Annotated in this window: 57 protein-coding genes and 1 pseudogene (1 of these 58 running past the window's edge); 47 read left to right on the plus strand and 11 right to left on the minus strand. The window is 40.0% G+C overall.

Going from position 1 to position 57,671, the window contains the following annotated elements; all coding sequences use genetic code 11:
* The first annotated feature begins 433 nt into the window (after positions 1-433).
* The 8 genes from E6139_RS01640 (at position 434) to E6139_RS01675 (ending at position 6,834) form a co-directional block, all read left to right on the plus strand.
* Entirely contained in the window at positions 434-1,072 is a 639-nt protein-coding gene (locus E6139_RS01640) for an NAD(P)H-binding protein (protein ID WP_316401302.1), read from the plus strand.
* Positions 1,073-1,110: 38 nt separating this feature from the next.
* A complete protein-coding gene (locus E6139_RS01645) occupies positions 1,111-1,791 on the plus strand; it encodes a flavodoxin (protein WP_316401303.1) in 681 nt (226 codons plus the stop codon).
* A gap of 14 nt (positions 1,792-1,805) precedes the next feature.
* A complete protein-coding gene (locus tag E6139_RS01650; protein ID WP_316401304.1) occupies positions 1,806-2,216 on the plus strand; it encodes a cupin domain-containing protein in 411 nt (136 codons plus the stop codon).
* 24 nt (positions 2,217-2,240) lie between these two features.
* Positions 2,241-2,993, plus strand: coding sequence for an alpha/beta hydrolase (locus tag E6139_RS01655; RefSeq protein WP_316401305.1), 753 nt, complete (start codon positions 2,241-2,243; stop codon positions 2,991-2,993).
* Between the two features lie 85 nt (positions 2,994-3,078).
* Entirely contained in the window at positions 3,079-4,212 is a 1,134-nt protein-coding gene (locus tag E6139_RS01660; RefSeq protein ID WP_316401306.1) for an NADH-dependent oxidoreductase, read from the plus strand.
* A gap of 69 nt (positions 4,213-4,281) precedes the next feature.
* Positions 4,282-5,244: an alpha/beta hydrolase gene (locus tag E6139_RS01665; RefSeq protein WP_316401307.1), complete on the plus strand. Its 963-nt coding sequence runs from the start codon at positions 4,282-4,284 to the stop codon at positions 5,242-5,244.
* 79 nt (positions 5,245-5,323) lie between these two features.
* Positions 5,324-6,064, plus strand: coding sequence for an SDR family oxidoreductase (locus E6139_RS01670; protein ID WP_316401308.1), 741 nt, complete (start codon positions 5,324-5,326; stop codon positions 6,062-6,064).
* A 182-nt stretch (positions 6,065-6,246) separates the two neighbouring features.
* Positions 6,247-6,834: a TMEM175 family protein gene (locus E6139_RS01675; RefSeq protein WP_316401309.1), complete on the plus strand. Its 588-nt coding sequence runs from the start codon at positions 6,247-6,249 to the stop codon at positions 6,832-6,834.
* 118 nt (positions 6,835-6,952) lie between these two features.
* On the opposite strand, the gene E6139_RS01680 is transcribed toward E6139_RS01675, so the two are convergent.
* Positions 6,953-7,999 carry a zinc-dependent alcohol dehydrogenase family protein gene (locus E6139_RS01680; protein ID WP_316401310.1) on the minus strand — a complete coding sequence of 349 codons (1,047 nt, stop codon included), beginning with the start codon at positions 7,997-7,999 and terminating at the stop codon, positions 6,953-6,955.
* An 842-nt stretch (positions 8,000-8,841) separates the two neighbouring features.
* Between E6139_RS01680 and E6139_RS01685 the strand changes: the two genes are divergently transcribed.
* The 7 genes from E6139_RS01685 (at position 8,842) to E6139_RS01715 (ending at position 19,355) form a co-directional block, all read left to right on the plus strand.
* Positions 8,842-12,171, plus strand: a complete 3,330-nt coding sequence (locus tag E6139_RS01685; protein ID WP_316401557.1) for a Spy0128 family protein — start codon at positions 8,842-8,844, stop codon at positions 12,169-12,171.
* Positions 12,172-13,097: 926 nt separating this feature from the next.
* Complete coding sequence (locus E6139_RS01690) at positions 13,098-14,144, plus strand: zinc-binding dehydrogenase (protein ID WP_316401311.1); 1,047 nt, start codon at positions 13,098-13,100, stop codon at positions 14,142-14,144.
* Positions 14,145-14,978: 834 nt separating this feature from the next.
* Positions 14,979-15,362 (plus strand): hypothetical protein, encoded by a 384-nt coding sequence (locus E6139_RS01695; protein ID WP_316401312.1) that lies wholly within the window; start codon positions 14,979-14,981, stop codon positions 15,360-15,362.
* Positions 15,363-15,400: 38 nt separating this feature from the next.
* Entirely contained in the window at positions 15,401-16,054 is a 654-nt protein-coding gene (locus tag E6139_RS01700; protein ID WP_316401313.1) for a hypothetical protein, read from the plus strand.
* 591 nt (positions 16,055-16,645) lie between these two features.
* Complete coding sequence (locus E6139_RS01705) at positions 16,646-17,065, plus strand: MerR family transcriptional regulator (RefSeq protein WP_316401314.1); 420 nt, start codon at positions 16,646-16,648, stop codon at positions 17,063-17,065.
* 75 nt (positions 17,066-17,140) lie between these two features.
* Complete coding sequence (locus E6139_RS01710) at positions 17,141-18,007, plus strand: aldo/keto reductase (RefSeq protein ID WP_316401315.1); 867 nt, start codon at positions 17,141-17,143, stop codon at positions 18,005-18,007.
* A gap of 367 nt (positions 18,008-18,374) precedes the next feature.
* Complete coding sequence (locus E6139_RS01715; RefSeq protein ID WP_316401316.1) at positions 18,375-19,355, plus strand: aldo/keto reductase; 981 nt, start codon at positions 18,375-18,377, stop codon at positions 19,353-19,355.
* A 79-nt stretch (positions 19,356-19,434) separates the two neighbouring features.
* Here E6139_RS01715 and E6139_RS01720 read toward each other — a convergent pair whose 3' ends face one another.
* Complete coding sequence (locus E6139_RS01720) at positions 19,435-20,001, minus strand: TetR/AcrR family transcriptional regulator (protein WP_316401317.1); 567 nt, start codon at positions 19,999-20,001, stop codon at positions 19,435-19,437.
* Between the two features lie 123 nt (positions 20,002-20,124).
* Here E6139_RS01720 and E6139_RS01725 point away from each other — a divergent pair, with 123 nt between their 5' ends.
* The gene (locus tag E6139_RS01725) at positions 20,125-20,742 is read left to right on the plus strand and encodes a hypothetical protein (RefSeq protein ID WP_316401318.1); all 618 of its coding nucleotides are present in this window, start codon (positions 20,125-20,127) and stop codon (positions 20,740-20,742) included.
* Positions 20,743-20,821: 79 nt separating this feature from the next.
* Here E6139_RS01725 and E6139_RS01730 read toward each other — a convergent pair whose 3' ends face one another.
* The gene (locus tag E6139_RS01730) at positions 20,822-21,571 is read right to left on the minus strand and encodes a DeoR/GlpR family DNA-binding transcription regulator (protein ID WP_316401319.1); all 750 of its coding nucleotides are present in this window, start codon (positions 21,569-21,571) and stop codon (positions 20,822-20,824) included.
* A 244-nt stretch (positions 21,572-21,815) separates the two neighbouring features.
* Here E6139_RS01730 and E6139_RS01735 point away from each other — a divergent pair, with 244 nt between their 5' ends.
* The 10 genes and pseudogenes from E6139_RS01735 to E6139_RS01780 all read left to right on the plus strand — a co-directional run bounded on the left by E6139_RS01735 (position 21,816) and on the right by E6139_RS01780 (position 29,379).
* Complete coding sequence (locus E6139_RS01735; RefSeq protein WP_316401320.1) at positions 21,816-22,511, plus strand: ribulose-phosphate 3-epimerase; 696 nt, start codon at positions 21,816-21,818, stop codon at positions 22,509-22,511.
* A gap of 12 nt (positions 22,512-22,523) precedes the next feature.
* A complete protein-coding gene (gene hxlB / locus E6139_RS01740; protein WP_316401321.1) occupies positions 22,524-23,081 on the plus strand; it encodes a 6-phospho-3-hexuloisomerase in 558 nt (185 codons plus the stop codon).
* 9 nt (positions 23,082-23,090) lie between these two features.
* Entirely contained in the window at positions 23,091-24,230 is a 1,140-nt protein-coding gene (locus tag E6139_RS01745) for a mannitol-1-phosphate 5-dehydrogenase (protein ID WP_316401323.1), read from the plus strand.
* Between the two features lie 72 nt (positions 24,231-24,302).
* Positions 24,303-24,671: pseudogene (locus E6139_RS01750) on the plus strand (PTS sugar transporter subunit IIA); the annotation flags it as partial.
* Positions 24,672-24,682: 11 nt separating this feature from the next.
* On the plus strand, positions 24,683-26,119 hold the full coding sequence (locus E6139_RS01755) for a PTS mannitol transporter subunit IICB (protein ID WP_316401324.1): 1,437 nt from the start codon (positions 24,683-24,685) through the stop codon (positions 26,117-26,119).
* Positions 26,120-26,238: 119 nt separating this feature from the next.
* Positions 26,239-27,120 (plus strand): LysR family transcriptional regulator, encoded by an 882-nt coding sequence (locus E6139_RS01760; RefSeq protein ID WP_316401325.1) that lies wholly within the window; start codon positions 26,239-26,241, stop codon positions 27,118-27,120.
* A gap of 93 nt (positions 27,121-27,213) precedes the next feature.
* Positions 27,214-27,729, plus strand: coding sequence for a flavodoxin (locus E6139_RS01765; protein WP_316401326.1), 516 nt, complete (start codon positions 27,214-27,216; stop codon positions 27,727-27,729).
* 22 nt (positions 27,730-27,751) lie between these two features.
* Positions 27,752-28,165: a cupin domain-containing protein gene (locus tag E6139_RS01770; RefSeq protein ID WP_316401327.1), complete on the plus strand. Its 414-nt coding sequence runs from the start codon at positions 27,752-27,754 to the stop codon at positions 28,163-28,165.
* Between the two features lie 12 nt (positions 28,166-28,177).
* Entirely contained in the window at positions 28,178-28,489 is a 312-nt protein-coding gene (locus tag E6139_RS01775) for a carboxymuconolactone decarboxylase family protein (protein WP_316401328.1), read from the plus strand.
* 32 nt (positions 28,490-28,521) lie between these two features.
* Complete coding sequence (locus E6139_RS01780; RefSeq protein ID WP_316401329.1) at positions 28,522-29,379, plus strand: aldo/keto reductase; 858 nt, start codon at positions 28,522-28,524, stop codon at positions 29,377-29,379.
* Positions 29,380-29,547: 168 nt separating this feature from the next.
* Here the strand turns inward: E6139_RS01780 and E6139_RS01785 are convergent, their stop codons facing one another.
* Positions 29,548-29,721, minus strand: a complete 174-nt coding sequence (locus E6139_RS01785; protein WP_316401330.1) for a hypothetical protein — start codon at positions 29,719-29,721, stop codon at positions 29,548-29,550.
* A gap of 605 nt (positions 29,722-30,326) precedes the next feature.
* Between E6139_RS01785 and E6139_RS01790 the strand changes: the two genes are divergently transcribed.
* The 10 genes from E6139_RS01790 (at position 30,327) to E6139_RS01835 (ending at position 42,282) form a co-directional block, all read left to right on the plus strand.
* A complete protein-coding gene (locus tag E6139_RS01790) occupies positions 30,327-32,396 on the plus strand; it encodes a BglG family transcription antiterminator (RefSeq protein ID WP_316401331.1) in 2,070 nt (689 codons plus the stop codon).
* 46 nt (positions 32,397-32,442) lie between these two features.
* Positions 32,443-32,751 (plus strand): PTS sugar transporter subunit IIB, encoded by a 309-nt coding sequence (locus E6139_RS01795; protein WP_316401332.1) that lies wholly within the window; start codon positions 32,443-32,445, stop codon positions 32,749-32,751.
* A 24-nt stretch (positions 32,752-32,775) separates the two neighbouring features.
* A complete protein-coding gene (locus tag E6139_RS01800; RefSeq protein ID WP_316401333.1) occupies positions 32,776-34,059 on the plus strand; it encodes a PTS sugar transporter subunit IIC in 1,284 nt (427 codons plus the stop codon).
* A gap of 16 nt (positions 34,060-34,075) precedes the next feature.
* Positions 34,076-34,483, plus strand: coding sequence for a tetratricopeptide repeat protein (locus E6139_RS01805; RefSeq protein ID WP_316401334.1), 408 nt, complete (start codon positions 34,076-34,078; stop codon positions 34,481-34,483).
* A gap of 26 nt (positions 34,484-34,509) precedes the next feature.
* A complete protein-coding gene (locus tag E6139_RS01810; RefSeq protein ID WP_316401335.1) occupies positions 34,510-35,376 on the plus strand; it encodes a class II fructose-bisphosphate aldolase in 867 nt (288 codons plus the stop codon).
* Position 35,377: 1 nt separating this feature from the next.
* A complete protein-coding gene (locus E6139_RS01815; protein ID WP_316401336.1) occupies positions 35,378-35,995 on the plus strand; it encodes an AAA family ATPase in 618 nt (205 codons plus the stop codon).
* Between the two features lie 189 nt (positions 35,996-36,184).
* Positions 36,185-37,183: a LacI family DNA-binding transcriptional regulator gene (locus E6139_RS01820; protein ID WP_316401558.1), complete on the plus strand. Its 999-nt coding sequence runs from the start codon at positions 36,185-36,187 to the stop codon at positions 37,181-37,183.
* 55 nt (positions 37,184-37,238) lie between these two features.
* The gene (locus E6139_RS01825; protein ID WP_316401337.1) at positions 37,239-38,957 is read left to right on the plus strand and encodes an alpha-glucosidase; all 1,719 of its coding nucleotides are present in this window, start codon (positions 37,239-37,241) and stop codon (positions 38,955-38,957) included.
* The gene (locus E6139_RS01830) at positions 38,950-40,812 is read left to right on the plus strand and encodes a glucose PTS transporter subunit IIA (protein WP_316401338.1); all 1,863 of its coding nucleotides are present in this window, start codon (positions 38,950-38,952) and stop codon (positions 40,810-40,812) included. The genes E6139_RS01825 and E6139_RS01830 overlap by 8 nt, the downstream gene beginning before the upstream one ends.
* A 9-nt stretch (positions 40,813-40,821) precedes the next feature.
* Positions 40,822-42,282 carry a sucrose-6-phosphate hydrolase gene (locus E6139_RS01835; protein WP_316401339.1) on the plus strand — a complete coding sequence of 487 codons (1,461 nt, stop codon included), beginning with the start codon at positions 40,822-40,824 and terminating at the stop codon, positions 42,280-42,282.
* Between the two features lie 124 nt (positions 42,283-42,406).
* On the opposite strand, the gene E6139_RS01840 is transcribed toward E6139_RS01835, so the two are convergent.
* From E6139_RS01840 to E6139_RS01850, 3 genes are all read right to left on the minus strand, one after another.
* The gene (locus tag E6139_RS01840; RefSeq protein ID WP_316401340.1) at positions 42,407-42,802 is read right to left on the minus strand and encodes a MerR family transcriptional regulator; all 396 of its coding nucleotides are present in this window, start codon (positions 42,800-42,802) and stop codon (positions 42,407-42,409) included.
* 51 nt (positions 42,803-42,853) lie between these two features.
* Positions 42,854-43,492, minus strand: a complete 639-nt coding sequence (locus E6139_RS01845; protein ID WP_316401341.1) for an iron-containing alcohol dehydrogenase — start codon at positions 43,490-43,492, stop codon at positions 42,854-42,856.
* 262 nt (positions 43,493-43,754) lie between these two features.
* Complete coding sequence (locus E6139_RS01850) at positions 43,755-44,174, minus strand: hypothetical protein (protein ID WP_316401342.1); 420 nt, start codon at positions 44,172-44,174, stop codon at positions 43,755-43,757.
* A 315-nt stretch (positions 44,175-44,489) separates the two neighbouring features.
* Between E6139_RS01850 and E6139_RS01855 the strand changes: the two genes are divergently transcribed.
* Positions 44,490-45,365, plus strand: a complete 876-nt coding sequence (locus E6139_RS01855) for a MurR/RpiR family transcriptional regulator (RefSeq protein WP_316401343.1) — start codon at positions 44,490-44,492, stop codon at positions 45,363-45,365.
* Positions 45,366-45,375: 10 nt separating this feature from the next.
* Positions 45,376-46,518, plus strand: a complete 1,143-nt coding sequence (locus tag E6139_RS01860; RefSeq protein WP_316401344.1) for a nucleotide disphospho-sugar-binding domain-containing protein — start codon at positions 45,376-45,378, stop codon at positions 46,516-46,518.
* Positions 46,519-46,616: 98 nt separating this feature from the next.
* On the opposite strand, the gene E6139_RS01865 is transcribed toward E6139_RS01860, so the two are convergent.
* Positions 46,617-47,393, minus strand: a complete 777-nt coding sequence (locus tag E6139_RS01865; RefSeq protein WP_316401345.1) for a glycyl-radical enzyme activating protein — start codon at positions 47,391-47,393, stop codon at positions 46,617-46,619.
* Positions 47,394-47,551: 158 nt separating this feature from the next.
* Here E6139_RS01865 and E6139_RS01870 point away from each other — a divergent pair, with 158 nt between their 5' ends.
* From E6139_RS01870 to E6139_RS01880, 3 genes are all read left to right on the plus strand, one after another.
* Positions 47,552-48,295 (plus strand): DeoR/GlpR family DNA-binding transcription regulator, encoded by a 744-nt coding sequence (locus tag E6139_RS01870; RefSeq protein ID WP_316401346.1) that lies wholly within the window; start codon positions 47,552-47,554, stop codon positions 48,293-48,295.
* Between the two features lie 89 nt (positions 48,296-48,384).
* Positions 48,385-48,681 (plus strand): GNAT family N-acetyltransferase, encoded by a 297-nt coding sequence (locus tag E6139_RS01875; protein WP_316401347.1) that lies wholly within the window; start codon positions 48,385-48,387, stop codon positions 48,679-48,681.
* A complete protein-coding gene (locus E6139_RS01880; protein ID WP_316401348.1) occupies positions 48,682-48,810 on the plus strand; it encodes a hypothetical protein in 129 nt (42 codons plus the stop codon).
* 17 nt (positions 48,811-48,827) lie between these two features.
* On the opposite strand, the gene E6139_RS01885 is transcribed toward E6139_RS01880, so the two are convergent.
* Positions 48,828-49,085, minus strand: coding sequence for a Txe/YoeB family addiction module toxin (locus tag E6139_RS01885; protein ID WP_316401349.1), 258 nt, complete (start codon positions 49,083-49,085; stop codon positions 48,828-48,830).
* Positions 49,078-49,347 (minus strand): type II toxin-antitoxin system Phd/YefM family antitoxin, encoded by a 270-nt coding sequence (locus E6139_RS01890; RefSeq protein ID WP_316401559.1) that lies wholly within the window; start codon positions 49,345-49,347, stop codon positions 49,078-49,080. Before E6139_RS01890 ends, E6139_RS01885 begins: the two co-directional genes overlap by 8 nt.
* Positions 49,348-49,525: 178 nt before the next feature.
* Between E6139_RS01890 and E6139_RS01895 the strand changes: the two genes are divergently transcribed.
* The 6 genes from E6139_RS01895 to arcC all read left to right on the plus strand — a co-directional run bounded on the left by E6139_RS01895 (position 49,526) and on the right by arcC (position 57,208).
* The gene (locus tag E6139_RS01895; RefSeq protein WP_316401350.1) at positions 49,526-49,993 is read left to right on the plus strand and encodes a VOC family protein; all 468 of its coding nucleotides are present in this window, start codon (positions 49,526-49,528) and stop codon (positions 49,991-49,993) included.
* A 150-nt stretch (positions 49,994-50,143) separates the two neighbouring features.
* A complete protein-coding gene (locus E6139_RS01900) occupies positions 50,144-52,573 on the plus strand; it encodes a glycyl radical protein (RefSeq protein ID WP_316401351.1) in 2,430 nt (809 codons plus the stop codon).
* A 190-nt stretch (positions 52,574-52,763) separates the two neighbouring features.
* The gene (locus E6139_RS01905) at positions 52,764-54,137 is read left to right on the plus strand and encodes an APC family permease (protein ID WP_316401352.1); all 1,374 of its coding nucleotides are present in this window, start codon (positions 52,764-52,766) and stop codon (positions 54,135-54,137) included.
* A gap of 23 nt (positions 54,138-54,160) precedes the next feature.
* Complete coding sequence (gene aguA, locus E6139_RS01910; protein WP_316401353.1) at positions 54,161-55,255, plus strand: agmatine deiminase; 1,095 nt, start codon at positions 54,161-54,163, stop codon at positions 55,253-55,255.
* Between the two features lie 7 nt (positions 55,256-55,262).
* Positions 55,263-56,273, plus strand: a complete 1,011-nt coding sequence (gene ptcA / locus E6139_RS01915; protein ID WP_316401354.1) for a putrescine carbamoyltransferase — start codon at positions 55,263-55,265, stop codon at positions 56,271-56,273.
* Between the two features lie 11 nt (positions 56,274-56,284).
* Entirely contained in the window at positions 56,285-57,208 is a 924-nt protein-coding gene (gene arcC, locus E6139_RS01920) for a carbamate kinase (protein WP_316401355.1), read from the plus strand.
* Here arcC and E6139_RS01925 read toward each other — a convergent pair.
* Positions 57,195-57,671 carry the 3' portion of a MurR/RpiR family transcriptional regulator gene (locus E6139_RS01925; protein ID WP_316401356.1) on the minus strand. Its footprint extends 303 nt past the window's final position, so only the last 477 of its 780 coding nucleotides appear in the window; its start codon lies beyond the right edge, outside the window; its stop codon occupies positions 57,195-57,197. The two genes, arcC and E6139_RS01925, sit on opposite strands and share 14 nt — an antisense overlap.

Consider the following 57,671-nt stretch of genomic DNA (forward strand, 5'->3'; position numbering starts at 1 on the left):
CCGAGAATTTTTAGGTGCTCCTCCTAGTCAGCAATTTTTCATTTTATTTAAGGATAGATCACTAACCTTCTAGAAAAGTGATTTGTTCAGTAGATATTAGTTACATTTATTAATCAAGAAAGAAGGTAGCTTGTCAGTGGAAAAAAATCTAGATGTGTTAATTTATGAAACTTCAAGTAATATTCGAAAAGCTCCACCAGATGTAATTTTTGGAGGTCCGAATAAAGTACCAACTTCAATAATCAAACAATTATATTTACAAAAGAATTTCATAGAATGAAGTGATCGGATACACTAGTAAAAATATTGTAGTTCCAATTACATTCAGAATCACTTCTATTCTTTGAAATTAAGAAGAATAGAAGTGATTCTTTAGTATGTAGAGTCAACCATATAAAATCATCATGAGAACATTAAACTGGAGGAAATTACGATGAAAGTAATGATATTAGGTGCCGCAGGACAGATTGGAAAATTAGTGACAAGTGATTTGTTAAATCAAACCAATTATGACTTAGTTCTATATGGTCGAAATGTTTCTAAACGACTTAGTTTTAGTAATAATTCGCGAGTTACATTAGTAGACGGTACATTTGAAGAAGTTGAAAAAATTCGTGATAACTTAAAAGATGTTGATGCTGTCTACTTAAGTTATGTTGGTGGAGATAAGTTGGTTGAACCTTTAGTGAAATTATTTGAACAGATTGGTATCAAAAAGTTTATCGCGGCTAGTGTCCCAGATATTTATCAAGAAATTGAAGGGAAATTCCAACAATGGTATAGAGCAAATACTGGTATTATGTGGAATTCAGAGTATCGAAGAGCGGCTGATGCAATCGAGAATAGTAGCCTTGATTATATTATTTTACGAATTACATGGTTATACAATGAGAAAGGAAATACTGATGTTCAGCTAACTAAAAAAGGTGAACCGTTCAAAGAGGCTCAGGTAACACGTGAGGCAGTATCCCAGGTTGTCACGGATCTTTTAACTGGTAAGCTTGATTATCATCGTGAGAGTCTTGGAATCGGTGAACCTGGAACTGAATTTGAAAAACCAAGTTTTTACTAATTGATACAATCTTTGATAAAAAATAAATGGAGGCTTTCATGAAAAAAATCTTATTTACTTTACCTTTACTATTTTTATTAGTTGGATGTAGCAGTGACAGTGACGAGGCCAGCAATGGAAATTCGTCTAATACAAATAATTCTGTAACAGCTACTTCTGAAGTACGAAATCCTGATGGAGACGGAAAAGTTCTCGTTGCCTATTTTTCACTTCCAGTTGGAAATGATTTAGATGTAACGACAGGGGCTAGTCTAATGGAGGAAAATGGAGAACGACTTGGATTGACTCAACAAACTGCAAATTGGATTTCAGAAGAGTTGAATGCTGATACTTTCCAAATACAAGCAGAAAAATCTTATCCAACAGATATCGATGAGTTACTGGATGAAGCTGCTGATGAGAAAAGTAGCAATGAACGACCAGCATTGGCATCTACAATCAGTAACTTTGACCAATACGACACAATTTATCTTGGGTATCCAATTTGGAACTCAGATTTTCCAATGGTATTCTACACTTTCTTAGAAAGTTATGATTTCTCTGGAAAAACAGTCATTCCGTTTAGTACTCATGGTGGAAGTGGTTTGGCAGGAACAGTTGGGATTTTAGAAGACGAATTACCAGATGCCGATGTAGTTTCTAATGCTTTAAGTATTTCAAGAAACAACGTGGCTGATTCTCATCAAGAAGTGATTGATTGGATAAATGAGGTTAAATAGAAAGGAATCTTATTATGGAATTAAATACTAACGTAAAAGACGGGGTTATTTTTCCTCTAGGTGATGAAAATGAAAAATATGCTCAATATTTTATTGGTAAAAGCTATGTAGCTGGACTAGTTAACGACCCAGAAGTAGCTGCAGGTGTAGCAAATGTCTCATTTGAACCAGGATGTCGAAATAATTGGCACAAGCATATTGATGGGTATCAAATCCTTCTAGTAACAGGTGGAGAAGGTTGGTATCAAGAAGAAGGAGAAGAGCCGAGAAAATTGACTCCTGGAGACGTAATCGTTACCCATGAAGGAGTAAAGCATTGGCATGGAGCAACAAAGAATAGTTGGTTTTCACATATTGCTATTACAGCGGGTACAGCCGAATGGCTAGAAGCGGTAAATGATGAAGAATACGAGAGTTTGTCGTAGCTGATCCTATGGAGGAAGAAAAACATGAACAATTACATTAAGGAAGATGTTTTTTTCTCACGTAATAATAAACAGATTTTTGGAGTAATTTATAAGCCAGTTATGATCAAGCAGCCTATGCCAACAGTAATCTATTCTCATGGGTTTAATGGAACTCATGAAAATGGAATACTATATGCAGAATTTTTAGCTGAAAATGGTTTTGTTACTTGTGTCTTTGATTTTTGTGGAGGTAGTACACAGAGTAAAAGTGATGGCTCTACGTTAGAAATGACTATTTCTTCAGAAATACTTGATTTGGAGACTGTCATTTTAGAAATGAAATCATTAGATTATGTTGATCCCAATCAGCTTTTCTTAATAGGTGCAAGTCAAGGTGGTGTTGTATCAGCTATGACAGCTTCAAACCACTCGGAAGACATTAATGGCTTAGTTCTACTTTGTCCAGCATTTGTCATTCCGGATAATGCTAGAGAAACCTTTTCCTCTATAGCTGAAATCCCAAAAGAAAGCCATATGAGAGGAATGATTGTTGGCAGGGATTACTTTGCCGAGGTTTTCAATTATGATTTTTTGGAGCATATTAAATCTTTTAATAAGCATGTTTTGATTATTCATGGTGACAAAGATACTTTAGCGCCAATAAGGTATTCTGAGAGGGCGTTAAACATCTATAATTCTGCGGAATTAGAAGTTCTACCTGATATAGGACATAAAATTAGTGGTGATGATAATCAGGTAAGGGAAGCTATATTAAACTATTTAAAAGCTCGGTAAAGAAGTTGTTGAGTAGAAAATGGTTAATGGCCAGTTGAATCAAATAGAGTTTGATAAAAAATAAAACTAATAAAGGAGAAAAATTATGACCTATGACAAGTTTTTTGACACGATAACTTTACCTAATGGTGTCAAACTTTCAAATAGACTGATGATGGCTCCCATGTGTGATGATTCAGCTGAACAAGGAAAAGTAACAGAGCAACAACTTTCATACATGAACTCTCGTGCTGCCAATGTAGGAATAGCAGTTACAGGGTATGCTTATGTTAATGATCAGGGAATTCAAGTTGAGGGACAATTGAGTGTCTCTCGAGATGACGACATTGAAGGATTAGGTAAACTTGCTAAAGCAATAAAAGATGCTGGTGCCAAAGCAATCCTTCAACTATCTCATGCCGGTCGAGAATCAGGGATTTCAGCTAAATATGGAAAAGGAGTGTACGCACCAACTAAAATGGCGTTCCCATGGGTAGATTATGAAATAAAGGAAATGACAGAACAGGACATTCATGATCTGATAAACGACTTTAAAGAAGCTACACGACGTGCCATCCTAGCAGGTTATGATGGTATTGAAATCCATAATTGTAATCATGATATTTTACAACAGTTTTTTTCAAGTTACTCCAATCTTAGAGATGATGAATGGGGAGGCAATCACAGCAATAGAATGAAGCTTCCATTAGCTGTTCTCAAAGGTGTAAAAGAAGTTATTGAAGAATTCGGAAATAAAAACTTTATTTTAGGGTGGCGTGTGAGTCCAGAAGAAATTCACGGTGAAAATGTAGGATACTTAGTTGAAGATATGCTAGATCAAACAAAGCATGCACTGACTATTGGCATTGATTACTTAAATGTATCACTTTCAGGTGGATTAAATTATGATTTGGACGCAAAACCTCGTGACCATGATGAAACATTTGCAGAACTGTTTAAAAAATTAACACAAGATAAGTGTCTGCTTTTTATCGGTGCGCATGTACACCATCCAGAAGACATTATGAAAGTCATCGATCAAACAGATGGTGTCTATATTGGACGAGCGCTTCTGCTTGATCCAGAATTTACAAGAAAAATTCGTGAAAATCGAGCTGGTGAGATTGTAGCAGCTATATCTCATAAACAATTGGCGCAAATCGGATTGCCAGATCGTTTGGTGAAGAATTATTCTAGTCCTGATAATTACCAAAAAGGAATTCCTTTACCAGGATTGTAAAAAATTAGGATTATCTAATTAAGTTTTCGACAGGAGTACCAAGCCTCTAATAATATGAAAGGTGGAAAGATGAGAAAAAACCTTCTATTTGTTTTGCTATTCACGATGGTGATTATTGGAATTGGAGCTGTGTTTTTTTTCAATACTTGGAATTCACCTAACAGTATTAGTTCAGAAGAAAGTGTTGAATCAAAAAATAGTTTGAAAGAAGAAATGCCAACGAATTATCATAACTCATCAATTAATGGAAAAGGTGGGAGTGTAGAACGAGTATCCTATGAGACTGATTTTGAGGAAGAATCATATCAAAAGGAGGCTTTAGTTTATTTACCTGTAGACTATTATGATACTGATAAACAGTATAATGTGCTGTATCTAATGCATGGATGGGATATGGGACCAGAAGACTTTTTAGGAAATGGCGGAAAAAATGAACAGTCGTTATGGAAAACAATGATTGATAATTTAATTGCAGATGAAAAAGTGGAACCAATGATAGTTGTCGCCCCTACTTACTATCCAAATCGAGAAATGATTACAGGAAACTGGAATGACGATTTACCTTTGAATCAAAGGTTTGCAGAGAGTGAATTAATTTCTGATCTAATGCCATTAATTGCGAGTAACTATCGTACTTTTGCAAAAGGAAGTGATCAATCTTCTCTTCAAGAAGCTAGAGACCATCAAGCGTTTGGTGGGTTTTCGATGGGGAGTGCAACAACCTGGTATGTTTTCCAATATAGCCTACAGTACTTCAAATTTTTTATGCCTATGGCTGGACCAAATTATAGTGATACTTATTTGATGACTGAGTCAGTTAATAAGAATGATTTTGATGATAATGATTTCTTTATCAGTGCTTCTGTGGGAGAAATGGATGGCACGAGAGCATCGATGGAGCAATCCATTTCTGAACTTATCAATGAGCCAGTTTTTCATGATCAGAATCTTACTTATTTTGAAACAATAGGTGGCCATGATGAAGAATCATTTGTAAATCAGTCTTTTCATTCATTGCAATATTTTTTTTAAAAAAGAAACTTTTTGCTTGCCCTAGAGTTAAGTCTAGGGTGTATCTTAAAAGCATACGAGAAAGAAAGAGAGTGTTTATATGACAAAAAAAGTTATCGTTATTACTGGAGCATCAAGTGGAATCGGAGAAGCAACAGCTAAACTTCTTGCTTCTCAGGGAAACCAATTAGTACTTGGCGCTAGAAGAGAAGACAGATTAAAAGAAATCTCAGATAATATCAAAACAGCAGGGGGAGAAGCGGTATACAGTGTAACAGATGTTACTAATTTAGATTCTGTAAAAGAGTTGGCAAAAACTGCTATGGATGCATATGGACGTATCGATGTCTGGATGAATAATGCTGGTTTAATGCCACAATCAGTTTTGTCAGATGGCAAAGTTGAAGACTGGAATCGCATGATTGATGTTAACCTAAAAGGTGTTCTTTATGGGATCAATGCAAGTTTAGGAATTATGCGTGAACAACAATCTGGACACTATATTAATACTTCATCAATTGCAGGACATATCGTTGGTCCAGGTTCATCGGTATACAGTGCAACAAAACATGGTGTCCTAGCAATTAGTGAAGGTTTGAGACAAGAAGAAGCTCAAGCTGGAAGCAATGTCCGTGTAACCACAATCTCACCAGGAGCAATTGCTACAGAATTGACTAATTCAATTACTGACGAAGCAGTTCGCAAAGGAACGGAACAATTTTATAATGAATATGCTATTTCACCAGAGCGAGTGGCTGAATCAATTGCCTTCGCAGTGAATTTGCCCGCAGATGCATCAATAAATGAGATCATTGTTCGTCCAAGTAAACAAGTAATGTAATACCATCTTTTAAGAATGACAAAAGTGCTATTATCGTTTTGGATAATAGCACTTTTTTCCATCTTTGCTAATGTAAAATAGTTTTGGTCAAAAAACTTTAGAATTTAAAAATAAAGTATTAAAATAGAACAATTGAGTCATTAATAAGATAGTGAATAAAAAAATAGGGGAGAAGATGAATCATGGGTAAAGAAAGAATAGCTGCTTTTACAGACGCTGTTTTAGCTATTATTATGACAATATTAATTTTAGAATTAGAGAAACCTAATCCTCTTTCAGTTAGAGGATTATGGGATTTGAGAGAAAACTTTTTTTCATATACGTTATCATTCTTTTGGTTGGGCTTAATGTGGTTAACACATCATAATAGTTGGACGCTAGTGAAAAAAATTAGTAATAGTACAGTTGTTTATACGTTGATACTTTTGTTTTTTTCTTCTTTTTTTCCTTACACAACTAGCATAGTGTCAGCAAATTTTAACAGTAAAACTGCTCAAGTGATGTATGGAATAATTGTAATAGCCGTTACTTTAAGTAATATATTGATTTCAAAGTCGCTTGACAAAGTAAACCCACATGTGAAATTTGGATTATTGTATTCTACATCAAATACCATCACAATTATTGACTTGATAATAAAAGTGGCTGGTTTATTAATTGCAATCACTGTCTTTCCAGCAGCAATGAGCTATGCAATTTTTATCGATATTGCAGTCATGAGTTTCTCATTTTGGTGGTTAGAACGAAGAAAAGAGCAGGGCCTAACTTGAGTAATTGAAATGAAAAAGGCATAAAAAAACTTCTACTTTTGAGGGATTATTGCCCGAGTGTAGAAGTCTTTTTATTATGATTTAATTTTACTCAATTATGAATAATTGTTAACTTTTTTTAGTTAGTACGACCAATGAGTATCAATGATTTAATGGCTTCTCTTTTATCCATTGCTTCATAGGCTGCTTGAATGTCATCTAGATCAAATTGCTGTGTAAATACTTTTCCAGGTTCAATTTCACCATTCAATACTGCTTCTAATAGGATCTCTCTATTGTATGTGGTAACGGAAGCAACACCACCACGGAGACCAATGTTTTTCCAAAAAAGAGAACTAGTATTCATATCATTTTTTTGTGGTACACCAACTCGTCCGATAACTGCTCCTGGACGGCAAATTTTTATAGCCGTCTGTACAGACATTTCGGTTCCAACGCATTCTAGAACAGCATCAGCACCGGCATTATTCGTTAATTCCATAACTTTTGTGATTGCTTCTTCTCCTCGTTCAGAAATAATGTCGGTCGCTCCAAACTCACAAGCTAATTTTTGCCGATCTTTATACTTACTCATGGCGATTATGCGTTTTGCACCTAATAATTTTGCCCCGATAATACCACAAAGTCCTACTGCACCATCACCGATAACAACAACAGTTGATCCTTTGGATACTTCAGCTGTTTTTGCAGCGTGGTATCCTGTAGCCATGACATCTGCAAGGCTTAAAAGAGAATTCAACATGGCTTCTGAATAATCAGAGGGCTTTCCTGGAATTTTTACAAGCGCCCAATGAGCATTTGTAAAACGTAAATATTCTCCTTGGTAACCAGCATTCCCACCAGTTTCACGATTAGTGCAGTCTCCATCAAAGCCTGCTTTACAAGCTGGACATTCCCCACAACCGTGAGTGAAAGGGACAATTACAAAATCTCCTTTTTTTACAGCAGTTACTGCTGATCCTACTTCTTCTACAATTCCAATTGCTTCGTGACCTGCGTGACTATTCAATTCTCGCTTCGAAATACCACGAAACCACCAAAGATCTGACCCGCATACACAAGCACGTATTATTTTGATAATTGCATCGGTCTCTTTTATTATTGTTGGTTTTGGTGCGTCTTGCACTTCCATTTTTCCAGGTTCAATAAATGTTGCCACTTTCATAACTATACCTCCATCTTGTCATATAAGTTAAATCATACAGCGCTTACTTTTATTCTACTCCCTAGAGTTCACTCGAAGTCAACAACATCTAGATAAAATTTTTCGCCAGCATACGATAAAAGGATCTATATTACATATTTGTTGATACAAATATTTTTGGAATCTAAATACTATGAATTAGCGCTATCTCTACCGACATTTTTAATACTTTAGTTAATAAAAAATTAGCAAGTAGTTCAAAAAGAATAGTTGATTTCGAAGTTATCTCTCAAAAATTAAACTTTTGATTTCTCTTTAAGAACTATCACATTTACATCACAAAACATAAGTACACTTTTTGTATGGAACAAACAGAATGATTTTTAGGTTTTCTTTTTGAAGGAAAGTAATTAAATTTTTGGTGAAATTAATCACATATATTAATAGGAAGAGGGTGGAGGAAATTATTACGAAGTTGAAGATTCTTCAAATCAATCTAAGTTTAAAATATATGGATCATATTTTTTTTGATAATCTTTACGTTCCAATCAGTACAACAAAGATTAAACCAACAATATCATTGACTCCTGGTAGAATTTATTATCATCAGAAAGTGGGTATATTTTTGTTGCTTGAAGGTTTGCTTATGTCTAAGATACAGGATAAAAAAAGATCGACCCTGTTTTACGAATTAGGAGATTTCAAAATTTCAAGTAAACTATCATTTTGCAAAAAGACTGACAATCGATACAGTCTTCATGACACTATCGAGCTAGTGGTAGGGAATTCAGGATTAATTGAGATCAAAGATTCAAATCTAAAAAAGTATGAATCAATAGTGAGGATGAATTAATATTTTGAAAATGAAAATATCCGTACTGTTTTTACTCGTTACGCTGATTGCAAGTATACTTCCTTTGAATGTGTATTTTGCGGAAGAGCAAACATCTGATTTAAAAATCAAAGAAGTCGTATTACTTAATTCAAATGGAGAAATCATTACCAAAGATAATCCAATCGAGAAAGGCTCAGCTTTAAAATTGCAACTGACCTTCATCGTACCAGTAACAAAATTAAGCTCTTCATCAACGAAGACAATAAGTCTCCCAAATAATTTAACGTATCCCAACCAGTCTGGTAATTTATCAGAAAGTATAGGTAGTTTTAAACTTATTAATACTGAAATTGCTTTAGATTTTTCCGGTATAGATAGTGATAATTTGGAAGAGGATGTTAATGAAATAGAGCAAACTATAAACATAGATGCTGTATGTACATTTCAAAATCTTAACGAAGATTCTTTAGAGTTTGAAAACGGGATGAGATTACCGATTTACTTTTCCGATAAGAAAAAAGTAGAGGAAGCCATAACAGAGTCTGAGGCTATAGTAACCTCGGAAAATGTTCAAAAATCAGAAATAGTATCTTCCAATCAAAATTTAATAAATGGTGTCGATATATCAAGCGTTCTCCTCGAAAGAAGTAGAAATGGTTCTTGGGTTGAAATTCTTGAAGGAGATACACTTAGAGTTGGGGATGCTGTTCGACTCACCATTAATTGGAATATATTTGATACTCAGGGAATTCAAGCAGGAGATTATTTTGAAATTGACTTGCCATCACTGTTCAGATTTTATACCACTTCGTCACGTAATTTGACTATTCAAGTTGACGGAGAAGATAAACATGTCGGTGAATATCAGCTTGTTGCTTCTAATGAAGGCTCCAGAATTCATGTGACATTTAATGATACGATTTCAAGCGAAAATATTACATCAATACAAGAAGGTTTTTTCATCTATCAAGGATCGCTAAACGAAATAAAGGATGAAAATGAACTTGTCGAAATTGGTGAATCTGAACTTCCATCCTTTGAAGTTGTTGAGCGTCCTAATAATGTCATTAATCCAGATAACCTGCCAGTTTTTTCAAAATCGGGTTGGCAGCGAGCTAATACAAATACGGTTGAGTGGAATATTCCGGTTAATTATCCGGATCTCGTTAGGGCTTACAGCAATCTTCCTTTTGAGAACAATTTTGAGGATGCGATTCTAATTGATGAATTCGAAGAAGGGTTGGAGATTTCAAGCCTATCAATCTATCTTCCTATAAATCTGATGGACAATGTTGATGAAAATGTCGTCTACAACACCAGAGTTACTGAAATACCTTTTAGATCAAGACAATTACCCTCTTCCGGGAATTATGATTCTGATATGCAAATAATAAGAGCTTCACAGCCAGGATCATATACATTATTGAATGGCTTCAACGGAAGACAGACGCTTATTTTAAAACTTGGTAACGTTCCAGTACAAAATACTGGAGATACATCGGATAGTTTAGAATTAGCTATGACTAGAGATGAGGCACTTCAGAGAATTGATAGTCGATACGACGCTAATCCTAGATTACCAGCAGAAAATAAGGAAAACACTTTAGCTGCATTTGAACGCCTTTTATCAAGAACCGAAAATACAGGAGTAGCCGGACTTTCTGTGAGTATAATAACAAATGTTAACGAGGAGTATCTTGAACAGGAGTCCTTTAGAAATACTGCTCGATTGTTATACGGTTCGAGCAATGAATCAGAAGCAAATACGGAAATTAGGTTTCAAGAAATCACCGGTGGTGGCATAGGAACAATTCCAAGAGGATCAATAAGAATAAGCAAAATGGATGAAGATAGCCATGATGGAATCTCCGAAGTATCTTTTGATGTTTATAGATATCCTCGTAGTGTTGGAGATACTCCAGTTGCTTCTGGACGAACAAATAATCTGGGAATAGTTGAGATTTCTAATTTAGCAATAGGTGACTACATTTTAGTGGAGTCTGAAATTCCTGATGGATATGAAAGTGGTATGATCATTCCTGAATCTGAAAACTCAAGTATTAGCGAAGATGGTAGATTTACTGTACGTGCTTCCGATACTCAAGGATTTCAGTTCAATATTTATAATAGAAGATTAAAAGCAGCTACTTCACTTCAAGCTATGAAAATTTTAGAACATGCAAATTTAAGTGAAGGACAATTTGAATTCGAATTGATAGATTCAAATGGAGATGTAGTACAAACTGTCACTAACACAAGTGAAGGACTGATTGTCTTTGAGTCTATTGAGTTCGATTCTGAAGGTGAATATAACTATACTATTAGAGAAAAGATAGGTGACAATCCGCTTATTGAGTACGATGATTCTGTATTCAATGTAAGAATAGCTGTTCAACTGCAAGATGGAAAACTTGTTGCAAATACTACTTATAGTGAACAACCGACATTTGTAAACACTTATGTCCCCCAATCTGGAAGCATAGTGTTAGAAGCAATGAAAACACTAGAAAACTCTAATCTTGTCAATGGGCAATTTGAGTTTGAGCTTCTAGATTCAAATAGGAGGGTTATCCAAACAGCAACAAACTATCAAGACGGGCGTATCCTTTTTGAAGAAATAGAGTTCACTAGTTCTGGAAGCTATCAATACTTTATCAGGGAAAAAATCGGGAATGATAGTCAAATCGAATATGATCGAAGCGAGCATACTGTAGTCGTTCAAGTGGAAGAAGTTGATGGTAGACTAATTGCTATTGCTGATTACAATACAGATCCTCATTTTAATAACGTATATGTACCAAATAGTAATGCTGCAGTAATAATGGCACAAAAAGTTCTTGAGAATGGACTACTGCAAAATAATCAATTCGAATTTGAATTATTGGATCAGAATGGAAATATTCTGCAAACGACCACTAATGATTCAGAGGGTAATATTATATTTGAGGAACTAGTTTTTGATAGGGAAGGTAGCTTTCGATATGAGCTTCGAGAGAAGAATACCAATGTCAGTCAGATTAAATACGATGATTCAATAATTGAGGTATCTGTTGAAATATTTTTAGAAAACGGACAACTCAGTGCAGGGGTAAACTATGAATCTGAGGCGATATTCATTAATGAGCAGCTTGATCAAAGTACTCCCGAAGAAGAGATGGTTACAAGCAGTCCTAAGCAAACCGGCTCTGCATCGAATGTGACAAGAAGCAATAACCTTCCAAATACAGGAACGATGTCGCCCAACAGGATGATTACAATAGTTGGTTTATTGCTTATTGCTTTAACATTCATTATTTTAGTTTTGAAAAAAATGGTAACCCAACAGATCAAGCAGAATAGTCGCAGTAGGAGGAAATAGTTTGATAATGTTCATTTTAGGCCTCTTTTTAGGAGGATTCATTGGAATTTTTTTAATGGCTTGTCTAATATCAGGAAAGATTGAAGACTTATATTATCAAAGAGAAAAGGTAGATATCATATCGAATAAAAAATAACTCGCAAATTATATCATCAACTCGCCACTTGGAAAACAAAAGAATTATAGTGAAAGTCCTATATTATTGAGTGGTGTCGGAACCTCAATAATATAGGACTTTCACTTTTAAATATTCACATTCCACTGTAGAGCGCAAAAAAGAGAACACCTAACTGTCGCAGCCCTCCGTCAAATCAATGCTGAGATCAATTGATAACACATGAATTTCACTGTTTTCGAAAGGTGGTAAAGTTGTTCTTGAAATTTTGTTCTACTATTAGAAAAAACAAAAGACAGGTCGATGTTGATTACCTGTCTTTTGTCTTAGGAGTTTTAAAATGAAAAAAGGGTTAGGTTTTTCATGTATATAGAATAGCGTAGAAAAGTGTTGAAATTGTGATATATTCGTGTGAAATGAGCAAAAATATTTGTGTGAGTAGCGAACTCATGTAGAGAGCATAAGAAAAGTTCTATTTTCTAATTTGTTAATGGTGAATTGAAGCCAGTATAGATCATTTCATCTTCGGATTATGTATTACTTTGTTCTAAACTGCCAAGGTTTTTTAAGAGAATCAGTTGGAAACGAAAGTCTTTGGAGCGTCTTTCAAAATGTGTTACATTTTAGATAAAGAGAGCAACTCTCAATCTAGCATTGTTTTGCTAAAATTTTTTATTTGACTTAAAGTGAACTTCAAGGTTTATACTAAATATACTCAATATTCATAGAGTAATCGGAATATTGCTTTAGGATTAATGCAACTGTTTCTTTTCCGATTGTAATACAAACTGAAATTGAAAGGAATGGAATGATGAAATCAACAATTTTTGAAAAAGCTGGTCTAGTAACGGTTCAAGAAATTGAAAAGCCAAAATTACAGGCGGAGGACGATGTGATTATTAAAGTCGTCCGCGCATGTGTCTGTGGTTCAGATCTTTGGTCTTATTCTCATGGTGACAACAAGGAAGCACACTCTGTCAATGATGGTCACGAAGCCTTGGGAATCGTGGAAGAAATTGGTTCCGCAATCACCACTGTGAAACCGGGGGATTTTGTGATCGTACCTTTCACCCATGGCTGTGGGGAATGCGATGCTTGTCGTTCAGGTTTCGACGGCACTTGCGATCGTCACAAAGGCGCTACCAACTGGTCTCATGGATTCCAATCTGAATACATTCGGTTCCATTATGCCAATTGGGCGTTGATCAAAATTCCTGGACAACCGTCTGACTATACTGAAGGAATGATTAAGTCATTGTTGACTTTGGCTGATGTGATGCCAACTGGTTACCACGCAGCGCGATGTGCATATGTAGAAAAAGGCGACAAAGTTGTTGTCATCGGTGACGGAGCTGTAGGTCAGTGTGCGGTGATAGCTGCGAAAATGCGTGGCGCTTCTCAGATTGTTCTGATGAGCCGTCATGAGGATCGGCAGGAGATGGCTTTGCAATCAGGAGCAACGGCTGTTGTCGCTGAACGTGGAGAAGAAGGTATTGCAAAAGTTCGTGAGATTTTAGGCGGCGGTGCAGATGCTGCGCTTGAATGTGTGGGGACAGAAGCCGCAATCGATCAAGCCCTGGGAGTCCTTCATAATGGAGGCCGTGTTGGTTATGTTGGGGTACCGCATTACAATAATCGCCCACTTGGTTCGACCTTTGCGCAAAACATTTCAGTCGCTGGCGGTTCAGCATCCGTAACAACGTACGATAAGCAATTTCTATTGAAAGAAGTTCTGGATGGGAATATCAATCCAGGTCGCGTGTTTACCCAGACCTACGATCTAGACGACATTAACCAGGCGTATCAAGATATGCAAGAGCGTAAAACGATCAAATCGATGGTCGTGGTGTCTAAATAGGTTCTAGATTGACAGTTCATGCTGTTTTAGGTGAAGTTGTACTACTTTTCTACTTACTATTTATCGTAGGTTATAGAAAATGGCTTTGAGAGATTTTTTAAGTTAGATGTAAAATAGAATGATACTATTTTCGAGCATAAGCAGAATTTCTGTTTATGCTTTTTTTTGAGTTCATTCATGAAATTTTATTAGCTAAACTCTGTCAAAGAAGTGCTGACAGGGAAAATAGGTCGATCAATAACATGTCTAGCATGCGGTATTAGAAGTATCTTATATGCACTGGTAAAAAGGATATTTTTAATCGCTAAGACGTAACTATATTGTTTGGTTTACGCTAAAATTGAAGCTTTCAATACGATTTTCGAGCGGAAAACGGTATTCATTAAGTGTCGAAACCTCGATTTTTTGAAGTGAAAAATGGCCTGATAAACGGCTTAAAACAACGATTTGAAAATTTGTTACGGGTTCATGTGATAGCGTTTAGAAGACTTTAAAATACCAGTTTGAAACGCTATCTGGTGGATAACTTTTTTGAATATGATAAATTAATTATTGGATTTTATTGCTTCATTTTCTTTCAATTCTTCTATTACTTGTGTACTTGTTAAATAACAAAAAGGGCATTTTGGGGTTTGACAATGCTTGACAGACAGGATTATAGTCTAGGCGTGATCACAGAGAAAGTAAAAATAAGATGAAGAAAAAGGATGTCTGTTCAACTATTCGCAGGATACTTAGCCAGAAAAGTAGTTAACAAGATTGGTTAAATTTTTGATCGTGTACGTTAGTTGAATGATATATGGCATTCGAATCAAACGAATAGGAGGAACTACTATGGAAAATACACTATTTACACCAACACAGATCTTTTCGCTTAAGCGTAAAACGATTGAAAAACGAATGGATCAATACTTCAATGACACCCATGACGCGAAATCAACAATCAAAATTTTGGTAGCGCTTCAGGTACGAGACGAACTCACAGAGGAAGATTTTTCTTTCTGCATGATGGAACTTGCCCGGAGAATTCTGATGAAAAGCAAGACTTCGCGTACTCTGCGCCGCTATTATATTTATTTCAAGAATTATTTTTCTTCGAAGGAATGGAAATTAGTCGGTCTGCGTTTATTTGCGGCCAAATCATTTGTTAAAGAAAAAATCGAAAAAGTCATCAGCCAATTCATTACGGAACCTTTGCGAGGATTGGTGGGTTCATGAACAGTACAAGGAAATCTAGAGGGTAAGGAGGGGAGCACATGGTAGAATTAGTTGCAAAATTTGAAAATAGTTTGGGTAGAGAGCATAAACTGCGGGTCAAAAATGCCAATAAAGAGATGCCATCCGAACAAATCAGAGCATCACTGGAAAAACTAACAACGGTCGATCTTTTTCGTAACAAGAAAGATGCCCGATTATTTGATAAAGTCATTACCGCCAGCTTTTTGGAGGAATTCGAACGTACGATTTTCGATAATACCATCGATGAAGTGATTGAAGTAGAGGTTGGAGTTCCTGCTGCGTCTATGGACGTGCCGACAATGGAGGCGCAAGAAACTCAAGCAGTCGTTCTAGAACAAAAAAGGCCATTGCTTGAAGATTTCAAGTTAACAGTCGTCGAAGAGAAAATGATCGAACCTAACGTATTGAAACAGGTGCTGGAACTGCCATTGGGTCTTAAGATGAGTAATTTGTTCCAGGAACAGAAACGCGCGCTAATCGTCTCTAAAATGCCGGAGGGCGGCAAGGCGATAGAGGCGAAGATCCACAATGAGGAAAATCCTGTTCACATTGAACTATTAGTACAGCTTAAAGAGGAAATAGAGGAGAAAGACAACTCCTCACCACCGCAGGACCAACGGGGAAAACAGAGTCTGTTGGACCGTTTGAAAAAGCGAAGGCAGCTAGAATAAGTCGTGCAAAATGCTGACGAGAGGATCAGTCGATAACCGCGGATTGGCTGTTACACTTCTTGTGTAATAAAGCTGTTTTTTAGCAAATTTAATTTGTTTAGATGATCAGGTTGAGTCTTTGTGTTTTGCTATAAAGTCTCGCAGTAGGAAAAAGGTCCACTACGTTAAAAAAAGGATCATCACGACAAAAATATGATTGATGAAATTGCAGAGCCGGAGTCTGCCGTTGCACCAATCAAAGATATACAGCCAGTCACTCAATCGTACGCGCAAACGAGAGTAGTCGACTGCAATCGTCTCATCAAAAAATCCAACGTTGGTATGAGTCGGTTCAAAAAAAATATCTATATAAAAATTTTTAAGCCCGCTAAAGCAGTGGGCTATTTGTCGTGGAGGGTATCAATTGATTCTGATTGCGTCTAGGTAGTTTTTTTGCTGCGATTCATTAGTGTCTTAGTAATGCTCATCTGAAAAAGATAAACTTCACTATAAAGTTTTTTATTAGCAAATATAAATTTTTGAGCATAACTCCTTGCCTTTGAGTGAACTCCATAGTTTATGATAGCTTTATAGATGAGGAGGTTAAATTAAATGAATATAAAAAAAGCAGCCGAAATGTTTGATTTAACAACTGATACATTGCGTTATTACGAGCGAGTGGGCGTCATACCGCCTGTTCATCGCAATCAAAGCGGGTATCGGGAGTATACGACCAGTGATTTAAATTGGATATATTTGGCTAAAAGTTTGCGTAATGCGGGCTTATCGGTTGAGTCTTTGATTGAGTTTGCGAACTTGGCGCAATTAAGAGAAACACAGAATGTGGAAGATGCTCAGAAACAAATTTTAGCCGATCAATTAGAAGAGCTGGATCAAAAGATGGCTGAGATACAGGATGTTAGAGAGATGCTGGCATACAAAATTGAAACCTATGACGATCACATTGCCAAATTCAAGACTGGCGAGATGACACCGGATAAGGTTGAAAAGTTATGGGAACGAAAAAAATAAAACTTTTTTCTTGCTATGGAGTTCACTTCAAGGTTTAGGATAGATCATGTAATCAATTTTAAGGAGGAAATTAACATGCAAACAATTAAATTGAACAATGGTGTAGAAATGCCGCAACTGGGATTTGGTGTTTATCAAATTCCTTTAGCTGAAACTGCTGAAGCCGTATATCAAGCAATTAAAGCCGGATATCGTTTGATCGATACAGCTTCTATTTATGGAAATGAGAAGGAAACAGGAGAAGGGGTCAAACGTGCGATTGACGAAGGTTTAGTTACTCGTGAAGAACTGTTTGTTACTTCAAAACTATTCATCCTGCAAGCACCTGAAGCGAAAGCCGCAGAAACCATTGAACAATCACTTAATGTAATGGGACTTGATTATTTGGATCTGTATTTGATCCATCAACCATACGGGGATGTTTATGGCGCATGGCGTGCAATGGTCGCAGCTCAAAAAGCTGGTAAATTACGTGCGATCGGAATTTCAAACTTCAAATCTGCTAAAATGATCGAGTTTGTCGGCTTGAATGACGTAAAACCGCAAATCAATCAAATCGAAGTAAATCCATGGAATCAACGAGTGGAAGATCAAGAATGGCATGAAAAATACGACGTGCAAATCGAAGCTTGGGCTCCTTTTGCGGAAGGACACCATGATCTATTTACCAATCCTGTTTTAGCTGAAATCGGTGAACAATATGGGAAATCTGTCGGTCAAGTTGTCCTTCGCTGGTTGATGCAACGCGGAATCGTCGCTTTGGCAAAATCAGTTCGCCCAGAACGTATGGCGGAAAATATCGATATCTTTGATTTTGAATTATCAGATGAAGATTTCGAAAAAATCGCTGCTTTAGATATGAAGGAATCTGCCTTCTTTGATCATGACGCTCCGCAGCAAGTCGAGTGGTTCATGAATCGGATGCTGGACACAGAAAAATAGTTTTTCGTTTACATGGAAAGAATAAAACGATCGGTGCAAGCGGTCAAATTTCAGAAGATCTGATTTCGCTTTTACAAAAATAGGATCATTTGAGTCTGACATTGTTTGGACCGAATGCGGCTAGGATAAGCTACGAGAATGTACCTAAAGTCAGTGGCAGATTTATCGATTGGATAATCTTTAATTGTTTCTGCAACAGAGATAGCAAAAATCGCGTAGGGGAAAAACTCGATATAAGAACCTTTAGTAAAAAAATTTTCAGGTTTTACCCGCGAAACTGTGAATGAGTGAAAAAAGGGCTTGCCTTGAAGTGAACTTCATAGTGTATGGTAAAGAGGTTATCTTAGCTAAAATTGGAGGGAAAAGCATGGATTACGTAAAATTTGGCAATACCGGTATGGATGTTTCGCAGCTTTGTTTAGGAACGATGGGCTTTGGCGATCCCAACAGTGGATTTCACGAGTGGGTGCTGGAGGAAGAAGAGAGCCGACCCGTGATCAAGAAGGCGTTAGATCTAGGCATCAACTTTTTCGACACAGCGAATGTGTACTCCTATGGCGCAAGTGAAAAAATTCTTGGTAAAGCGTTAAATGATTATGCCAATCGTGACGAAATCGTGGTTGCGACTAAAGCTTATACGCAAATGAAGCAGGCACCCAATAGTCGGGGATTATCGAGAAAGACATTACTTTATCAAATTGATCAAAGTTTAGAACGGCTGCAAATGGATTATGTCGATCTCTACATTATCCACCGCTGGGATTACAATACACCGATTGAAGAAACGATGGAGGCTCTTCACGATATCGTAAAATCAGGCAAAGCGCGCTATATCGGTGCGTCGGCGATGTATGCTTGGCAATTTGCCAAGGCGCAGGCAGTGGCGGATAAGCATGGCTGGACGAAGTTTGTCTCAATGCAGAATCATTTGAATTTGCTCTATCGTGAAGAAGAACGGGAAATGCTGCCGTTGTGCGGCGATCAGAAAATTGCAGTGACACCTTACAGTCCATTGGCGGCTGGCCGCTTGACCCGTGATTGGGAGGCAACCACAAAACGTTTCTTAACCGATACAACCGCGAAATCGAAATACGATTCGACAGAAGAACAGGATAAAATCATTGTAGAACGAGTAGCAGAAATCGCTGATAAATACCAGGTAAAACGCGCGCAAGTCGCTCTAGCTTGGCTATTGCAGAAAGAACAAGTAGTTGCTCCTATCATTGGCGCTACCAAAGAAAGTCATTTAACCGATGCATTGCCAGCGCTTGATTTGAAGCTAACACCAGAAGATGTTACCTATTTAGAAGAAACCTATCTGCCGCATCATGTTGTGGGTGCGATTTAACTTTCCGAATGTAAACTAAAAGCGTTCAAGACTTTTCAAAGGGAAAGTCTTGAACGCTTTTTCTTTCTGATCGTAAACCTTACATGATTTGACTCAATAGCTGATGAATCGTTTCTTTGGGTTCCTTAAAGCCGGAGTAGACCCACCAGTGGATCACTTGGATAATTCCGCCAGCCAGAAAAACCGCCATGATCGGAATCGAAACGGGATACTCTTCTTTTTCGATTGTTTGCTTTACCTGCAGAAATTCTTCGATCTCACCAGTGAAGGTCGATTGCAGCATTTTTTGCAGCTCCAATGACGTATCATCGTTAAACAAGGAATGAAAAAGCCGATCATTTGATTGAATAAAATCTATTACGCGATCCAGCAGCAGCGTTTTATCATTAAAATCCAGCTGATCACTGATTTCCTGCTTCAAGTCCTCCAGACAATACAGCAAAAGATGGTATTTATCTTCAAAGTGACTGTAAAAACCGGACCGGCTGACTAACGCTTCTTCGCAAAGGTCTTTGACACTGATCTTACTAAAAGGCTTTTCTTCCAGCAGCTTGACCAGCGCTCTTACCAGTAAACGATGTGTTTTTGTGATACGTAAGTCTGTTTTATAATAATTATTTGTGGACACTTTTTCATAATTGTTCATATCTAGACACTCCTTCATTTTTGTAAATGTAAAAAGTGGCGCTTTCCTTATATGCTTACTTTATCGGAAGGATGTACGAGAAACAAGTACGACTTTCCTGCAAAAAGAAAGGATAGATGACCTATGAAAAATGTAATTATCGGCGTGTTCGCAGAAGAAAGTAAAACCTATCAAACCTTGTCAGAATTAAAAACCAGAGCAGGCTCCTCAGTTGTTTTGACTGCTGGGATCGTAAAAAATGAGAATGGGCATTTACAGGTGAAGGACGGCTACAATTTTGACGACTATGGTTCGAATTGGGCGACCGGCGGATTACTTGGGAGCCTAATCGGGATTCTCGGTGGACCAGTAGGTGTATTGGCCGGCGGAAGTTTAGGAACGTTGATCGGTACAGGCGTTGATGCGGATAGTATCGGTGATTCCGTCAGTATTGTCCACAAAGTCGGATCAAAAATCGATAATTATCAGCTGGGCTTGATGCTGATAGTGGACGAACCGACCACTCATGAGCTTGATCACTTTTTATATGACCACGGCTGCAGCACCATTATCAGAGAAAGCTACGTCGATGTACAGACCGAAATTTATCAAGCGCAGGAGCTGGAAGAGCATTTGGCAAAAGAAGCAAAGAAGAAACTACGTGAAGAGAAAAAAGAAAAATGGCGTTCAAAAGCCGAAGCCAGACAACAGGAATTACAAGAGAAGATCGATCAATTCAAGGAAAAGCTTTCGGAAAGATAATGATACTAGACATTTAACCACACAAATACCCATGGATCAGAAACCCGAACAAGGTTCCTGATCCATGGGTATTTTTTACTTAATCAATCAAAAGCAATTTCTTCTTACTATATTCTTTCCGTACCTTATCCGGGATATCCTCTGAAATCAGGAAGCTCAGGTCATCGACGGGTCCGACGAGGGCATTGCTGATCGTGCCGAATTTATCGTTTGTGATCATACCCAAAACTTCGGTCGAAACCTGCGTCATTTGTGCTTTTATTTCTGCCTCCTGCACCGTTGGAACGCTGGTGCCGGCTTCGATATCAATATTGTAAATCCCCATGATATAAAGATCCGCTCTAACTTTTTGCAGCGCCTTGTAAGTTTCAACTCCAAGATTTATCATGGATTGCTTATAGAAAATCCCGCCAATATTGATCACTTCAATATTATTCCGTTGAGCCAGCTCAACTGAAATAGCTGGGCTGTTGGTGAAGATCGTTGCGCGGAAATCAACAGGGATTTCCTTCACAAGCGCCAAGTTAGTCGTACTTCCATCGATGATGATCACTGAATCTTCTTTTATAAAAGGTAAGGCTTTACGAGCAAGGGCCTTTTTTCGTTCATTGTGTTCATTTTCTCGGTAAGAAAAATCGGTGATCGGCGGGCCAACACGCAAGGCACCGCTGTGAACTCGTTTTAAAAGTCCTTGACCATCCAGCTCTTTTAAATCCCGCCGAATCGTATCCTCAGAGACATTAAAACGCTGGCTCAAATCGCTGGCGATGACCTTTTGTTCGACATTTAGCAGGTCTAAAATCTTTTGATGACGTTCTTCCTTCAACATAGTGCGCACTCCTTCTGTTTTCTTCTAATTTATCATGCCATGTATGCGCCTTTATGTCAATTCAGTTATGAGTGAAATCAATACACGTGCACAAACACGAAAATAAAAATAAATAAATTGCACGTTTGTGTTTACTTGTGATTGTTAAGCGATTACAATGGGTTTGTAAATGAATGATGTCCGGCATCGAAACACGCTGGTTTTTTCCGGAAAAGATCAGTGGATTGAATGTAGGAGGAAGATTATGGAAAAGAGAATTATTTTATCGCCATCGATCATGTGCGGCGATTTGGTGAATTTAGAAAAAAGTATCAATGAGTTAGAAGCTATCGGCATGGATACATTGCATATCGATGTGATCGATGGGTCATTCAGCCCCAGCATGCCGCTAGGAATCGAAACAATCAAACGGATGCGTGAAGTAACGTCGATGAATTTCGATGTACATATCATGTCCAATGACAATGAATTTTTTATCGGCGAGATGTTGAAGATCGGGGTTGAAGGAATCACTTTCCACCACGAAACAAGCTTGCACGTTGACCGCTATATTCAATTAATCAAGAATACGGGAACGAAGGTAGGTATCGCTTTAAATCCAGCGACTCCTTTAAATGTTTTAGATTATGTCTTACCGGAAATTGATCGGGTTTGTTTGATGCTGATTAATCCAGGATTTGCCACCAACAAAGCTGAGAAGCAGATTCCTTATGCCTTGAAGAAAATTACAGATCTGCGTCAACTAGTTGATGAACTGGGATTGACGATTGATATTCAAGTTGACGGCCGTGTATCGCTCGCGACGATTCCAGATTTGTTGGAGGCTGGTGCGACAAACCTAGTATTAGGCAGTACGAGTCTGTTTATTGCCGGGAATACATTGACGGAAAACCGTCAGTTGTTAGCAGATACGATGAATAAAGCTGTTGAAGTGAGATAGGGAGTGGAAAAGTTGGGATTTAAAAGTGTCGAACAAAAAATAACCAAAGAAATTTCTGCGACGTTAGACAATATCGCCGTAGAGGATGTGGAACAATTAGTTGCCGAAATCGAAAAGGCTGAGCGCGTGTTCTTTGTGGGAGTCGGTCGTGTACTACTTTCATTAGAAGGAATCGCCAAACGCCTAGCTCACTTAGGAATTCAGACAGTAGTCGTTGGGCAGATCACAGAACCAGCGATCACGGAAAAAGACTTATTGATTGTCGGATCGGGCAGCGGAGAAAGCTCTTTCCCATTAGCAATCGCGAAAAAGGCTAAGAGCTTTGATGCGACGGTGGCACATATTGGCTCGAATGCCAATAGTTCAATGAAGGAATACACTGATCTTTTCATAAGGATTCCAGTTCAAACCAAATTGGCTTTGCCAGGCGAGATTCCTTCCGTTCAGCCAATGACCAGCCTGTTTGAGCAATGTCTATTATTACTAGGCGACAGTATTGCCTTGATGATGGTGGAAGAAAAGAATATCGACATGCATAGTTTATGGCAGTATCATGCCAATCTGGAGTAGGTGAAGAAAATGAGAGCGGTACATTTTGGCGCAGGGAATATCGGACGCGGATTTATTGGACAAATACTACATCAAAACGGTTTTGAGCTATGTTTCGTTGATACCAATGCAGAATTGATTCAGCAACTGAATCAGGAGGGCGGTTATTCGATCGAGATCATCGATGAGGATGAAACGACTGATTTTATTGATCAAGTCACTGCTTTGAACAGCTTGACGGAAACAGAAAAAGTGATCGCAGCGATTGAAGACGCGGATATTTTAACCACATCTGTTGGTGCGAATAATTTAGTTAGAATCGCACCAACGATTGCCAAAGGATTAAGTCAACGTTTCGAGCAAAAGCGCAGCATCAATATTCTGGCGAACGAAAATGCCATCAATGCCAGTGATATCTTGAAAAAGGAAGTCTATGCTGTGCTTTCTGAACAAGAGAAAAAGGTTTTTGACCAATATGCCTTTTTTGTAAATACGGCCATCGATCGCCAATCGCTTGGAAAAATTGTTGATGGGAAAGTCGTCGCAGTGGTAGAGCCTTACTACGAATGGGTGATCAATTGCCAGCAACTTGATCCAGCGACACCGTTTCAACTGAAAAATGTCGTATTGATCGATGAAATGCAGCCATATATTGAACGGAAGCTATATATTGTAAATGCTGCTCACGCGGCAATTGCTTATCTAGGTGCTTTGAAAGGTTATCAGACGATCCAAACAGCGATTCAGGATGCACAAATTTTAACTGTTGTGAATCAATTTTTAGCAGAGAATGTGGAATATTTTGTCCAAGCATACCAATTTGATCGCGGTGATTTGCAGAGCTTTATTGCGAAGACACTAAAACGGCAGGGCAATCAAAAGCTTTCCGATGAGATCGATCGAGTAGGCGGTTCGCCCATTAGAAAGCTGGGACCTAATGATCGTTTAGTGGCGCCAGTCGTAAAATTGGAAGATTTCAATTTGCCCTACGAAGCGGGTGTGAAGGTTATCGCTGCGGGTTATCATTATCAGAATGCGGATGATGCAGAATCTGAAAGCTTGCAGGCATCAATCGTTGAAGAAGGTTTAGAAGCGACGATCAAAAAGATTTCGCAATTGGATGGTGTGTTGCTGAAGGAAGTTATTGCTGCTTACCAGACACAGCAGTAGGAGGTAAAGATGTTAAAAGAACAGCTAATAGGGAATATGATGTTCGTGGATTCAGTTTGATCTTGGGAAGAAGCTATTCGGTTAGGTGCGAAACCGCTGGTAGAACAAGGGATCGTTGAGGAATCCTATGTGCAGGCAATGATCCAAAATGTTTTAGACAATGGAAATTATATTATTTTATTGCCGCAGGTAGCGATGCCCCATGCGCGCCCGGAATACGGAAGTAACGGTGTTGGAATGACTTTTCTGCATTTAAAGGAGCCAATCATGTTTCCCGGAGATGAACCAGTCAAAGTTTTCTTTACACTTTCGTCTGATTCGCCAGATGGACACTTGGACTTGATCGCTATTTTGGGCGAATTGTTGAGTGATGAGGAATTATACCAGAAATTATTTGATGTCGAGACAGAGCAGGCGTTGTTGGATTTGGTTAATGAATAGGAGTGAAAAAAATGGATGTAACGAATGATGGAAAACAAGTATCAATGCGGGCAAGAGTCCAAGCATTTGGCGGATTCTTAACGAATATGGTGTTGCCAAACATTGGCGCGTTCATTGCTTGGGGAATTGCGACGGCATTATTTATTCCCACAGGCTGGTTTCCCAATGAGGCATTAGGTGAGTTAGTCAGTCCAACAGTTAGTTATCTTTTGCCATTATTGTTAGCATATACGGGTGGACGCATGATCGGCGGGCAACGCGGCGCAGTTTTAGGTGCAATCGGAACCATCGGATTGATTATTGGGGCGGATATTCCGATGTTCATGGGTGCCATGATCATGGGACCTTTAGGCGGCTGGGTTATGAAAAAGACAGATGATTTCTTAGATGGAAAAATCCCAGCTGGTTTTGAAATGGTAGTCAATAACTTCTCAATTGGGATTATCGGCTTCATCTTAATGTGCTTATCCTATTTAGTAGTCGGTCCGACGATCCAATCAGCCAATCAATTTGTTACAAATGCGATCGAAGCACTTGTATCAACGGGCTTCTTACCACTGCTTTCTTTGATCAATGAGCCAGCAAAAGTGCTATTCTTGAATAACGTCATTGACCAAGGGGTTTATTATCCATTAGGTATGCAGCAAACTCTTGAAGCTGGAAAATCGATCTACTTCATGGTGGCTTCAAACCCTGGACCTGGTCTAGGATTACTGTTAGCTTACTCATTCTTTGGCAAAAAAGTAGCGAAACGGACGGCGCCAGGTGCGATCATTATCCACTTCTTAGGTGGGATTCACGAAATGTATTTCCCATACGTCTTGATGAAACCGATTACTATTTTGTCAATGATTGCAGGGGGAATGGCAGGAACGCTGACCTTCCAATTGCTAAACGTGGGACTAGTAGCAGGTCCAAGTCCGGGCTCGATCTTCTCTTATCTGGCATTAACACCGAAAGGCAATTTCTTTGGAGTAATCGCTGGTGTGGTCATTGCGACAGCTGTTTCCTTCTTAGTAACTTCAGTGATTTTGAAGGCAGACCAGACCGCCGATGACGATGAAAGCTTTGAAGAATCTGTGCAAAAATCAAAATCAATGAAATCAGAGGGAAAAGATCTGTTAAATGGTCAAACTGCCAATACAATCACTTCAGCTTTGAGCAAAGTATCATTTGCCTGTGATGCAGGCATGGGCAGCAGCGCGATGGGAGCCACCACCTTCAAGAAAAAACTACAAAAAGCTGGGATCACCGATATCGAGGTCAAAAATTACCGCATCGAGGATGTACCAACAGATAGCGACATGGTGGTTGTTCATCAAGATTTGGAAGAGCGAACACGAAACGCTCATCCAAAAATGAAGATCGTGACCTTAAAGAATTATTTACAAGATCCGGCAATTGATGAGTTAGTGAATGAGATCGTAGAAGTAAAAAATAAGGATTAAGTTTGACACCGGCGGTTTTTCGCCGGTGCTAATTTGTTTAAACAAATAATTTCTATAGAGGATTTTTACTTAGAAATAAAATATCTGCTATAGTTAAAGAAAAAACAAAGAGGCAAATTATGGAAATCAGACTTTTACGTTATTTCTGGGCTGTCGCGCAAGAGGGAAATATCTCGCGGGCGGCGCGGATTTTGAATATTACTCAGCCGACATTGAGTCGCCAAATCAAAGAGCTGGAAGAGAGCATCGGCGCACCGCTTTTTCATCGGGAAAAAAATCGCTTGAGCTTAACCAAGGATGGTTGCTTTTTGAAAGAGCGGGCGGAAGAAATCTTGGCTTTGGATGAGAAGCTGGAGCAGGCATTTTCGACAAAGCGTAACGAACAGTTAAGCGGTACGATCTCAATTGGCTGTGTAGAGGCAGATAATTCGGATACGGTGGCGATGCTGCTGGAGGAATTAATTAGCGATTATCCTCAGATTCGCTTTAACTTGGTGACTGGAACGAGTGATGATATTTCAGATCGCTTAGAAAAAGGGATCTTGGATCTTGCTGTTTTGATCGAGCCAGTGACCTTGAATGAAGTTGAAACACTGACTCTACCTAGAGAGGAAAAATGGGGGTTTCTTGTTTCGAAGGAACTATTTATTGCCAATAAGAAATCTATTCAACCTGAAGATATCAAAGGGCTGCCGATATTGTGTTCAAGCCGCTCGGAAGTTCAAAGACTGTTAGCTGAATGGTCAGGGCTAGCATTTAAGCAGTTGAATATCGTTGGAAACTACAATCTGATCTTTAATATTCTGCCACTGGTAGATCACAAGGTTGGGGCAGCTTTTGCGATTGAAGGAGCGATTTCTGATCGAAAGCTGGAAAATAGTGTTTTTATTCCGTTGCAGCCAACAGTAAAAACAAATTGCGTCTTAGTTTGGAAAAAACGTGTTCAAACACCAGCAGTACAAGAGTTAATCAATCGATTTAACCATGCTTTTAAGCTATAGTACTATGATGATATAGGCATTAGACATACCTGTTAATGAGTCGTATTCTGAAGATGTTCAGAGTATGACTCATTTTTTTGAAGGAGGGAGTTTATGTCAGCAGTAATTATCTATTTCTCTAGAACCGGAGAAAACTATATTAATGGAAGAAAACAAATGGTTACAATAGGAAATACAGCAATTTTGGCAGAAAAAATCAGCAGTCAATTAGCTATTTCCGCGTATCAATTATCACCGAGGATTCCTTATTCAGATAACTATGACGAAGCCGTTCAAGCAGCCGAAAATGAGAAAAATGCAGCAGCGCGAGTTGATTATGAAGAGTTGCCCATTGATTTATCACAAGTAGACACAATTTTTCTCGGTTTTCCTAATTGGTGGGGAACATATCCAAGAGTAGTCGCAACTTTTTTAGACGATCATAATTGGGAGAATAAAACGATCTATCCTTTTTGTACTCATGAAGGCAGTGCATTTGGCTCAAGCATCCAAGATTTGCAGGAAGAATGTGTTGGCGCTGAAATCAAAACGGGTCTAGCGGTGCGTGGATCAAAAGCAGCGCAGTCGGATACTGCGATTAAAAATTGGCTGCTTTCTTATTTAAAATAATCAAATAATGGAGGAATATAAAATGGCAAAACATGAAGAAGTGAAAAATGGCGTGATTTTTCCGATTGGCGAAAAGAATGAAGCCTACGCCCAATATTTTATCGGACAAAGCTATCTGCAAGGATTGGTTTCTGATCCTGAGATTAGCGTTGGCGTTGCGAATGTTACCTTCGAACCTGGCTGTCGCAATAACTGGCATATCCATCACGATGGTTTCCAATTATTACTTGTAACAGGCGGCGAAGGATGGTACCAAGAAGAAGGCAAAACGGCTCAATTTTTAAAAGCTGGCGATGTCATTGTCACACATGACGGCGTGAAGCATTGGCATGGTGCTGCGAAGGATAGCTGGTTTGAACACATCGCCATCACTGCTGGAACACCAGAATGGCTGGAGCCAGTGACCGATGAATGGTATAACAAATTAGCAAAATAGGAGGAAATTACAATGAAAAAACAAACAGCAGGCAGAGAGCAATTAGGCGAATTCGCGCCACAATTTGCGGCGTTAAATGATGATGTATTATTTGGTGAAGTTTGGGCAAAAGAGGATGAACTCTCCGCTCACGATCGCAGCATGATCACGTGCTCCGCATTATTAGCAATAGGTGCGCCACAGCTTGAAGCTCACTTAAAGATTGCCAAAGAAAATGGCGTTACAAAAGAAGAAATCAGCGCCTTGATTACCCATTTGGCATTTTATGCTGGCTGGCCCAAGGCATGGAGTGCTTTTGCCTTGGCAAAGGAAATATTTGATTGATAAAGGTTCAGCAATCGGAAGGAGAAATAAACATGATCTTGCAGGAAAACTATAATTTAAATAACGGAGTAAAAATCCCAAAAGTTGGATTTGGCACGTGGATGATTGAGGATGAAGTAGTAGGGAAGGCTGTCAAGAATGCTTTGGAGATTGGCTATCGACATATTGACACAGCTCAAGCTTATGGGAATGAACGAGGGGTTGGTGAAGCGATCCGCACATCAGGAATTGTTCGGTCAGAAATCTTTTTAACTAGTAAAGTCGCAGCCGAACACAAAACCTATGAATCAGCTGCTCGTTCTATTGATGAGTCTTTAGAGAAATTAGGCTTAGATATGATCGACTTGATGATCATCCATGCACCTCAACCTTGGAACGAATTCAGAGAAGCCAATTACGATCAAGGAAATTTGGAAGCTTGGCGAGCACTTGAGGATGCCTATCAGGCTGGAAAAGTCAGAGCCATCGGTGTCTCAAATTTTGAGCAACACGATTTAGAGAATATTTTGGAAAATGCCAAGATAAAACCAATGGTCAATCAAATACTAACGCATATTGCGAATACACCAGTTGAGTTGATTGATTATTGTAAGCAAAATGATATTTTAGTAGAAGCCTATTCACCAGTCGGACACGGTGAATTGCTGAAGAATGATGAACTGAAAACAATGGCGGATAAATACCAAGTAAGTATTCCCCAACTAGCGATTCGTTATTGCTTGGAGTTAGATTTACTACCATTGCCCAAATCAGCAACGAAAGCTCATATTAAAAATAACGCAGAATTAGATTTCCAGATTTCTAAAAATGATTTGGAGCTGCTAAAAAATATCCAGCAAATCGAAAACTATGGAGACTCAAGTCATTTTCCAGTTTATAACAAGAGGTAAAAAAATTAGATCGTCCACAGTATTTGATTACTGTTAAGGAAAAGACTCCTCATAGAAATCTTTACGATTAGAAATAAAAAAGCAGAAAAACTTTACGAAATGAAAGTTTTTCTGCTTTTTTATTAATGACTGTAAGCAATTTAATTTAAGTGAATTATCAACTGATTTTCACTTTTTACGAAATTGTTGGATCAGAAAGACAAAAATAAAGAAAAAGAGTGCTTCCCAAAGAGTTGTCGTCCAACTGTATCTCGGACTAATCCCGAAAAATAGATTCCCAATGTTCGAGATGATCAAGTAAACCAATGTTACTAGAAATGAGTTGAATAGTCTTCTTACCATAAAAAACACCCTCCGTTCATACTTAAAAGTATAAAGGAGGATGATCAGCGCGTCCAATAAAGACTAAAAATTACTTTTGTTTTCTTTTCCTTGTAGCAAATGCTCCCGAAGCACCATCTTCTTTTTCCATTTTATCAACCTCATTTTCTATTTTCCCTTGCTTTAATTGTAAAGGATTGCACTGAAAAATGATAGAAGATTTGCCAGATCAAGTTCCTCATCTAGCGGATAAATCTTATCATTTGTTCCACTTCCTTTAGGTTATAATAATTGAACAGACTTACAAATAACCGTTCGAAAGCTTCCACTTTTTGTGGGAGTTTTTTCTTTATTTCTAAAAGTTTAAATAATCATCTTTTATCAATGCAGTGTTTTTTTTTGCCGATAGAAAAAAGGGAGGAGCACTAAAGAATGAATCATTTAAAATGGCAGAAAATTTTCTGTAAGTCAGTATAAAATAACAGTGATAACGCAATATTAGTATAAAGAAAAATTAGGCGTATTTAGGTTGCGCTTACATTTTTGCCAAAAAAGATTGCAAGAATCTCTACTTATCAAGCAAAACATAGGGTTATATACTCACCTTAGACGAGAGGAAGATACACATGAAGGACCGAACAATAAAAATATTACGGATTTTTATAACCTCTGATTATCCGGTAACACTCGCAAAACTGGAGGAAGAATTTCATACCAGTGCACGAACGATTCGAAATGAGCTTAGGGAGATCAATCAATTTTTAACTACTAAAAAAATTCCTGAGATAAAAAATCTTAGGAAACGAGGATATCAATTAGCATTAGATACCGAAGAAAAATCTTCCTTGCTAAAGCAAATTGATTTAACCGAAAGTGAACGCTATTTAGATCGTGAAAGTCGGATTTTTGATTTGATTCTTTCCTTTTCATTAGGAAGGAAGGCAACGTTTCTCTATCAAAAGGAAGAGGAATATCAGATTTCGAAGAGCTCACTAGATGAAGATATGCGGCGAGTTCGAAATACCTTAGCTGACTATGGTATTGAAGTACTAAGTGTGCCCAAGCAAGGAATTGTTTTACAAGGAGCGGAACGATCGATTCGGACGATGATCTATGACATCATCAACAGCTCGGTAGGAGTGATTTCTCCTCAGGGTGAGCAGGAGCCGTCAATCAATATGGATCTGCTGAATCAGTTCATTCCACAGAGGTTGTTAAAAAAACTTGATCAACTTTATATTGAATCCGTCGCTACAATGGACGATGCGATTTATCGGGATCAGCTGTTAATGTTTACTGCCGTCTGGTTAAGTCGTTATTTACGAGAAGACCTGATTGCCAGTTCAGCTTGGGAGGCAGCGGATACACCGCGAAGCGATATTCGCGATTTTGTGACCGCAATTTGTGAGGCATATAAAATTTCACCGCCGGAGGTAGAAATCAAGTATATCGTTTTTATGCTGAATACCTTTAATTCGAGAGATATGAACAGCTCTATCGAATGGGTTCAGGCGCAATTGCTGTCGATTCAGCTGATGCAGTTTGTTGAAGCAAAAACCAAGATTCCTTTTTCTAGAAAAGAGGAGATGCTGCAGGAGGGGCTTTACAAGCATTTAGTTGGTTTGATAAATCGGGTAAAAAGCGATATTCAAATTGTCAATCCGTTAAAAGAAAATGTCAAAAAGAATTACGGCAATATTTATACAGCAATCCGCGAATTTACACCCTCGATCGAGCAGGTCACCGGAAAAACGTTAACGGAGGATGAAATTGCCTTTCTTACGATCCATTTTTCAACCTCTGTCAGTGCGATCAACCAAGACCTTCACTACATTTATAAAGCGGTAGTCATTTGTAATCACGGCGTTGCGACAGGGAAATTGTTGTCGGAAAATTTGAAAGAGCTCTTCAACATCGAGGTTCTCGCAGTATTAAGCTCCCGAGAATTAGACTTGATTGAAAAATTGGATGTCGATTTAGTTTTTAGCACGGTAGCGATTCATTATTCGCAAAAACCGATGCTGGAGCTTGAGCCGATTATAAAGGAAGAGAGCAAGAAAAGAATCACCAGCTTTTTGAATGAAAATCAAAAGCTTAAACGTTTAGTCAGCAACCAAGATTCGACACAATTATTTTCTGCCCTGATTGAGACCATTGAGAAAAGCGGTGGAGAAGTATCTGGAAGTATTTATAAAGAATTAGAAACGCTTTTTGATCAAAATCACTTAACGATAAACAAAAAGGAGATTCAGCCGATGCTAGAAGATGTATTAAAGGATAGCAATATTTTATTGAATGAGCAGGTAAAAACATGGGAAGAATCGATCCGCAGGGTGTCCGAACCTCTGATAAAAGAAAAAGTGATCGAGCCTAGTTATGTGACGGCCATGATTGACTCGGTAAAAGAATATGGTCCTTATATCGTGATCGGCAAATACATTGCCTTGGCACATGCGCGACCGGAAGACGGGGTCAATCAATTAGGAATAAGTGTCGCGACACTTAAACAGCCTATCGAGTTTGGCAATGAAGAAAACGACCCAGTGAAAATCATTTTTTGTCTGGCAGCGGTGGATTCCTACTCACATTTGAACATCATGAAGAGTTTGATTGAGTTGATCAACGATGAAGAGAAGGTGAATCGCCTAAGCCGCGAGACAGAGATAGAACGGTTCAAGGAAATTTTATTTAGTTAAGGAATTATGCATAGTTCGATATAAAACAGAATGGAGAGAAAGAAAAATGGGAAAACAAGTATCAATTTTATTCGTATGCGGAGCAGGTCTAGGAAGCAGCTTTGCGGCTCAAATGGCAGCAGAGGATGTACTAAATGCACACGGTGTTGACGCAAAATTGGATCACGTAGACATTTCAACCGCGGCTTCATCACGATCCGATATTATTATCACGGCTCAAAACTTCAAATCACAGTTCGAAAAATTTTCGATCAATGAGGAGAATACCGCTATCGTCTATTTAAAAAATATCGTGTCGAAACCAGAAATTGAAGAAAAACTGTTACCAATCTTAGAGTCGAAAGGTGCTTTATAAAATTCGAATGGAGGAGCGAAACAAATGGGAGTAGTTAATTTTATCATCGAGAATATTTTGACTCAGGCATCCATCACGATTGCATTGATCGCGATGCTAGGGCTTTGTCTGCAAAAGAAATCAGCTGGACAAGTGGTTTCAGGAACCTTGAAAACGTTGCTTGGCTTTCAAGTATTGAGCGCGGGTTCTAGTATCATCGTCGGCAGCTTGACATACTTTGGTGAGATTTTTACCGCAGGCTTTAACATGCAAGGAATCATTCCTTCAATTGAGGCGATCAATGGGCAAGCGATGAATGAGTTGGGCTTAGGTCGCGACATTGCATTGACGTTTTTAGGTATTTTTATTGTTAATATTCTGATCGCTCGTTTCACAAAATGGAAATACATTTTCTTAACGGGTCAGGCAATTCTTTGGATGGCGACTATGACCACAGTCTTTGGTTACTTTGCCGGACTAAGAGGGCTTGTGCTGATCGTCGTAGGAAGTATCGTTGGAGCGATTTTTGCGGTAGCTATGCCCGCGATTGCGCAGCCGATCATTCGTAAGATTACCGGATCGAACGATATTGCATTAGGACACTTTTGTACGATCGGCTACATGTTTGAAGCTGGAGTAGCTTACATTTTCGGTGAACGCGGCGAAAACAAAAAATCAATCGAGGACATCAATCTGCCGAAATCCTTTGAGTTTTTGCAAGATACGTATTTGTCAGTGATGGTGGTGATGGTTCCGCTATACATTATTACCGCTGCCTTCGCTGGTTCAGGTGTCGGTGACCACGGCGGTCAACACTATTTGATGTTTGCTTTCCTACAAGCGATTCAATTTGTAGTTGGTGTTTATGTGTTGCTTTCAGGCGTTCGTTTACTGTTGGGTGAAATCGTGCCAGCCTTCCGCGGGATCGCGATGAAATTGGTGCCAAATGCAATTCCTGCATTGGACTGTCCAGTCTTTTTCCCTTATTCACCGAATGCAGTGATTTTAGGGTTCATTACAACAACGATCGGGACGATCATCGCGATGTTTGTACTGCCAACGTTTGGTTTGGCGATGATTTTACCAGGAATGTTGACCAACTTCTTCGCCGGAGGTACCGCTGGGATTTTCGGGAATGCCGCTGGTGGACGACGAGGAGCAATCATCGGTGGGATCGCCCACGGATTCTTCATTACTTTACTACCAGCACTTTTAGTAACGATCTTTAATCAAATGGGCTTCGTCAATGCGACCGCCACCGATGTGGATACTGTTGCAGCGGCGTTACTCTACGCATGGATTCTTAGTCCGATCTTAAAAATGTTCTAATTAAGGAGGTTTCAAAATGTTTGGTTTTTTAAAGAAAAAGAACAAACCGGAAAAAACAGAAGAAAAAGTTGAACTCTCCATGGAAGAAAAGGAGCGTTTAACCAATGAAAATCATGAACTGATGGCTACAATCCAAGAAATAGAACAAACAGATCCTATTGAGGAAAAAGAGCTAGCTAGTTTGTACGAAAAGCTGGGCCTAAACTACGCTCAATTGGAGCAAATCGACGCTGCTATTGAAAGTTTAGAAAAAAGTTTAGATTATAAGCTTTCAATCGGAGATGGTTATAAAAATTTAATGAGCCTTTATAATGCGAAACGAGCAGAGTCTGCAAGAAATGGCGACGATGCTGGTATCGATAAATATATGGGAAAAATGGATGACATGCGTCAAATCGCAAAAAAGGTCACAATTAGCGGTTAACTAAAAGAAAAGAAGGTAGTCGAAAAATGTATAAGACATTAAAAGAAGTCACGCAGATTGCAGAAGATTTGAATATGACGATTGGAGCGTTCAACACCCACAATTTAGAAATGCTGCCGGAAATGATTCGCGCAGCGAAGGAAATGGGTTCGCCAATCATTATCCAAACGAGTATTGATACAGCAAAATATATTGGCTATGAAGTGATGGTAGCCGTGGTGAAGGAAATCGCAAACGCTGAGATGGTGGATGTCACTCTGCATTTGGACCATGCTAGAGATTTCAATGAAATCAAAGCCGCAATCGATGCCGGCTATTCAAGCGTGATGTATGACGGTTCACATCTGCCTTTTAAAGAAAACATCGCGAAAACCAAAGCGGTCGTTGAATATGCCCATGCAAAAGGAGTTTCAGTTGAAGGGGAGCTGGGAACAATTGGCGGAACTGAAGAAGGAATCTCTGTGGCTGAAAACGATAAAGTCTACACAAAACCGGCGGATGCCGTAGAGTTTGTCAAGCAAACAGATATTGACGCACTTGCAATCGCGATCGGAACCAATCATGGACAGTTCAAATCTAAAACAGAAGTGAATATTCCATTGCTAAAAGAGATTCATGCAGTTGTAGATATTCCTTTAGTTATTCATGGCGGTACCGGTGTTAAGGAAGAGGATTACCCAGAGTTGATCAACAATGGGATTCGTAAGTTTAATGTAGGAACAGAATTACTAGTGAACTGGACGAAAGTAGCGAAGGAATCCTTTGGCGAAACTGAGGTAAACAAATCACTTCGTCACAATGTCATTCCAGCCAATCAAGCAGTCAAAGAAATCGTTAAACATAAAATCAGTCTGTTCATGAACGTTGACAGCCCCTTGGCGATGCAAAAGTAACATGAAAAAGTATTTGATTTTGATCGCAGGCAGCCCCGCGACTGGAAAATCGTATTTAATCAATGAAATGCGACGTGTTTTAGGAGATTTCTTCCTGATCACGCCGGATGAAGGTAAGGAAATGTTGGCTGATCAGATTGGCTTTGATAGTCTAGCTGAAAAGAAGGAGCTGGAAAAAAAGGTTTGGACGTTTTATTATAATGCTTTGGCGCTCTACATGGAGGCTGGAAAACGGATCGTTGTTTCAGAATATCCCTTCAGTAATAAACAAAAAAAGAAACTAGGCGACCTAGCAGATCAATATGGTTATGAACCGATCACGATTCGATTAGTAGCAGATTTCGAGACGCTTTGGGAACGTAGAAAGCTTCGCGATATCGAGCCAGATCGTCATTTAAGTCATATTATGACTCATTATCATTTTGGGGATGAGTTGCTTGATCGAAGAAATGCAGACGATCTGATAACTAAAGAAGCATTCCGCGAAATTATTGCAACGCGGGGCTATAATCACTTCAAATTAGGCAGCCTAGTTGAATTTGATGTGACTGATTTTTCAAAAGTTGATTATGAGCCTTTTTTAAAAGAATTAGCTGAACGAATTGCAGAAAACCGTTGATTATTTTGATCATCGGTTTTTTATTGGGTTCTTTTGAAAATGGAAATACTTGTGCACCTAGTTGAAGTCAAGTGCAATCATGCTAAACTTTATAAGTCTCCAACTCGTTTTTTTATATATTTGATGTTGACAAAAACGATTGAGCATCGTATGATAATTGTGAAATCGATACCACAAGGCGGTGAGACATTGGCAACCATCAAAGACGTAGCGAAAAAGGCAGGTTTATCTGTCTCAACAGTATCACGCTACCTGAATCATCATCCATATATTTCTGAAGACAAACGTAAACGGATTCAAGCAGCGATGGCGGAGCTGGATTATACGCCTAGCTCGGTGGCGACACAGTTGCGATCGAAAAAGGGAACGATGATCGGCATCTTAGTATCACGGATCGCCAATCCATTCTTTTCCCACTTAGTTGATTCGATCGAAAAAAGTGCACGGGCACATGGCTATAATGTTTTAGTGATGCAGACCTATGATGATAAAAAGGCCGAAGTGAATATGCTCGAGATGCTGAAGCAGCAGGTCATCGCAGGCTTGATCATGTGCTCGATCGAAGGTGATCCCAAGATCATCGAAGCCTATCGCGAATACGGTCCAATTGTTTTATGTAATGAACAAATTCCCGGGTCGGATCTGCCGCAGGTTTTCACGAATCAAGAAGTGGCGAGTTTTGAAGCGACGGAGTACTTAATCAACAAAGGCTACAAAAAAATCGCCTATTGCACGGGTGGGACATTAACTCGCGGCGGACATGGGAATTCACGTACCGAAGGCTTTGAACGAGCGTTGAATGAGCATCAGCTGCCAATGAAAATTGATTGGATTTTTAAGCAAGTGCACACGATTGAAGATGGCAAAGAGGTGGCGGAAAAATTGCTATCACTGCCGGAGGAAAATCGACCTGACGCCGTATTTACTAGCAGCGACGAAGTAGCTAGCGGGATTTTGGAAAAGTATTTAGAGCAGGGGAAACGAGTACCTGAAGATTTGGCGATTATGGGATTTGATAATCAGCCGTTTACTGGCATGTTGGCAGTTCCATTGACAACCATCGCGCAACCGGTCGAAGCGTTAGGACGAGAGTCCACGAATTGGCTGATCGCCCGTCTGGAAGAAAAAGATTATCAACTGGATGTATCTGAATTAGTACTAGACTTGATTATACGAAAATCTGCCTAAGCAGATTTTTCTTTAAAGCAATGTGGTATCGATACCACAAAAGGAGCGGAATTCAATGGAAATGATTTTAAAAGAAAAGCAGTTAAAAAAGGAAGAACAGCATTTTTGGCAGGAAGAAGTGGTTTATCAGATTTATCCGAAAAGTTTTTATGACAGTGACGGCGATGGCATCGGTGATATTAAAGGGATCACGGAAAAGCTGGACTATCTTCAAGAGCTTGGTGTGACGATGCTGTGGATTTGTCCAATTTTTACCTCACCAATGGTTGATAATGGCTACGATATAGCTGATTATAAGGGTATACAAAAAGAATTTGGCACGATGGAGGATTTAACTGAACTGATCGAAGCTGCTAAAGCAAGAGGGATAAAATTAATTCTTGATTTAGTTGTGAACCATTCATCAGATGAACATGCGTGGTTCCAAGCTGCTCTCACTGATTCAGAAAGTCCTTATCGTGATTACTATATTTTCAAATCAGGTGAAGCGGGCAATCCGCCGAATAACTGGCGCTCGATCTTTGGCGGCAGCGTTTGGGAGCCTGTACCACATGAAGAGAATATGTATTATTTCCATACCTTTGATAAAAAGCAGCCCGATTTAAACTGGGAAAATCCGGCTCTTAGACAAGAAATCTATGAAATGATCAACTGGTGGCTTGAGAAGGGAATCGCTGGTTTCCGAATTGATTCCATCACTTTTATTAAGAAGGATCAGGACTATGGCGATGTGCCTGTCGATGGCAGTGATGGTTTAGGAAGCGTGAAAAATAAAACTCGGAATCGTCCTGGCATCGAAGAATTTTTGGCTGAACTAAACCGCCAAACCTTTCAAAAATACGAATGTGTCAGTGTCGGCGAAGCACCAGGTGTTCCTTATGAACAGTACGATCAGTATATCGGTGAAGATGGTTATTTCAACATGATTTTTGACTTTCATTATGCGGATATCGATGTTGAAAATGGTAGTGAATGGTTTCGCCGAACGAACTGGCAGCCACGGGATTTAAAAGAGCTGCTATTTAAAAGTCAAGCAGCCATACAAGCGAACGGTTGGGGCGCGAACTTTTTAGAGAATCATGACCAGCCCCGTTCCTTATCAAAATACATTACCGATGAAAACTATCAAAATGAGATCGGCGCAAAAGCTTTGGGAACTTTGTTCTTCTTTTTACGCGGCACGCCATTTATCTACCAAGGACAAGAAATCGGGATGAAGAATTTTCAGCGCACGGCAATTGAAGATTTCAACGATGTTTCAAGTATCGATAATTACCATCGTTCACTATTAGAAGGCTATTCCGAAGAAGCGGCCATGAATTTTGTCAATCAACGTTCAAGAGACAATACACGGACGCCATTTCAGTGGGAAGCTTCAGACAATGCTGGCTTCAATCACTCAGGTAAAGCTTGGTTAAAATTGACAGGCGATCAAGCCGAAGTGAATGCGGCGGATCAAGTTCAGAGCAAGGATTCAGTCTTTTCTTACTACAAGCAAATGATCCAATTGCGAAACCATTCGGCCTATCGCGAAACATTCATCTATGGCGAGTTTCTTCCATTAAATACAACAGACGCTGTGATCGCATATGAACGATCTGGCAAGGAAACGATCCAAGTTTTCGTGAATTTGAGCAATCAACCACAAAAAATCGAAGCTGCTGGCGAAGTACTATTGAACAATTATCTTGAGTTAATGGAACAAGACGGGGCACAGCTTTTACAACCATATCAAGCCGTTGTAATCAGAAAGGGTGGCAATAACCATGACTAAAACAAACTATCAAGAAATCGCTAAAAAACTTGTCGCAGTCGTAGGAGAAGACAACATCGTCTCTGCTACGCACTGCGCAACACGTCTAAGACTACAGGTAAAAGACCGCAAAGCCATCGATGACAGTCAAGTGGAACAGGTGGAAGAGGTCAAAGGCGTCTTCTACAATGCCGGTCAGTATCAAATAATTTTAGGCACAGGGATCGTCAATAAAGTCTATGATGCCCTGCAAAAGACCCATTCATTTAGCGAAGTCTCAAAAGATCAGATGGCGAAAGACGATGCGTCACCATTACAACGCGCAGTCAGAAATATTGCCGATATCTTTGTTCCAATCATCCCGATTCTCGGTGCAACAGGTCTTTTTCTTGGACTAAAAGGGGTATTGTTCAATGAAACCGTTCTTAACGCAATGGGTTTAACACCTAATAGTATTCCGGAATGGTTGAGCGCGTCAGTGACAGTCTTGACCGATACAGCTTTTGGATTTTTAACCGCATTTATTTGCTGGTCCGCTTTTAAAAAGATGGGTGGATTACCGATCATCGGTTTCTTGATCGGATTGATGTTAGTATCTCCAGCCCTGCCGAATGCCTATGCAGTTGCCGGTGGAACGGCTGAACCAATCATGGCTTTCGGGATGATTCCGTTAGTTGGCTACCAAGGCTCCATCTTGACAGCCTTGATCACTGGGATGATCGGTGCAACGTTAGAGAAAAAGCTACGTAAAATCATGCCGAATGCAATGGATTTGATTTTCACATCATTTCTTGTGATCCTAGTTTCAGTATTTGTTGCCTTGTTCGTATTAGGACCGATCGTTCATGCCTTTGAAGGACAAGCAGTGAAGGTGATCGAAATGTTCCTGCATTTGCCATTAGGAATCGGCGGCTTGATCATTGGTTTCTTGTATCCGATCGCAGTAATGACCGGGATGCATCACATGTTTATTATGATCGAAACTTCGCTAATCGCGACGACTGGTTTTAATCCACTGATCACGGTTTGCGCGATGTATGGCTTTGCCAATGCGGCGGTATGTTTGGCGATTGCGTTACGAACAAAAAATACATCCGTGAAAACTGCCGGAATTTCTGCGACAGTCACTCAAATGCTGGGTGTCAGTGAACCTGCCTTGTTCGGGGTGGTTATGCGGACCGGAATGAAAGCGATCTTAGTCATGCTGGGCAGTTCAGCAGTCGGCGGCATGGTTCTTTCCTTATTAGGAATCCAAGCCAACAGCTACGGTTTAGCCGTTTTATTATCACCATTGATGTATATTTACGAGCTATATCAAGTCATCACGTATGTGTTAGTGGGGATCGCCACCTTTATTTTAGCCTTCATTTTAACGAATCTGTTTGTTATTAAAAAAGAAGGAAATGAAGTTTCTGCAAAGTCGCCAGCAAAAAAGTCTAACGACAAAGTTTACTCACCGATCGAAGGAGAGATCATCCCGATAACAGAAGTGAATGATCAAGTGTTTGCCAGCAAAATGATGGGTGAAGGCTTTGCGGTCTTGCCAAGCAAAGAAACAATTACAGCGCCAATCTCTGGCACAGTAAAAATGATCGCGCCAACCAAGCACGCAATTGGCATTCAGGCAGCTGATGGGATGGAGATCTTGCTACATTTAGGAATCGATACAGTTGAGTTAAATGGCGAACCATTTGCGCTGAACATCCAAGAAGGCCAAACGATTCAACAAGGACAAACCATCGGAACCATTGATTTGAAAATGATTGAGGCAAATGGAAAAGATACGACAGTGATGGTGATCATCACCGATTCAAAAGAAGCAATTGCAAGGCTGGAGTACAATCAAGATTATGTGCAGCCAATCTTAGGATCATAGGTGAATGAGATGGAATGGACACAAGAAAATCGCTATCGACCGTATTCGGAATGGTCTAACGACTATGTGAAGGATTTAAAAAAACGAGTCGATGCTTCAAGTTGGCGAACAAATTATCACATTCAACCGGAAACTGGATTGTTGAACGATCCTAATGGATTTAGTTATTTTAATGGAAGGTGGCATCTGTTTTATCAATCCTTTCCATTCGGTACAGCCCATGGCTTGAAATCTTGGCAGCATATGGCTTCAAAAGATTTGATTCATTGGGAATCGGAAGGTTTAGCGATAGTACCTGATTCTATTTATGATTCTCATGGTGCCTACTCTGGCAGTGCCATTCCAGTGGATGAAAAACTATTTCTCGCGTACACTGGAAATGTCAGGGACGAAGTATGGGAGCGCCATAGTTATCAATTGGGGGCTTGGCTGAATGGGCAAGGCGAAATCGAAAAAGTCGTTGAACCACTGATCCAACAGCCTCCGACGGGAATCACCGCGCATTTCCGCGATCCGCAAATCATTCGCTATGAGGATGAATATCTGATGATCATCGGTGGTCAAACAGACAACGAAAAAGGCGAAGTGTTAGTGTTTACTAGTCAGGATTTAGCCGATTGGCAGTACCAAGGACCAATGAAAATCGACGAGGATTTAGGCTTTATGGTGGAATGTCCGAATCTGCTTTTCATCGAAGATCAAACACTTTTACTGCTTTGCCCTCAAGGTTTAGATAAAAGTGTGTTGGATTATCAGAATGTTTATCCTAACACCTACATTTTAGCAGATCGTTTTTTAAAAGAAGAAAGCAAACTAGGAAATCCTGCTCCGCAGCAATTACTCGACGAAGGCTTTGACCTGTACGCAACCCAAGCATTCACGGCACCAGATGGACGCTGCTTAAGTATCGGCTGGATCGGATTACCTGAAATGACCTATCCAACCTTTGATGAAGGGTGGGCACATTGTCTAAGTTTGGTCAAAGAACTAACGATCAAAGGCGTTAAGCTCTATCAATATCCGGTAGCTGAAACAAAACAATTGCGAAAATCCTGCGAGAAATTTGAGTTGGATTCAGCGGAAAAAATGATTAAAGAAACCGAAAATTGCTACGAGCTGCAGCTTGAAATTTCCGCAAATAATCAAGGAAGGATTCACTTGTTCTCTGATAAAAATGGCGAAAAAGCTCTTACTTTGAGCTATGATACTGAGCAAGGAATAATAAGGCTAGATCGCAGTAAAACGGAGTATCCGTTGAATCCTGAATTTGGTGAGATTCGGGAGAGTGCGATTGAACGGAATCAACCATTAACATTAACAATTTACGTTGACAGCTCTACCAGCGAGATTTTTATTAATGGCGGAGAAAAAGTGCTGACAGCGAATTATTATCCGGCGCAGCATCAGAAAAAACTAGTTTTAGAAGCTAATAACAAAATTCAAATACTTTATTATGAACTGGAAAAATAAATCCAAAACACCCCTCAGAAAAGTCGGAAACCATCCGATATTTCTGAGGGGTGTTTCTGACTATTATGCTGATGAAAACTATCAAAAATTTATTTAACTTGTGTGAAGACTAGGTATGATTAACTTAATTTCTTTTAATTTGATCAGAGTTCTCCACCGCCGCTTCGTGCTGCTTGCTGAATTTTGCGATTTTACGGTCGATCTTGCTTAAGTAGGCTTGTGTTTGTTCCAACTGTTTTTCAACTTCTTTTTTATGTTCAGTAAAGAAGTCGAGCCGCTTTTCATAAGTCGGATCGCCATCCATTGACCATTCGACAAATTGTTTAATCTCACTTAGCTGCATGCCAGTATCCTTCAAACAGGTGATGATCGATAGAAATTCAAGGTCGGAATCTTTAAAATGGCGGCGACCATTTTCATCACGGGCAACAAAGGGAAGTAATCCTTTTTGATCGTAAAATCTTAATGTATAAGTACTGAGACCAGTCTTCTTTGAAATGTCACTTATTTTATAGCCCATTATTATTCTCCTTAAAAGTCTTTTCCTTCATTTTACCAGATGAACAGCTGGTTATCGCGAACATTTCAGAACAAGAAGACATCCAGGGACTTCCGTTCTTTCCGATAGTTGTTCTAACTCATCATCTGTGGGAAAAATTCCCGACTCTTCAAAATTCGTTGGTAATCGGAGGATTTTGAAAAAATTTTCCATCGCATGAATCCCTTTTAACGCTATTGCTTCCTCATTCTCACACGAGTCAACAATCATGATGTTTTCAGCAAATAAAATAAATCGATCCAACTGTTTCCGATAAATCGAGCGTGCCCAGTTTGGCCAAATCATACTCCATGCAGCTGCTTCAGAAAGTCCAAAATAGCGACTGACTTCGCGAGTAATTTTCTGAATCGAAAAATTCTCATCAAGATTCAGTACTCTCCATAACTGTGGAGAATAGCCGATTGCTTTTATGGATCTCGCTGCTTCCATTCGTTCATTTTGAATATTGTTTACTTTAAAAGTCGTATGCATGAGGTCTTGCAGCAACAGTTCCATTAATTTATCTGTGATAGTGATATGCTCGGATTGTGCTAAGTAAGCTGTCACAAGCTGTAGAATAAATGGAATATTTTGGTCAAGAAATTCTTCTGTTGTCACATTAGCTTGGTTAATAAACTTATGGTTTTCAAGTTGAGTTAAAGATGTTCGCATAATGTCCACTCCTTTTTTGTTTTTGATGTATTAACCATAAATCCTCGAGTACACTCTAAGTCAACAGAAAAAATATTGAATATAGTCTTTTACTTTAACTTTTTTTAGCTTTGTACCCAATGTAGTTAGCTGTGTAATTATATTCAATGAACTGGCCGATAACCTTGAAGGCTGGAAGGGTATGAATCTACCGATCGAAGAGCTATAATCATAAAAAATCCTTTTAGTCATCTAGATAAGATGACTAAAAGGATTTTTTTGTTTAACTTGCTGTTTGTTCCTTTTTCATCCGAACGGTAGCCTGGAAGTAATCAGCATAGGTCCAAGAATTCCTTGGGTGGAATTTCCCGATTTCTTCCGATTTTAAGTGCTCGATCATTTGAAATTGCTTCAATAATCTTCGTTCATCCATTTGACCATAAGCATATGGATCAATGAATGAAACAAAATAAAATCTATTTTTTAAGCGATTCAGGTATCGGAGTTGATGCATAAGAGGGAGACTTAACAGTAGGATATCGCCAGAGAGTTCGTGAACATCATCCTCGCCGAAGGTTACTACCTCAACTTGGATAGAAATATCTTCCTTTTCAGTAAGTTCATTGAAACGCGCCACTAATTGATCTGTGATACTATTGCTGTTTTTTTCTTTGATGATTGTCAGCTTATTTAATTTTGTCATTCCTTTTCATCCTTTCCGTTGTATGTATTCAAAAGGGGAGTTAATCATTTTTCACACGAATTTACCATAATACCTCGAGTACACTGTAAGTCAATCAAAAAGTATACAAAAAATTGATTTGATCGATATATCATGAAAAATTGAAGCTGGATGGTTAGGCTAAACTGTTTTGCTGTTCTTTGAAATCATCATAGCAACTGATACAATGACTTTAAATATGTTTGAAAGAAACTAAAACAGCGTTCCAAAAACAGTCGGAAGAAGGCCTGTTTTTATGAAATGCTGTTTCAACAGTGAATGGGGAGGAAACGATTTATGCTTTTACAGGAGCGGTTAGAGACGTGTCCTTTTACAAATAGTGAGCGCCAGGTGATCGAGTATCTGCTGGAACAACAACGAAATATTCAAAATAAGACGACGGCTGAAATCGCCGAAGCTACTTTTTCATCAAAATCTACATTAGTAAGAATCGCGAAAAAACTGAACTATTCTGGTTGGACAGCGTTGAAGACAGCCTACTTGGATGAATTAGCTTATTTAGAAAAGAGTATTTCCTGTATCGACGCGAATTCTCCTTTTACGAAACGTGATTCGCTGATAACGATCGCCAATAAAGTCGCTCGTTTAGAAATCGAGTCAATCGAAGATACACTTTCTTTGATTACCCATGATGATCTTCGGAAAGTTGTCGATATCATCGCCAAGTCCTCTTCGATCAATCTCTTCGCCGCCAGTAATAATCTCCTCGTTGCCCAAGAATTTGCTCAGCAGATGAGCCGGATTGGAAAAACGGTGCAGATTAATTCACTTCATGACGAAATCTTCTTTAATGCCTTTCTAGCAAAACCGGATTCATGCGGGCTAGTGATTACTTATTCTGGAGAAAATCAAACCCTGCTGCGAGTCGCCGAATTATTGTCTGAAAAAGAAATCCCTATAATCACCATTACCAGCATTGGAGAAAACACCACTTCTCGACAAGCAGATGTGATCCTTAGACTATGTACACGCGAAAAGTTGTTTTCGAAAATTTCGACATATTCTACAGATACCGCGATCAATTATCTTTTGAATGTGATTTATTCCTGTATCTTTGCACAGGATTACGATGAAAATATTCAGTTGAAGATTTCCGCATCAAAAAGAATTGAAAGCAATCGTTCGTCAGATTCGAATATTTTACGAGAATAGGAGGGGCGAAATGGTAAAAATTTTGATGATCAATTTGCCTTACGCCGGACATACGAATCCGACGTTGCCGTTGGCTCGGTGTTTAGTCGCACGTGGGCATGAAGTCAGCTATATTCATGCTCCGGAATGGCAGAAAAAAATTACTGTTACTGGTGCAACTTTTATCCCGTATCTTGATTACCCAACAGGATTATCCGAGCAACAGAAGAAGCGACGCTGTTTTTCGGCTGCGTATCGAACATTGAGGGCCGTTGGCAAAGACTATGATCTCTTGATATATGAAATGCTGTTCTTTCCAGCGAAAAAACTGGCTGATCGACTAGGAATCCCGTGCGTTCGACAATTTTCCCAATCTGCTTGGAATCAAGAAGCTTTTCAAAAACTAGAGTCCTCTTCGAAAGTATTTTTACTTTCTAGTAAGCTCATCGGAAAGCAATTGATGAATGCTTCTGCCGCACGAGTGATGGAACTAGAGGGACTAAAATTAGTCGATTCTGTCTTGAATGATGTCCCTGATCTGAACATCGTTTATCTGCCGGATTTTTTTCAACCGATGCGTGACACTTTTGATCATCGATTTATTTTCGTTCCACCGACGATCGTCCAACCTCAAGTCAGTTCCGTCATGATTCCTTACAAAGAAATGACTGGTCCTATTATCTATATTTCACTAGGCACAATCATCAGCAATAAGTCCTTTTACCGTAAATGCATCGAAGCTTTTGCTGATCAGCCGGTCTCTGTGATTCTTTCGACAGGGAAGGTTGAGCCGGAAAAACTAGGCGAACTACCAGCGAATATCTATGCTTATCCCTTTGTTTCTCAATTAGAAGTGCTGGATAAATGCAGCTTGTTTATCACCCATGGCGGGATGAACAGTGTCTGTGAAGCCATGACGTATGGGGTGCCAATGCTGGTTTTGCCTATTTTGAATGATCAGCCGATCAATGCTGCGCAAGTAGTTGAGTTAAAAATTGGAAAAAGATTGCGTTTTTTAGGTGTATCAGCAAAGGAATTAGCGACAGGAGCCTGTTCAATCTTGGCAGATCACGAAATGAAAGAGCGCTGCGAAGAGATTCAACAGAAAATTGCAGATAATTTGAAGATATCGGATGCGGCAAAGGCGATCGAAAGCTATTTAGCAAAAAATTAGAAAGAGACCTACGAATGAGGCAAATTGAGCCGTCCGCCAAAAGTTAGACTAAAATCTAACTCATGGCGGACGGCTCAAAGTAATGTCAATGTTTCTTTTTATTGTACTTTGCATTGGATATTGTTTTCTTCCAAAATAGCTTTGAAGTAGTCTAGGTCTTCCGTGTGTAGCTGCGGGATGTCCTGCATTTGATAATCACGATCCAATGAGGAGTATTTTTTCTCACCGAACTGATGGAAGGGCAGGAGTTCTACTTCAGTGATGTTCATTTGGTTGAAGAGCTTGGCAAAAGCCGTTGCGTTTGCTGGTCCATCATTATAATTAGGAATTACCGGAATCCGCACGACAAGATTTTGCTTTTGTTCGATCGCGATTTTTAGATTTTTAAGGATGGGTTTCAATGACACACCAGTGCCAGCTTTGTGCTGAGCCTCATCGTGATGCTTCACATCGAAATAAAGCAGGTCGACTTGTTCGATAAATTTGCTGAAGGTTTCGGCTCTTGCAAATCCGGTCGTTTCGCTGGCAGTATGGATACCTTTTGTTTTTAGTTGACGTAAAAGTTCGGTCGCAAATTCTGCTTGATAGAGGACTTCACCGCCGGACAAGGTAACACCGCCATCGGATTCTTCATAGAAGGCTTCGTCCTTCATGACCTCCGCGATGATCTCATCCATTGATTTGTATTCGCCAACGGTGGTGTGAGCATTTTTCTGAGTGTCCCACATTTGCTCCGGCTTGCCGTTCTGCGACTCGGGATTAGAGCACCAATAGCAGCGCAACGGGCAGCCTTTGAAAAACACGACGGTACGAATGCCAGGTCCATCGTGAATACTAAATTTTTGGATATTGAAAATACATGCTTTATCATTCATCGGATTCCCTCCTTGATCTCACTCAGAGTTTAACACATATATTTGTTAACGTAAATACGAGTGGTTACGTACGTAATTAAAAATGCAAATAAAGTTGTTCGTATTGTTAAAATATGATAGTCTGATAGAAATGATAGAATATGGAGGGAGAAGAGCCTATGTCTAGAGAAGAAGAGATTCTTGCGATTGTCAGCAAGAAGAAAAAAATCGAAGTAAACGAGCTTTCCGAATTGCTGAATGTTTCGAAAGTAACTATTCGGAAAGATTTAGATAAATTAGAGGCCCGCGGGTTGTTACATCGCCAGCATGGTTATGCCTTGCTGAACAATATGGATGATATCAATTACCGCTTGGCACAGAATTATGATTTGAAACGTAAAATCGCTTTGGAAGCCAGCAAGATCGTCAATGATGGCGAAGTGATCATGATCGAATCCGGCTCCACTTGTGCATTGCTAGCCGAGGAATTGGCCTTCAATCGAAGTGACATCACGATCATTACAAATTCTTGTTTCATCGCTTCTTACGTTCGTAAAGCCGAATCGGTCAAAGTCATCTTAATCGGCGGCGAATACCAGAAGGAATCGCAGGTTAATGTCGGACCATTAGTCAAACAGGTTATCAGTGAGTTTTACGTTGATAAATTATTTGTCGGGATCGACGGTTTTGATCAGCGCCGCGGATTTACCGGCAGTGATATCACCCGCTGCGATACAACTCGGATGTTGGCGACCGCTGCCGAGCAAACGATTGTTTTGACTGATTCCAGCAAGTTCTCGCAAAATGGTGTAGTTTCAGAGTTCGCATTCAATGAGATTAGTAAAGTATTTACCGATGGGATGATCAACAAAGAGGCGCTGGAATTTTTGCAGAAAGAAGAAATTGATGTTTTTACCGTGTAAAGAATAGGTGATCAGTCAGAAAATAGTCTGGTTGATTTTTTTTTACTATCGGATGATATACTAGAAGAAAAGCTGAGGGATGGATTTAGATGGAGATTCGTCATGTTCAAGAAAGGGATCAAGCGTTTTGTTTCACGCTGGATCATTATTTGCCGGAAGACCAATTAAGGCAAAAAGTTCGGGACAAGATGGGTTATGTTTTGTTGGTGGAAGGTGAGCCGGTGGGCTTGCTGAGGTACAACCTTTTCTGGGATGGGCACCCATTCTGCACGATGCTATATGTGGCAGATTCTTGTCAGGGGAAAGGTTATGGTAAAACCTTAATGGAGTTCTGGGAAAGGGAAATGCAGCAGCTGGGATACAAAATGCTCATGACGTCGACTTAGGTGGATGAAGATGCCCAGCACTTTTATCGTAAGCTGGGGTATCAGGATTCGGGAAGCTTGTTGATCACTATTCCAGAGTATCAGCAGCCGATGGAAATGTTTTTGATTAAAGGGATTGAAGACAAGTAGCGAAATACTTGGCTTTTTTAGTAGTGATCTTTAGCGGAATAAATGAAAATCGTATCTTCTTCAACATTGTAGATGAGGCGATGTTCGTCACTGATCCGGCGAGACCATTTCCCTGTGAGTTCAAACTTCAGCGGCTCAGGTTTTCCTATTCCGGAAAAAGGGTTTCGTTCAATATCTTTGATCAAGCGATTGATCTTTTTGATATTGGTTTTATTTCCGTGTTCATGCCAGTACATATAATCATCCCATGCAGCATCTGACCAAGCTTTATTCATCGGCTTCATCCTCGATTAAATCGTGTGACGTAAACGTTCCTTGTTGAAATTGCCGATCACCTTTTTGGATTTTTTCCATTAAGTAAGAGTTTGAAAGGATTCTCAGTGTTTCCTGCATGTTGTCATAATCACGCTTTGACATGACAACAACGGTTTCATCGACATTTTTACTTGTTACGATCAATGCCTCAGCATCATCGTTGACTTGCTTCATGTAGCTTTTCAAATTTTGACGAAAAGTTGAGTAAGCGACTGCTTCCATCATTTTGCCCCCTTTCTAATAAGATACGAAAAAATTTAGCTATGTAATGGGAAAGTTTTTATATATTAACTGTACAATATTTTGTACGAAAAATCAAAATATACTTTTCTTTATTATATGTTTCCGCTTCCATTTACTAATTGCTATAATGAATAAAAATGGTTTTACGGAGGTAAGAATGAACTTTAAAGGTAGCTTGGTTGCAGTACAAGACATCGAAAAGTCAAAGGAATTTTATCAGACTGTTTTAGGTCTGGAAGTGATGGCAGATTTGGGTGTTCATGTTCAATTGACTGGAGGCATGTTTCTACAGACGGTCAATACATGGGCAGAATTTATTCATAAGAAGGAAGACGAGGTCATTCTTGAGAATAATGCCAGCGAGCTGTATTTTGAAGTCGATGACATGGATGAGTTCATAAAATTTTTGGATAATCGGTCCGATATTGATTACATCCATCCAGTAGTGGAGCATAGCTGGGGACAGCGAGCGGTGCGCTTCTATGATTTGGATAAGCATATTATTGAGGTGGCTGAGGATATCGTGATGGTAGTCAAACGCTTCATTGACTCTGGTATGACGATTGAGGAAACGGCGGAGCGTACGAGTGTTGAGCCTAAATATATCCAAGACATTTTAGACTAGCTATAATCATTCGAGATATTGCACATTCGTGCAGTATCTTTTTTACTTTGATTTCGTTTGGAATTCTATTGACTGTATTTCTATTCACATGCTAATATATTTACGAAAGAAAATATATTTAGTTACGAATGAAAAACGGAGGGTGTAATCATGAGTATCCAAACGAAAGAACAAAATGTGCCGTATTTTGGAAAATTAACCAATCGAATGAATCATTTCCGCGAAGCTGTTTTGACGAAAAAGCCATACATCGATGCGGAGCGGGCATTACTGGCGACAGAGGCTTATCAGGAGCATAAAGATCAACCGAGTACAGTAAAGCGGGCATTGATGCTGCAAAATATTTTGGAAAAAATGTCGATTTATATTGAAGAGGATACCTTGATCGTTGGGAATCAGGCTTCATCGAATCGCGATGCACCGATCTTTCCAGAATACACAATGGAATTTGTCTTGAATGAACTGGATTTGTTTGAAAAACGTGATGGCGATGTCTTTTACAATACAGAAAAGACCAAAGAAGATCTACGTTCGATCGCGCCATTCTGGGAGAATAATAATTTACGGGCTAAAGGCTGGGCGTTGTTACCGGACGAAGTCAGTGTCTTCATGGAGACAGGATTTTTCGGAATGGAAGGTAAACTGAATTCAGGCGATGCTCATTTGGCAGTTGATTATGGTCAGATGCTGCGGATTGGTTTGAAGGGCTATAAGGAACGGACACTGAAGGAAAAAGCGGCGCTGGATTTGACGATTCCTGAAAGTTTAGATAAGTATCAATTTTACAAAGCAGTCTTGATCGTGATCGACGCGGTGAAAACTTTCGCGGAACGTTTCTCGGCATTGGCGAAGGAAAAAGCTGAAACGGCAAATCCGCAACGACGAACTGAGTTATTAGAAATCAGCCGAATTTGCGGCAAGGTTCCATATGAACCGGCGGAAACCTTCCAAGAAGCGATCCAAGCAACGTGGTTCATTCAATTACTTTTACAAATCGAGTCTAACGGACATTCATTGTCATACGGCCGTTTCGATCAATATATGTATCCATATTTGAAGGCGGACTTGGAAAAGGGCAACATCACAGAAGACAAAGCGGTAGAGCTGTTGACCAATCTTTGGATTAAAACCCTGACGGTCAATAAAGTCCGTAGTCAATCTCATACCCTCAGCAGTGCGGGTAGTCCACTTTATCAAAATGTTACGATCGGCGGACAAACCCGTGATAAAAAAGACGCGGTCAATGAGTTATCTTATTTAGTCTTACGAAGTGTCGCTCAAACGAAATTGCCACAGCCGAATTTGACGGTTCGTTACCATGCTGGGTTAGACAATCGTTTCATGAATGAATGCATCGAAGTCATGAAGCTTGGTTTCGGGATGCCGGCCTTTAACAATGATGAGATCATTATTCCATCATTCATTAAGGTTGGTGTGACGGAAGAGGATGCATATGATTACAGCGCCATCGGCTGTGTGGAAACGGCGGTACCGGGCAAGTGGGGTTATCGTTGTACCGGGATGAGCTACATGAATTTCCCGAAAATTCTGATGATCGCTATGAACAATGGAATCGATCCGGTTTCCGGCAAACGATTTGTCAAAGGGTACGGACATTTCAAAGATATGAAATCCTATGCTGAGTTACAGGACGCTTGGGATAAAACTGTTCGGGAACTGACACGAATGAGTGTCATTGTCGAAAACGCCATTGACCTTGGTTTGGAGCGTGAGGTGCCGGACATACTGTGTTCAGCCTTGACCGAAGATTGTATCGGACGCGGGAAAACCCTAAAAGAGGGCGGCGCAGTTTATGATTTCATTTCCGGCCTGCAAGTCGGTATTGCCAATATGGCAGACTCTTTAGCTGCAATCAAGCAGCTGGTCTTTGAAGAAGAAAAAGTAACACCAGAAGAATTGTGGGAAGCATTGATGACTGATTATGGCAGTGAACGCAGCCAAGAAATCCAACAGATGATCCTAAATGATGTGCCAAAATATGGGAATGATGATGATTCTGTCGACCAGCTGATCACTGAAGCGTATGACAGCTATATTGATGAGATCGCCAAATATCCAAACACTCGTTATGGACGAGGACCGATCGGCGGCATTCGCTATTCAGGAACCTCTTCGATTTCAGCGAACGTTGGTCAGGGGCGAGCAACGATGGCGACACCAGATGGCCGAAACGCTTGGGTACCATTGGCAGAAGGCTGTTCACCATCCCATAATATGGATAAAAACGGACCGACCGCCGTGTTGAAATCTGTTTCGAAATTAAGTACTGAAGATATCTTGGGTGGAGTCCTGCTGAATCAAAAGGTCAACCCGCAAACCCTAGCCAAAGAAGAGGACAAACAAAAATTGATCATGCTGCTGCGGGCTTTCTTCAATAAGCTGCACGGTTATCATATTCAATACAATGTCGTTTCAAGAGAAACCTTGATTGATGCACAGCAACATCCGGAAAAACACCGCGACTTGATCGTTCGGGTGGCAGGCTACTCAGCCTTCTTCAATGTATTATCGAAGGCAACACAGGATGATATTATTGAACGGACAGAGCATGTGATCTAAATAGATTGATGGACTTGGAGGATTTAATCCTCTAGGTCTTTTTTTGTTTCATAATCGTTACACAACCTGAAACACTCCCCAATAATCGTTTCACTGATACATTCGTTTCCAACTATATAGACGCGATAAAGGTTCGGATGCTAAGCTAAAAGTGTAATTAAAAGCGCTTACATAAAGAAAGGAGGATTCGATGGAAGCGAAAAAGAAGTTGGGTTTCTTTTCAATTTTGGCTCTGGCCTTTTCATCGGTATTTTCGCTGGAGTTGATCTCGTCTCAGGCAAAATTGGGCCCCTCGTTGATTTTTAATTTCATTTTTATTGGCTGTACTTATTTCTTATCCCATGGTCTGATCTGTGCCGAGTTGGGTTCAACGTATCCGGATCAGGGCGGCATCTATGTCTGGGTCAAGCGAGCATTTGGCGACAAATGGGCAGCACGCACGACTTGGTGGTATTGGTTGAATGTCGCGGGATTTATTCCGGCAACGGCGGTAGTCATGGTCTCGATATTGAAGGAGATGTTCTTACCTAATTTGTCAGTATGGGGAATCGTGGCGATCTGTATCATCTGTGTTTGGTTCGTCGTAATTTTTAATTGTATCGATTTGCAGAAAGCTAAGTGGCTACCGATCATCAGTTCCATCAGCAAGGTATTAGTAACATTGGTTTTGATCATTGGCGGGCTGTATTTCAGTTTTACCCAGGGCTTGCAGCATTCATTCGCGGAGGGGGCTTGGCTGCCGGAAATGAACCTTGATTTTGTAGTGTTGATTCCGGTCTATGTATACAGTGTGACGGGGTTTGATTTGATCAGTTGTTCGGCGGGAGAATTAGAAAATCCGAGTAAAAATGTTCCCAAGACTGTTTTTCTAAGCGGCTTCTTCACTATTATTTTTTATATTTTAGCAGCTTCAGCGATTCTTTTAGTCTTACCATCAAATGCCATTAGTGAAACGTCGGGATTGTTCGATACGGTCGTTGCCATGTTTGGCAGCAAGTGGTTGGTTAACTTAATCGGAAAGGTTACCTTTGTCGGCTTTTTAGGCTATGTCTTTGGTTGGGCGCTGGGCGGAAACAAAGTAGCACTTGAAGCTGGCGAAAGCGGAGAGCTGCCGAAGTTTTTTGCCAAAACTAATCGTGCCTATGCACCAGTCGGCTCAGCAGTATTGCTTGGTATCGTTTCGACTGGTTTACTGATTTTTTACGGAATTACCGCAAGCACCAGCGAGAATCTATTTTGGACCTTGCTGGCATTTACTTCCATTATCTTTTTCTTACCATATATCGTTCTAAGCTTTACTTTTTTGAAATTGCGAAAAATGTATCCGGAGATCAAACGACCGTTTAAGGTACCCTTTGGGAAAAAAACGGCTTATTTGGTTGCCATCGTTCACTGTGCCTTCTTAGTTTTCGGCAGTATTTCCTTCTTGATTCCACCAGAAGGAGACGATCCAAAGGTCTATGTAATCAGCTTGACCGTGGGCTTGATTTTATCGATCGGCTGCGGCGAAGGCTTGATTCACATGGCAATGAAACAGCAAAAAGCATCAGTCATTGATGCATAAAAATAAAAAGGAGTGTTAAAAAAATGGCAAAAAGACTTGCTTCGACACCAAAAAAGGACGGCTATCGGATGCCGGGAGAGTATGAACCTCACAAACAGATTTGGATGATTTGGCCAGAGCGGCCGGATAATTGGCAGCACGGCGGAACGGATGCACAAAAAGCCTTCACCGATGTGGCAAATGCCATCAGCAAATTTACCCCAGTGACGATGTGTGTGTCTGCTAGACAATATGAAAATTGCCGTAATACCTTGCCAGATAACATTCGAGTGGTTGAAGTAGCGAATGATGATGCCTGGATGCGGGATTGCGGTCCGACTTTTGTGGTGAATGATCAAGGGGATGTCCGGGCAGTTGATTGGGATTTCAACGCTTGGGGCGGACTGGTTGACGGCTTGTATTTCCCATGGGCAGAGGATCAAAAATTGGCGCAAAAGGTTTGCGAGATCGAATACATCGATACCTATCATACACCTGATTTTGTCCTAGAGGGCGGTTCGATCCATGTGGATGGCGAGGGAACGGTGATGGTCACGGAAATGTGTCTATTGTCAGAAGGTCGGAATCCCCATATGAATAAAGAAGAAATCGAAAATATGCTGAAGGAATATTTGAATTGCGAAAAAGTCCTGTGGATCAAGAACGGGATTGACCCAGAAGAAACCAATGGACACGTGGACGATGTGGCGTGTTTTGTTCGCCCGGGAGAAGCAGCATGTATTTACACGGACGATGAAAATCATCCTTTTTATGAAGTGGCGAAGGAAACCTATGACTATCTCAGCAGTCAAACCGATGCTAAAGGACGGCAGCTGAAAGTTCATAAGCTTTGCACGACGATTGATCCAGTGACTTATGGGGAAGAGTACGAGGTTGACACTGTGGCAGGCAGTATTCCAAGACATGCGGATGACATTTGTATTACTTCCTATATGAACTTCCTGATCACGAATGGCGCGATCATCGCACCGCAATACGGGGATAAGAATGATGCGTTGGCCTTAGAGCAGTTACAGGAGATGTTCCCTGACTATGAAATCGTCGGTGTGCAGACAAGACAGGTAGTCTACGGCGGCGGGAATATCCACTGTATCACCCAACAACAGCCAAAAGGATAGGAGCGGAATGATGAGACATTTTATCGATACCAATGAATTCAGCAAAAAGGAACTGATGGACATTATCAATCTGTCCTTATTGATCAAAGATTGTGTGAAAAAGGGCTATTATCCGCCCTTGCTGCGGCGTAAAACTTTAGGAATGATCTTCCAGCAAAGCTCAACCCGCACACGCGTTTCCTTTGAAACCGCGATGGAGCAGCTAGGTGGGCACGCTCAGTATTTAGGACCAGGCATGATCCAGTTAGGCGGACATGAAACGATTGAGGATACCGGCAGAGTACTTTCCCGCTTGGTCGATATTGTGATGGCTCGGGTAGTTGAGCATCAAACAGTGGTTGATTTGGCCGAAGCGGCGACTGTGCCAATCATCAATGCCATGAGTGATTACAATCATCCGACGCAGGAAATCGGAGATCTCTGTACGATCGCGGAAAATCTGCCTGAAGGAAAAACATTGGAAGACTGCAAAGTCACCTTCGTGGGAGATGCGACACAAGTTTGTGCATCATTAGGCTTTATTACCACCAAATTAGGAATGCACTTCGTTCATTATGGACCGAAGGGTTTTCAGTTAAATGAAGACCATCAAGTAATTCTGGAGAAAAATGTGCAGGAAAACGGCGGTAGCTGGTTAGTGACGGATGATCCAGAACAAGCCTTGCCGGGAACAGATTTTGTTTATACCGATGTTTGGTATGGACTTTATGAGAGTGAATTGTCTGAGGAAGAACGGAATCGGATATTTATGCCGAAGTACCAAGTCAATCGCGGCTTGTTGGCGCAATGTAGTTTAGGTGGGAAGTTCCTGCATTGCTTACCGGCAACAAGAGGAGAAGAAGTAACCGATGAAGTGTTGGATTCTGCGATTTCTTTGGCCTTCGATGAAGCAGAAAATCGGTTGACGGCAATGCGTGGTTTGCTGGTGTATTTGACGAAATACCAAAAGGATGGCAGTGAATATGAACAGCTGGCTGCCAAAGAAAAATTAGATGACTTTTTAGAAGCATTGGAATAGGCGGGATCGAGATGGCAAAAATCGTAGTAGCGTTAGGCGGCAATGCCCTAGGAAATTCTGCTAACGAACAATTATCACGCGCACAATTAGCGGCGAAATCGATTGCCGATCTGATCATACAAGGGCACAAAGTAGTGATCGCTCATGGCAATGGTCCACAGGTTGGTCAGATTCGTGTGGCTTTTGAAAAAAGCGGTGAAAAGGAAGTCATGCCTTTAGCGGAATGTATCGCCATGAGTCAGGGCTATATCGGCTATCACTTACAGCAGGCAATCGATGAAGAACTGGTTAGTCGTGGCGTTGAGAATGTACCAGTCATTTCAATGCTGACGCAGGTCGTGGTTGATGCAGAAGATCCGGCGTTTCAGCAGCCAGCAAAACCAATTGGCGGCTATTTTACCGAAGAGGCCGCCAAGAAACTGATGGCAGAAACGGGCATCCGCTATCAGGAGGATGCGGGAAGAGGTTGGCGCAGGGTAGTCCCGTCGCCTAAACCGATCGATATATATGAGAAGATCAGCCTGCAGGCTTTAGTCGACGCCGGGCAAGTCGTGATCGCCTGCGGAGGCGGCGGAATCCCAGTCGTTTATCGCGGAACCAGATATGAAGGGGTCGATGCAGTAATCGACAAAGATTTTGCGGCGGCGAAAATGGCGACACTGATCGAAGCGGATGTTTTTGTGATCCTAACGGCTGTCGATTATGTCTATGTGAATTTCGGCAAGGAAAATCAGCAGGCACTAAAAGAGGTTCGTTTGGCAGAGGTGGAGCAGTATATCGCGGAAAACCAATTTCCAGCCGGCAGCATGCTGCCGAAAGTCGAGGCTGCCTGTGAATTTGTTAAAAGCGGCAAAGAAAAAACTGCCATTATTGCCAATCTCGAGCAGGTCGCTCAGGCAATCACAGCAGAAACGGGAACGATTATTCGTTCGTAAGGGAACGCTTCAGGCGTTTATAAAGGATCAGTTCAACGATCGCGATCATGGAGATCCGCGAGGTCATATCCAAGCTGTCATAGACGATTTCATCCGTGAAAATGTAAAAATCGATGTCGCATAAATTTTGTACAACATTAGTAACGGCGCGAGTGAAGGAGACGATCGTTGCTTGAGACGACTGTCGGACTAATTCGATCGTCTCAATAATCGCTGGGCTGTCTCCTGTGTAATCAAAAATAAAGAGAATATCATTATCCTGGATGTTATGGATTGCATTCCTAGTAGCTGCTTTGTCTGGAAGCAAGACAGAACGAAAGCCCTGAGCGGTAAACAGCCAGTCGATGTAATGCAAAGCCTGCAAATCAAGTTCCGCCCCGATCAAATAAATCACTGGATCATTATCCAATAGCTGATTAAAGGTCTCCATCCGTTCTCGGTCAGCCACACGGATGGATTCCAT

The organism is Enterococcus sp. (genome assembly GCF_032555305.1).
In the GTDB taxonomy this organism is placed as follows: domain Bacteria; phylum Bacillota; class Bacilli; order Lactobacillales; family Enterococcaceae; genus Enterococcus_A.

Excerpts from the sequence above, each read along its gene's own strand:
- E6139_RS01640 (WP_316401302.1), top strand. The coding sequence starts at position 434 with ATGAAAGTAATGATATTAGGTGCCGCAGGACAGATTGGAAAATTAGTG.
- E6139_RS01645 (WP_316401303.1), top strand. The coding sequence starts at position 1,111 with ATGAAAAAAATCTTATTTACTTTACCTTTACTATTTTTATTAGTTGGA.
- E6139_RS01650 (WP_316401304.1), top strand. The coding sequence starts at position 1,806 with ATGGAATTAAATACTAACGTAAAAGACGGGGTTATTTTTCCTCTAGGT.
- E6139_RS01655 (WP_316401305.1), top strand. The coding sequence starts at position 2,241 with ATGAACAATTACATTAAGGAAGATGTTTTTTTCTCACGTAATAATAAA.
- E6139_RS01660 (WP_316401306.1), top strand. The coding sequence starts at position 3,079 with ATGACCTATGACAAGTTTTTTGACACGATAACTTTACCTAATGGTGTC.
- E6139_RS01665 (WP_316401307.1), top strand. The coding sequence starts at position 4,282 with ATGAGAAAAAACCTTCTATTTGTTTTGCTATTCACGATGGTGATTATT.
- E6139_RS01670 (WP_316401308.1), top strand. The coding sequence starts at position 5,324 with ATGACAAAAAAAGTTATCGTTATTACTGGAGCATCAAGTGGAATCGGA.
- E6139_RS01675 (WP_316401309.1), top strand. The coding sequence starts at position 6,247 with ATGGGTAAAGAAAGAATAGCTGCTTTTACAGACGCTGTTTTAGCTATT.
- E6139_RS01680 (WP_316401310.1), bottom strand. The coding sequence starts at position 7,999 with ATGAAAGTGGCAACATTTATTGAACCTGGAAAAATGGAAGTGCAAGAC.
- E6139_RS01685 (WP_316401557.1), top strand. The coding sequence starts at position 8,842 with ATGAAAATATCCGTACTGTTTTTACTCGTTACGCTGATTGCAAGTATA.
- E6139_RS01690 (WP_316401311.1), top strand. The coding sequence starts at position 13,098 with ATGAAATCAACAATTTTTGAAAAAGCTGGTCTAGTAACGGTTCAAGAA.
- E6139_RS01695 (WP_316401312.1), top strand. The coding sequence starts at position 14,979 with ATGGAAAATACACTATTTACACCAACACAGATCTTTTCGCTTAAGCGT.
- E6139_RS01700 (WP_316401313.1), top strand. The coding sequence starts at position 15,401 with ATGGTAGAATTAGTTGCAAAATTTGAAAATAGTTTGGGTAGAGAGCAT.
- E6139_RS01705 (WP_316401314.1), top strand. The coding sequence starts at position 16,646 with ATGAATATAAAAAAAGCAGCCGAAATGTTTGATTTAACAACTGATACA.
- E6139_RS01710 (WP_316401315.1), top strand. The coding sequence starts at position 17,141 with ATGCAAACAATTAAATTGAACAATGGTGTAGAAATGCCGCAACTGGGA.
- E6139_RS01715 (WP_316401316.1), top strand. The coding sequence starts at position 18,375 with ATGGATTACGTAAAATTTGGCAATACCGGTATGGATGTTTCGCAGCTT.
- E6139_RS01720 (WP_316401317.1), bottom strand. The coding sequence starts at position 20,001 with ATGAACAATTATGAAAAAGTGTCCACAAATAATTATTATAAAACAGAC.
- E6139_RS01725 (WP_316401318.1), top strand. The coding sequence starts at position 20,125 with ATGAAAAATGTAATTATCGGCGTGTTCGCAGAAGAAAGTAAAACCTAT.
- E6139_RS01730 (WP_316401319.1), bottom strand. The coding sequence starts at position 21,571 with ATGTTGAAGGAAGAACGTCATCAAAAGATTTTAGACCTGCTAAATGTC.
- E6139_RS01735 (WP_316401320.1), top strand. The coding sequence starts at position 21,816 with ATGGAAAAGAGAATTATTTTATCGCCATCGATCATGTGCGGCGATTTG.
- E6139_RS01745 (WP_316401323.1), top strand. The coding sequence starts at position 23,091 with ATGAGAGCGGTACATTTTGGCGCAGGGAATATCGGACGCGGATTTATT.
- E6139_RS01755 (WP_316401324.1), top strand. The coding sequence starts at position 24,683 with ATGGATGTAACGAATGATGGAAAACAAGTATCAATGCGGGCAAGAGTC.
- E6139_RS01760 (WP_316401325.1), top strand. The coding sequence starts at position 26,239 with ATGGAAATCAGACTTTTACGTTATTTCTGGGCTGTCGCGCAAGAGGGA.
- E6139_RS01765 (WP_316401326.1), top strand. The coding sequence starts at position 27,214 with ATGTCAGCAGTAATTATCTATTTCTCTAGAACCGGAGAAAACTATATT.
- E6139_RS01770 (WP_316401327.1), top strand. The coding sequence starts at position 27,752 with ATGGCAAAACATGAAGAAGTGAAAAATGGCGTGATTTTTCCGATTGGC.
- E6139_RS01775 (WP_316401328.1), top strand. The coding sequence starts at position 28,178 with ATGAAAAAACAAACAGCAGGCAGAGAGCAATTAGGCGAATTCGCGCCA.
- E6139_RS01780 (WP_316401329.1), top strand. The coding sequence starts at position 28,522 with ATGATCTTGCAGGAAAACTATAATTTAAATAACGGAGTAAAAATCCCA.
- E6139_RS01785 (WP_316401330.1), bottom strand. The coding sequence starts at position 29,721 with ATGGTAAGAAGACTATTCAACTCATTTCTAGTAACATTGGTTTACTTG.
- E6139_RS01790 (WP_316401331.1), top strand. The coding sequence starts at position 30,327 with ATGAAGGACCGAACAATAAAAATATTACGGATTTTTATAACCTCTGAT.
- E6139_RS01795 (WP_316401332.1), top strand. The coding sequence starts at position 32,443 with ATGGGAAAACAAGTATCAATTTTATTCGTATGCGGAGCAGGTCTAGGA.
- E6139_RS01800 (WP_316401333.1), top strand. The coding sequence starts at position 32,776 with ATGGGAGTAGTTAATTTTATCATCGAGAATATTTTGACTCAGGCATCC.
- E6139_RS01805 (WP_316401334.1), top strand. The coding sequence starts at position 34,076 with ATGTTTGGTTTTTTAAAGAAAAAGAACAAACCGGAAAAAACAGAAGAA.
- E6139_RS01810 (WP_316401335.1), top strand. The coding sequence starts at position 34,510 with ATGTATAAGACATTAAAAGAAGTCACGCAGATTGCAGAAGATTTGAAT.
- E6139_RS01815 (WP_316401336.1), top strand. The coding sequence starts at position 35,378 with ATGAAAAAGTATTTGATTTTGATCGCAGGCAGCCCCGCGACTGGAAAA.
- E6139_RS01825 (WP_316401337.1), top strand. The coding sequence starts at position 37,239 with ATGGAAATGATTTTAAAAGAAAAGCAGTTAAAAAAGGAAGAACAGCAT.
- E6139_RS01830 (WP_316401338.1), top strand. The coding sequence starts at position 38,950 with ATGACTAAAACAAACTATCAAGAAATCGCTAAAAAACTTGTCGCAGTC.
- E6139_RS01835 (WP_316401339.1), top strand. The coding sequence starts at position 40,822 with ATGGAATGGACACAAGAAAATCGCTATCGACCGTATTCGGAATGGTCT.
- E6139_RS01840 (WP_316401340.1), bottom strand. The coding sequence starts at position 42,802 with ATGGGCTATAAAATAAGTGACATTTCAAAGAAGACTGGTCTCAGTACT.
- E6139_RS01845 (WP_316401341.1), bottom strand. The coding sequence starts at position 43,492 with ATGCGAACATCTTTAACTCAACTTGAAAACCATAAGTTTATTAACCAA.
- E6139_RS01850 (WP_316401342.1), bottom strand. The coding sequence starts at position 44,174 with ATGACAAAATTAAATAAGCTGACAATCATCAAAGAAAAAAACAGCAAT.
- E6139_RS01855 (WP_316401343.1), top strand. The coding sequence starts at position 44,490 with ATGCTTTTACAGGAGCGGTTAGAGACGTGTCCTTTTACAAATAGTGAG.
- E6139_RS01860 (WP_316401344.1), top strand. The coding sequence starts at position 45,376 with ATGGTAAAAATTTTGATGATCAATTTGCCTTACGCCGGACATACGAAT.
- E6139_RS01865 (WP_316401345.1), bottom strand. The coding sequence starts at position 47,393 with ATGAATGATAAAGCATGTATTTTCAATATCCAAAAATTTAGTATTCAC.
- E6139_RS01870 (WP_316401346.1), top strand. The coding sequence starts at position 47,552 with ATGTCTAGAGAAGAAGAGATTCTTGCGATTGTCAGCAAGAAGAAAAAA.
- E6139_RS01875 (WP_316401347.1), top strand. The coding sequence starts at position 48,385 with ATGGAGATTCGTCATGTTCAAGAAAGGGATCAAGCGTTTTGTTTCACG.
- E6139_RS01885 (WP_316401349.1), bottom strand. The coding sequence starts at position 49,085 with ATGAATAAAGCTTGGTCAGATGCTGCATGGGATGATTATATGTACTGG.
- E6139_RS01890 (WP_316401559.1), bottom strand. The coding sequence starts at position 49,347 with ATGGAAGCAGTCGCTTACTCAACTTTTCGTCAAAATTTGAAAAGCTAC.
- E6139_RS01895 (WP_316401350.1), top strand. The coding sequence starts at position 49,526 with ATGAACTTTAAAGGTAGCTTGGTTGCAGTACAAGACATCGAAAAGTCA.
- E6139_RS01900 (WP_316401351.1), top strand. The coding sequence starts at position 50,144 with ATGAGTATCCAAACGAAAGAACAAAATGTGCCGTATTTTGGAAAATTA.
- E6139_RS01905 (WP_316401352.1), top strand. The coding sequence starts at position 52,764 with ATGGAAGCGAAAAAGAAGTTGGGTTTCTTTTCAATTTTGGCTCTGGCC.
- aguA (WP_316401353.1), top strand. The coding sequence starts at position 54,161 with ATGGCAAAAAGACTTGCTTCGACACCAAAAAAGGACGGCTATCGGATG.
- ptcA (WP_316401354.1), top strand. The coding sequence starts at position 55,263 with ATGATGAGACATTTTATCGATACCAATGAATTCAGCAAAAAGGAACTG.
- arcC (WP_316401355.1), top strand. The coding sequence starts at position 56,285 with ATGGCAAAAATCGTAGTAGCGTTAGGCGGCAATGCCCTAGGAAATTCT.